This window comes from Lamprobacter modestohalophilus (assembly GCF_016583905.1).
Taxonomy (GTDB): domain Bacteria; phylum Pseudomonadota; class Gammaproteobacteria; order Chromatiales; family Chromatiaceae; genus Lamprobacter; species Lamprobacter modestohalophilus.
On the sequence record NZ_NRRY01000040.1, the window covers coordinates 1 to 48,628 of the forward strand.

At 62.3% G+C, this 48,628-nt stretch carries 45 protein-coding genes and 1 tRNA gene; 16 read left to right on the forward strand and 30 right to left on the reverse strand.

The window, feature by feature from the left end:
- Positions 1-382 precede the first annotated feature (382 nt).
- Positions 383-583: a hypothetical protein gene (locus tag CKO42_RS18755; RefSeq protein WP_200247391.1), complete on the forward strand. Its 201-nt coding sequence runs from the start codon at positions 383-385 to the stop codon at positions 581-583.
- 336 nt (positions 584-919) lie between these two features.
- Here the strand turns inward: CKO42_RS18755 and CKO42_RS18760 are convergent, their stop codons facing one another.
- From CKO42_RS18760 to CKO42_RS18780, 5 genes are all read right to left on the reverse strand, one after another.
- Complete coding sequence (locus CKO42_RS18760; RefSeq protein ID WP_200247393.1) at positions 920-1,615, reverse strand: ATP-binding protein; 696 nt, start codon at positions 1,613-1,615, stop codon at positions 920-922.
- Complete coding sequence (locus CKO42_RS18765; protein WP_200247395.1) at positions 1,605-2,507, reverse strand: DnaT-like ssDNA-binding domain-containing protein; 903 nt, start codon at positions 2,505-2,507, stop codon at positions 1,605-1,607. Before CKO42_RS18765 ends, CKO42_RS18760 begins: the two co-directional genes overlap by 11 nt.
- Positions 2,485-2,712: a helix-turn-helix domain-containing protein gene (locus CKO42_RS18770; RefSeq protein WP_200247398.1), complete on the reverse strand. Its 228-nt coding sequence runs from the start codon at positions 2,710-2,712 to the stop codon at positions 2,485-2,487. Before CKO42_RS18770 ends, CKO42_RS18765 begins: the two co-directional genes overlap by 23 nt.
- Positions 2,713-3,129: 417 nt before the next feature.
- The gene (locus CKO42_RS18775) at positions 3,130-3,576 is read right to left on the reverse strand and encodes a hypothetical protein (RefSeq protein ID WP_200247400.1); all 447 of its coding nucleotides are present in this window, start codon (positions 3,574-3,576) and stop codon (positions 3,130-3,132) included.
- Positions 3,577-3,802: 226 nt separating this feature from the next.
- Positions 3,803-4,270, reverse strand: a complete 468-nt coding sequence (locus CKO42_RS18780) for a helix-turn-helix domain-containing protein (protein ID WP_200247402.1) — start codon at positions 4,268-4,270, stop codon at positions 3,803-3,805.
- 123 nt (positions 4,271-4,393) lie between these two features.
- On the opposite strand from CKO42_RS18780, the gene CKO42_RS18785 reads away from it, so the two are divergent.
- The 3 genes from CKO42_RS18785 (at position 4,394) to CKO42_RS18795 (ending at position 5,778) form a co-directional block, all read left to right on the forward strand.
- Positions 4,394-4,714 (forward strand): flagellar transcriptional regulator FlhD, encoded by a 321-nt coding sequence (locus tag CKO42_RS18785; protein ID WP_242479525.1) that lies wholly within the window; start codon positions 4,394-4,396, stop codon positions 4,712-4,714.
- Entirely contained in the window at positions 4,711-5,286 is a 576-nt protein-coding gene (locus tag CKO42_RS18790) for a FlhC family transcriptional regulator (RefSeq protein ID WP_200247406.1), read from the forward strand. The genes CKO42_RS18785 and CKO42_RS18790 overlap by 4 nt, the downstream gene beginning before the upstream one ends.
- A 240-nt stretch (positions 5,287-5,526) precedes the next feature.
- Positions 5,527-5,778: a helix-turn-helix transcriptional regulator gene (locus tag CKO42_RS18795; RefSeq protein ID WP_200247408.1), complete on the forward strand. Its 252-nt coding sequence runs from the start codon at positions 5,527-5,529 to the stop codon at positions 5,776-5,778.
- 244 nt (positions 5,779-6,022) lie between these two features.
- Here CKO42_RS18795 and CKO42_RS18800 read toward each other — a convergent pair.
- A tRNA-Lys gene (locus tag CKO42_RS18800) sits at positions 6,023-6,098 on the reverse strand.
- A gap of 179 nt (positions 6,099-6,277) precedes the next feature.
- Here CKO42_RS18800 and CKO42_RS18805 point away from each other — a divergent pair.
- Positions 6,278-7,666 (forward strand): phosphotransferase enzyme family protein, encoded by a 1,389-nt coding sequence (locus tag CKO42_RS18805; RefSeq protein ID WP_200247410.1) that lies wholly within the window; start codon positions 6,278-6,280, stop codon positions 7,664-7,666.
- Between the two features lie 145 nt (positions 7,667-7,811).
- Positions 7,812-9,659, forward strand: coding sequence for a cation:proton antiporter (locus CKO42_RS18810; RefSeq protein ID WP_200247412.1), 1,848 nt, complete (start codon positions 7,812-7,814; stop codon positions 9,657-9,659).
- Positions 9,660-9,819: 160 nt separating this feature from the next.
- Here the strand turns inward: CKO42_RS18810 and CKO42_RS18815 are convergent, their stop codons facing one another.
- The 3 genes from CKO42_RS18815 to ubiG are packed head-to-tail and all read right to left on the reverse strand — an operon-like array spanning position 9,820 to position 12,144.
- Complete coding sequence (locus tag CKO42_RS18815) at positions 9,820-10,767, reverse strand: CPBP family intramembrane glutamic endopeptidase (protein ID WP_338034954.1); 948 nt, start codon at positions 10,765-10,767, stop codon at positions 9,820-9,822.
- Positions 10,768-10,771: 4 nt separating this feature from the next.
- Entirely contained in the window at positions 10,772-11,383 is a 612-nt protein-coding gene (locus CKO42_RS18820; protein ID WP_200247414.1) for an NAD(P)-dependent oxidoreductase, read from the reverse strand.
- Positions 11,380-12,144 (reverse strand): bifunctional 2-polyprenyl-6-hydroxyphenol methylase/3-demethylubiquinol 3-O-methyltransferase UbiG, encoded by a 765-nt coding sequence (gene ubiG / locus CKO42_RS18825; protein WP_200247416.1) that lies wholly within the window; start codon positions 12,142-12,144, stop codon positions 11,380-11,382. Before ubiG ends, CKO42_RS18820 begins: the two co-directional genes overlap by 4 nt.
- Positions 12,145-12,358: 214 nt before the next feature.
- On the opposite strand from ubiG, the gene CKO42_RS18830 reads away from it, so the two are divergent.
- Positions 12,359-13,960 (forward strand): CNNM domain-containing protein, encoded by a 1,602-nt coding sequence (locus CKO42_RS18830; RefSeq protein WP_200247418.1) that lies wholly within the window; start codon positions 12,359-12,361, stop codon positions 13,958-13,960.
- 4 nt (positions 13,961-13,964) lie between these two features.
- Positions 13,965-15,224 carry a hemolysin family protein gene (locus tag CKO42_RS18835; protein WP_200247420.1) on the forward strand — a complete coding sequence of 420 codons (1,260 nt, stop codon included), beginning with the start codon at positions 13,965-13,967 and terminating at the stop codon, positions 15,222-15,224.
- A gap of 30 nt (positions 15,225-15,254) precedes the next feature.
- Here CKO42_RS18835 and CKO42_RS18840 read toward each other — a convergent pair whose 3' ends face one another.
- The 16 genes from CKO42_RS18840 to rpsB form a co-directional block, all read right to left on the reverse strand.
- On the reverse strand, positions 15,255-15,839 hold the full coding sequence (locus tag CKO42_RS18840; RefSeq protein ID WP_242479526.1) for a TlpA family protein disulfide reductase: 585 nt from the start codon (positions 15,837-15,839) through the stop codon (positions 15,255-15,257).
- 66 nt (positions 15,840-15,905) lie between these two features.
- Positions 15,906-16,529, reverse strand: coding sequence for a ribonuclease HII (gene rnhB / locus CKO42_RS18845; RefSeq protein ID WP_200247422.1), 624 nt, complete (start codon positions 16,527-16,529; stop codon positions 15,906-15,908).
- On the reverse strand, positions 16,522-17,919 hold the full coding sequence (gene lpxB, locus CKO42_RS18850) for a lipid-A-disaccharide synthase (RefSeq protein ID WP_200247424.1): 1,398 nt from the start codon (positions 17,917-17,919) through the stop codon (positions 16,522-16,524). The genes rnhB and lpxB overlap by 8 nt, the downstream gene beginning before the upstream one ends.
- Positions 17,920-17,929: 10 nt before the next feature.
- The gene (gene lpxA, locus CKO42_RS18855) at positions 17,930-18,700 is read right to left on the reverse strand and encodes an acyl-ACP--UDP-N-acetylglucosamine O-acyltransferase (RefSeq protein ID WP_200247426.1); all 771 of its coding nucleotides are present in this window, start codon (positions 18,698-18,700) and stop codon (positions 17,930-17,932) included.
- A gap of 3 nt (positions 18,701-18,703) precedes the next feature.
- Positions 18,704-19,138 carry a 3-hydroxyacyl-ACP dehydratase FabZ gene (gene fabZ / locus CKO42_RS18860; RefSeq protein ID WP_200247476.1) on the reverse strand — a complete coding sequence of 145 codons (435 nt, stop codon included), beginning with the start codon at positions 19,136-19,138 and terminating at the stop codon, positions 18,704-18,706.
- A gap of 74 nt (positions 19,139-19,212) precedes the next feature.
- Positions 19,213-20,256 (reverse strand): UDP-3-O-(3-hydroxymyristoyl)glucosamine N-acyltransferase, encoded by a 1,044-nt coding sequence (gene lpxD / locus CKO42_RS18865; RefSeq protein WP_200247428.1) that lies wholly within the window; start codon positions 20,254-20,256, stop codon positions 19,213-19,215.
- A 51-nt stretch (positions 20,257-20,307) separates the two neighbouring features.
- Entirely contained in the window at positions 20,308-20,823 is a 516-nt protein-coding gene (locus CKO42_RS18870; RefSeq protein WP_200247430.1) for an OmpH/Skp family outer membrane protein, read from the reverse strand.
- A gap of 12 nt (positions 20,824-20,835) precedes the next feature.
- Positions 20,836-23,130, reverse strand: coding sequence for an outer membrane protein assembly factor BamA (gene bamA, locus CKO42_RS18875; RefSeq protein WP_242479529.1), 2,295 nt, complete (start codon positions 23,128-23,130; stop codon positions 20,836-20,838).
- A 200-nt stretch (positions 23,131-23,330) separates the two neighbouring features.
- Positions 23,331-24,695, reverse strand: a complete 1,365-nt coding sequence (gene rseP, locus CKO42_RS18880; RefSeq protein WP_200247434.1) for an RIP metalloprotease RseP — start codon at positions 24,693-24,695, stop codon at positions 23,331-23,333.
- A 6-nt stretch (positions 24,696-24,701) separates the two neighbouring features.
- Positions 24,702-25,889 carry a 1-deoxy-D-xylulose-5-phosphate reductoisomerase gene (gene ispC / locus CKO42_RS18885; RefSeq protein WP_200247436.1) on the reverse strand — a complete coding sequence of 396 codons (1,188 nt, stop codon included), beginning with the start codon at positions 25,887-25,889 and terminating at the stop codon, positions 24,702-24,704.
- Positions 25,890-25,902: 13 nt separating this feature from the next.
- A complete protein-coding gene (locus CKO42_RS18890) occupies positions 25,903-26,757 on the reverse strand; it encodes a phosphatidate cytidylyltransferase (protein ID WP_200247439.1) in 855 nt (284 codons plus the stop codon).
- Positions 26,747-27,523, reverse strand: a complete 777-nt coding sequence (gene uppS, locus CKO42_RS18895) for a polyprenyl diphosphate synthase (RefSeq protein WP_200247442.1) — start codon at positions 27,521-27,523, stop codon at positions 26,747-26,749. Before uppS ends, CKO42_RS18890 begins: the two co-directional genes overlap by 11 nt.
- A 56-nt stretch (positions 27,524-27,579) precedes the next feature.
- Positions 27,580-28,137: a ribosome recycling factor gene (gene frr, locus CKO42_RS18900; protein WP_200247444.1), complete on the reverse strand. Its 558-nt coding sequence runs from the start codon at positions 28,135-28,137 to the stop codon at positions 27,580-27,582.
- Positions 28,134-28,862, reverse strand: coding sequence for a UMP kinase (gene pyrH, locus CKO42_RS18905; RefSeq protein ID WP_200247446.1), 729 nt, complete (start codon positions 28,860-28,862; stop codon positions 28,134-28,136). Before pyrH ends, frr begins: the two co-directional genes overlap by 4 nt.
- Positions 28,863-28,897: 35 nt before the next feature.
- Positions 28,898-29,785 carry a translation elongation factor Ts gene (gene tsf / locus CKO42_RS18910; RefSeq protein WP_200247448.1) on the reverse strand — a complete coding sequence of 296 codons (888 nt, stop codon included), beginning with the start codon at positions 29,783-29,785 and terminating at the stop codon, positions 28,898-28,900.
- Between the two features lie 80 nt (positions 29,786-29,865).
- On the reverse strand, positions 29,866-30,594 hold the full coding sequence (rpsB, locus tag CKO42_RS18915) for a 30S ribosomal protein S2 (protein WP_200247478.1): 729 nt from the start codon (positions 30,592-30,594) through the stop codon (positions 29,866-29,868).
- Between the two features lie 340 nt (positions 30,595-30,934).
- On the opposite strand from rpsB, the gene map reads away from it, so the two are divergent.
- From map to CKO42_RS18930, 3 genes are all read left to right on the forward strand, one after another.
- Positions 30,935-31,798, forward strand: coding sequence for a type I methionyl aminopeptidase (gene map / locus CKO42_RS18920; protein WP_200247450.1), 864 nt, complete (start codon positions 30,935-30,937; stop codon positions 31,796-31,798).
- Positions 31,795-34,461, forward strand: a complete 2,667-nt coding sequence (gene glnD / locus CKO42_RS18925) for a [protein-PII] uridylyltransferase (protein WP_200247452.1) — start codon at positions 31,795-31,797, stop codon at positions 34,459-34,461. Before map ends, glnD begins: the two co-directional genes overlap by 4 nt.
- Positions 34,462-34,531: 70 nt before the next feature.
- The gene (locus CKO42_RS18930) at positions 34,532-35,209 is read left to right on the forward strand and encodes a hypothetical protein (RefSeq protein ID WP_200247454.1); all 678 of its coding nucleotides are present in this window, start codon (positions 34,532-34,534) and stop codon (positions 35,207-35,209) included.
- Positions 35,210-35,213: 4 nt separating this feature from the next.
- Here CKO42_RS18930 and CKO42_RS18935 read toward each other — a convergent pair whose 3' ends face one another.
- Positions 35,214-35,582, reverse strand: coding sequence for a VOC family protein (locus tag CKO42_RS18935; protein WP_420844332.1), 369 nt, complete (start codon positions 35,580-35,582; stop codon positions 35,214-35,216).
- A 254-nt stretch (positions 35,583-35,836) separates the two neighbouring features.
- Between CKO42_RS18935 and dapC the strand changes: the two genes are divergently transcribed.
- From dapC to dapE, 4 genes are all read left to right on the forward strand, one after another.
- The gene (gene dapC / locus CKO42_RS18940) at positions 35,837-37,033 is read left to right on the forward strand and encodes a succinyldiaminopimelate transaminase (protein WP_200247480.1); all 1,197 of its coding nucleotides are present in this window, start codon (positions 35,837-35,839) and stop codon (positions 37,031-37,033) included.
- 244 nt (positions 37,034-37,277) lie between these two features.
- Complete coding sequence (gene dapD, locus CKO42_RS18945; RefSeq protein ID WP_200247458.1) at positions 37,278-38,111, forward strand: 2,3,4,5-tetrahydropyridine-2,6-dicarboxylate N-succinyltransferase; 834 nt, start codon at positions 37,278-37,280, stop codon at positions 38,109-38,111.
- Between the two features lie 48 nt (positions 38,112-38,159).
- The gene (locus CKO42_RS18950) at positions 38,160-38,513 is read left to right on the forward strand and encodes an ArsC family reductase (RefSeq protein ID WP_338034955.1); all 354 of its coding nucleotides are present in this window, start codon (positions 38,160-38,162) and stop codon (positions 38,511-38,513) included.
- A gap of 59 nt (positions 38,514-38,572) precedes the next feature.
- Entirely contained in the window at positions 38,573-39,730 is a 1,158-nt protein-coding gene (gene dapE, locus CKO42_RS18955; RefSeq protein WP_200247460.1) for a succinyl-diaminopimelate desuccinylase, read from the forward strand.
- A gap of 23 nt (positions 39,731-39,753) precedes the next feature.
- On the opposite strand, the gene CKO42_RS18960 is transcribed toward dapE, so the two are convergent.
- Positions 39,754-40,518, reverse strand: coding sequence for a ParA family protein (locus tag CKO42_RS18960; RefSeq protein WP_200247462.1), 765 nt, complete (start codon positions 40,516-40,518; stop codon positions 39,754-39,756).
- Positions 40,515-42,437 carry a CHAD domain-containing protein gene (locus CKO42_RS18965; RefSeq protein WP_200247464.1) on the reverse strand — a complete coding sequence of 641 codons (1,923 nt, stop codon included), beginning with the start codon at positions 42,435-42,437 and terminating at the stop codon, positions 40,515-40,517. The genes CKO42_RS18960 and CKO42_RS18965 overlap by 4 nt, the downstream gene beginning before the upstream one ends.
- Before the next feature lie 402 nt (positions 42,438-42,839).
- Here CKO42_RS18965 and tal point away from each other — a divergent pair, with 402 nt between their 5' ends.
- Complete coding sequence (gene tal, locus CKO42_RS18970) at positions 42,840-43,808, forward strand: transaldolase (protein WP_420844331.1); 969 nt, start codon at positions 42,840-42,842, stop codon at positions 43,806-43,808.
- A gap of 28 nt (positions 43,809-43,836) precedes the next feature.
- On the opposite strand, the gene CKO42_RS18975 is transcribed toward tal, so the two are convergent.
- Together CKO42_RS18975 and CKO42_RS18980 are read right to left on the reverse strand one after the other, a co-directional pair.
- A complete protein-coding gene (locus tag CKO42_RS18975) occupies positions 43,837-47,010 on the reverse strand; it encodes an efflux RND transporter permease subunit (protein WP_200247468.1) in 3,174 nt (1,057 codons plus the stop codon).
- 46 nt (positions 47,011-47,056) lie between these two features.
- Positions 47,057-48,175 (reverse strand): efflux RND transporter periplasmic adaptor subunit, encoded by a 1,119-nt coding sequence (locus CKO42_RS18980; protein WP_200247470.1) that lies wholly within the window; start codon positions 48,173-48,175, stop codon positions 47,057-47,059.
- Positions 48,176-48,628 lie beyond the last annotated feature (453 nt).

The window sequence follows — 48,628 nt, forward strand, 5'->3', positions numbered from 1 at the left end:
ACCAAAGGCGAGGCCTACGATCCAAAGCACGCCTTGAGTCAGGCGGTTTAACCGCCGCGAGCACCGATGAGGGATTGAGTCACATCCGAGCGAGCACGATCACCCACACCACGAGTTTCTAACCACGAGTTGCTAAGAGTGACTGTCACTGTGATGGCATGAAAGGCTTGTCCTGCATTCCTGAAACCCTGTAATCCTCACCAGCCGGCATCGCCGAGACTGAAACAGTGATAAGGACAGGAATGCGCGCGGATTCCATCAGGGCGCGAGGAGCGATCACGCCACCTCATCACGACGCCGGATATATGGCCGCAACGTTTCCTTCTGCTGAACAGTCAAGTGGCTCTTGCATCGCGGGGCGGACCATATAAGGAGAGATGCCATGAGTAATGAGAACAGCAGCCATGAGAACAGCGAGCGACGCCCTTGGACGCGTCTCGATCCGGAGGAACAGACGGACCTTCGCGTGGCCTTTGGCCACTATCTTGACACCCTCCCGCCGACCTGTTCCCTGGAGAGAAAGGTCGAGCGTTTCCGAAGCTGGCTTCAACATCACGGAGTGGATTACGAAGACGCACCCTGACACACGCCTACTTCGCGCTGCTCAGCGGGGGCCAGCGTTTGAAGGTCCACTTTGGCTCGCCCTGTGAACCTGATGCCTCATCGGAGTCGAAAACCGACAGTCAGGAGACCTGCGTTCGGTGGCCACTCTCGGTTCACTGCCAGGCTTGCGAACGCCCTCTCGATGGTGCCGGAGGGCGTCACCGACGACCTTCAGAAAACAACGCCCGCCCAGAGCACTGAGACAGCGACGAGTGGTTCGCTCCAACACGCGCGTTGAGCTTGGCGAGCCCTGCTCGCAAGCGGACTGAGGATGCTTGCACGCAGGCGCGGTGAGACAAGCCCGTGGAACCCGGCATCAAACGCTCTTTAGCACCGTCGAGCCCGATGAGCGGGGTCGTTGCCGATAACTGTCCCAGGCCAAGGCAATCAACACCGAACCACCTTCACAGAGGCGATCCATGAGTCGCTCGCCGAGGTAGTCAGTCAGCTCATCGCGACTCAGGTTACTGACCAGGACGGTCGGGCGCAGGTCGCTGTAGCGGGCATCGAGCACATCGAACAGCATCGCCCGGCGTTTGTCAGCGTTGCCGATCGCCATGCCGACCTCATCCATGACCAGCAGATCGACGCGAGTGAGCAGCGCGATGGCCTCGCGTTCACTGTAGGCGGCATCGGACGCAAAACTCGCCCGCATCATCCGCAAGGCCTCCGACATCGAGAGCAACAAGACACTGCGATCGGCAGACAGCACCTCGGCGACGATCGCACAGGCGAGATGGGTCTTGCCGGTACCGGGGGTGCCGACAAGCACCAGACTGTCACCTTGTTGCGAATGCTGCACATGGTCGGCATAGGCCCGACAGAGCCCGAGCACGCGTCGCTGCTCTGCGGTGGTCACCTGATAGTTGGCAAAGGTCTTGTCGCGATAGCGCGCCGGAATCCCGCTGCGTCCAAGCAGGCGTTCGGAGGCGCGCTGCTGGGCGGCGCGTCGTTCGGCGAGAATCCGCCGCACCTCCTCGCGACCTGGGGCACCCAGTTCCTCAAGCGACATCACCGGCGCGCAGCCACTCGATTTGATCGAGCGGAGTTGCTCCCGCAGCGTAGTCTTTAACGGCCAGTCGCTGAGGTGTTTCATGGGTCGACCCCTTGGTCATGCGCGACTGCAGCAGTTGCAGTCGATTGATGAAGGTGGCATCCCAGCTCTTGCGTGATTCGCCGCAGTCTCGCCAATAGATGACGAATTCGTCGATCTGCGCCTGTACCCAGTCGCGAGTGAGACCGCGCTTTTGCGCCCAGGTGTAGACCGACTCACTCGGTGTCCAGGTGGGTGGGATCGGCGCGCTGCGGGCGCGTTGTTGGTGCGTTGGGGATGCTGGCGGGTCTACAGGGCTAGGTGCTGGCGCAACGGGTCCGTTTGTGACCGGTGCAGGCGTTGCGCGAGCACGCGCTCCAGCACCGTCGCCTTGCCGAACCAAGGTCAAATGCTGAGCTTTGCTGGGACTGGTTGCGATGGGGGCTGGCGCTCGCTTGTGCTCGGCAGGAGGCGGAGATTGGCGCGCGCTGTCCTTGGGTGCTGGTTGGTCCGCATGGGAAACCTGAGGTGGGCGCGGGAGTGGATCAGCCTCGACAGCAGCCTCAATGGGCACCCGGTCATCGGTTGTTGGCACATCTAACGCCGGACACAGCAGCCGGTACCGGGTCGGATACCCGCGGCCGTGGCGTTCTCGCTGCAGGTAACCCCCGTCCAACCCGGATAGCGCTTTGGTCAGACCGCGCGGCGTCACGGCAGCCAGGGTAGCCAGCTCATGCACCGAGCACTGGCAAGGATGACCGCGATGGAGCTGCTCACAGAGGGCCAGCAACACCAGCCGCTGTGTCGAGGTGATACCTGGACAGTGCCAGGCCCAGGCGCGCACCGCGTCAATGGGAAGCGGCGTGGTCATCACGGCGCGTGCTCAGCAGGTCGATCACCTCGACATCCAAGGCCTTGGCAATCTGGGTCAGGCTGTTGAGGGTGGGATTCTCGACCCGGTTCTCCAGACGCGAAATCCAGCCCTGCGTGACCTTGGCTCGCCGCGCCAATGTGGTTTGGGAATAGCCGAGCTGTTGGCGGCGTTGGCGAATCATGAAACCGACTGAGCTGCGCATCGAGAACCTCGCGAGCGAACCATCACCAGCATGCGGGGGCCTACTCGATCGACGTCGGCTCAAGCGCGCTGCCAGAGGGATAGGCTAGGCAAAGGGCGAGGCTAACGCAGTGGGTATAGATGCCGATTTTCGGCGTCTATCGGGGTTGACAAGACGCTAGAGATGAGAAAACGGCCGTCGGCTAGCATGCCGGTTTCACGCTGCGATCTGTCCACTCGCATGGTGTCGTTGTGGCGGATTACGGGACGGCTGTAGGAAGCGGCTGCGGTGAGAGGCGAGGCCGAGCGTCACGCACGCGCAGAGGCGAACCGCATGACTGCCAATCACTGCTGACAGATCGCTGTCGCCGTCCTGGTCACCGACGAGGGGCGTTCGCGGTGGATGGCCGCCCCTAAGGCGCGCCATCCCCGCCGAGGACTAACGCCTCATCTCGACCGCGCACATGACCGTGGTCGCTGCCGCCAGGAAGAGCGAAAAGAAACCCACAGCGTCGAACCAATGATGTTGAAGATCGGGCAAGAATCGGGCGATGTACAACGGTAGGATGGCGATGACCCAAAAGAAGACACTGCCAATGAGCAGCTTCAGATTCGACCTGTCCGTCGGCATCTCGCGGGTCATTGGTGGTTCTGATCGCGACATCACGTAAGCATGATGCGCCTTGTCGGGATCGACAGGCCCCTGGCCGAACAGCGTGTCGCCGACATGGACGACGAATCCGCCGTTCTCAGCTCTCTGCAGCGGTGGATGCTCGTTGTGGACGGCTGCTGTGCCTGGGCTCGCCTGATCCGGATCAACAGCTGGTTCGATGTGGTCGGCGAAGCCCCGGATGGCGTCGCGAATCTCATCTTGGCGGGTACTCATGGCCTCGGTCCTCAGGTCGATGGGGATCAATGAAGACGCACACCGATCGGCTCCCATGGCACCGATCCGGAGACCACGCGCTGCGAAAGGATACCGGACCGCTTCCGATCTGCGAAGCCAACGGGGCGCGTCGACACCTCTGCAGAACGGACACGCAGTTTGCGATACGCGCGTTCCGAAGGCTGACGGCGAGGCGTGTTCAGGAGACGTTCTGTCGTCAGCCAGTTCAACGGCTCGCGAGTCGCACTAGGCGGAGCATCGGCTTCTCCGAGATCGACTCGCCATTGCACGCCATCTCGTAGAGCAGCCCGATCAGTTCGGCTTTCTTCTCCGGCGCCATGCTGCCGCCGATCTCCTCGAGGCCCGCTTCGACGCCGGCGATCACCGAGCCCAGCACCGCCAAATCAAGCCTGTCCTCAACCCCGTCACGGCGCCCTTCCCCAGTGGCCAGCCAGCGGAGCGAGACCTGGGCCGTTTGGGAGATTTCCACCAGTTTATCGGCACCAGGCACGCTGGTTCCCGCGAGATACTTGCGGAAGATACTTTCCGAGATCCCGCACTTTTGCGCGAATCCCAGGGTGCTCATGCCTCCCTTGATCTCGGCCAGTCGTTGCGGGAAACCGGCGCCGTCCCAACCGGGATAGCGGAGTTTATCGATGTTGAATGGGGCCTTTGAGGTCTCTACGGCGGACATGATCAGCGTCCTTTCCAGGTCAGAATGAACAAAGTGTAACGCTTTATCGCGAGTCATTGTTGTGTTTTTCGCGCTTTAGTGCATACCATAGCGCGAAATAGGCCCGATATAACGCTTTATATGATGCCCACAAAGACGGAGGCTGATCTGGACCGAGCGGTGGTGACCTTGAATCTGCACTGGCTCCTGAGCGCGCAGGCGCTGGCGCGCTCAGATGTGGAGAAGGCGAGGCTGGTCTACGGTCTGGATCTGGAGTTGATCGGGGTGCTGCGCCAGGCCTCGTTCTTGGTGCTGTGCGCCTTGGCGGAGTCGGGGGTGTTGCTGTTTCGACCGCGCTTTCCATCACGCTTACTGCATGAACGCTTGAGCGTTCCCTCATCGTCGACGCTCGCTTCCGAACTGCAGACGCTGTTGCTGGCTGCCGAGGAGGCGGAGCGCTCATGAGGCTGCAGCAGTTGGCCCGCACACAGCAGGCCGTCGCGCTGCTCCGATGCGGGATGCGCACGACCTTGGTCCAGCGGATCACGGGTTTGCGGGCTGCGTTGGTGCGCGAGCTGCACCGGGAGATCCATGCGTACAGGCCCAAGTCTGGACAGCTGCCGAGTACGCACGCGGTGCTGGACTCGGTACTCAGTCAGGCCAGCGCATCGCTATTCATTGCGCTGTATCGGGCGCTCGGTGGTCCCGAGACGGAGCGGCAGATCCAGCTTGAGGCGTTGTTGCAGGCCCATCGGTTGTACCTGGAGCAGCAGGATCGCGTCGCGGCTGGTGGCCGGCTGGGACCAGCCATCGATATCAATGCGGCTTGGGTGCTGGCCCGGGATCTGACGACCGGGTTGGCGTTGCGGCGCTTTTGCCGGCAGTGCCGCATCCATTACCTCGCTGCGGACTTTTCGCGCACCGCGTTGCAGTGTCCGATCTGCAGACTCAAGCAACGAGGTGGTTGGCGAGTACGGGGTGGTGTGCGGCCGGCGAAGGATGATGAGGCCGTTGAAGCGCAGCCCCCGGCTCACTGACGCCGCTGAGGAGCGCTGTCAATGAGGCACCCACTAGATGAACCCGCCGGCCATGGCTGTGTTCGGCTAGGGATCGCCAAGAAACTGCCCTTCACTCGTTCAACGCTGATGGGCTGCCATCGACTTGGAACACCCTGAGTGAGTGAGCGCCGTCTCAAGACCAGAAGGGCCACACCTTTTTCCAGCGAACGGGCGCGAGTCCAGGATCGCGTTTTCCTCCACAACCCAAGCAGGACGACCATGCAGACACAAACGCATTGCACCGACAGTACCCCGACTCCCAACGAGCCCCAGGTCGACAACGACCGCTTGATCACTGCCGATGAGGTTCGGCGTCTGGCTGGCGGCATCAGCGACATGACGTTGTGGCGCTGGATCAAGCTGGGGATCACCCCGGCACCCTTGGTGATCGAGCGTCGCCGATATTGGTGGCGATCGGCAGTCGTCGCCTCGCTGACGCACGCGGGACGGGCTAACGCCGAGCAGCTGTGAGATTGATTGAAGGAGGGGCGGCTGGGAAGTGCTGCGTTGGGAGCCGCTGACGATGACGATCGCCGACCGTCTCCAGTGGTCATCACAACGCGAAGTAGACGGCCAAGCATCCCGACCCAGTGAAGCACCTCGATCCTGTGTCAGTGCCTTTCAAACGTCTGCAAAATGTTACCCCCAGCGTTACCCCAGAGGCCTAAAATGAAAAACGGGCTAGCCCTTAAAGTAGCTAACCCGTTGTTTTATATGGTGCGCCCTGCAGGGTTCGAACCTGCGACCACCTGATTAAAAGTCAGATGCTCTACCAGCTGAGCTAAGGGCGCATTTGGAGCATCTCCAGCTAGCTATCATACCTCAGGAAGCGTCCGACCGAAAGTTGCTAGACTCCAGTCGGTGAGCGGGCGGTCGGTTCAAACAGTTAGCCGAGCCCCACTCGCCTTCTGGCCCCGGGCTCTTGCTGCCACGGGAGATGCGGCTTGAGGAGGTCGGTGAGGGGTATAACATGGTAGACGATCGGTCAGGCGATTGCCGTCGCGGCGAAGATGTGGTTGCCGAGGACATGGCGCGGCGGTTTCTGGTCGGCGAGTCGAGTTTGCGGTTGAGTCCACTTGGCGCGGGGCTGATCAATGAGACGCGCTTGGTCGAGACTGCTGCTCAGCGCTTTGTGCTGCAGCGTATCAACGGCGCCATCTTCGCAAACGCCGATGCCATTGCGGAGAATCTCCTGCAGGTGCAGGACTGGCTGTGTACCCATGAGCATATCGATGTGCGCTTGCCACGGCTGATTTCCGCGGCCAGTGGTGAGGCGACGCTGCGTGACGCCGATGGCCAGGCCTGGCGGCTGTTGGAGTACGTCGACAACAGTCGCGTCATCAAGCCCTTGGAGAATCTCGAGCAGGCCGCCGAGGTTGGCCGCGCCCTGGGACGCTTTCATGCCGCACTGGCCAAGCTCGATCCAAGCCGTTTGGCGCTCACGCTGCCGGAGCTGCATGATACCCCTCGCTACAAGGCGACTCTTGACGCAGTGGTCCGTTCGGCCCCGGTGGCCAATCTCACCGAATCTACCGAAACCGAAAGGACTGCCGGAATCGGGTGCCAGGCCGATGCTGACGAGCAAGCGCGGCATCCGACGTGGGATGGCGACGCGAGGCAACAGGCTCATCAGCAGACGCGGCTTGGCGACTGCAGTTTACGCCAGGTAGACGCTGAGGTGACGGCGGCGCTACGGCAGATTGAGGCACGAGCGGCGTTGATCCCGCGACTGCAGCAGGCACAGGCAGATGGCGTGCTCGCGCCCTATGTGACCCATGGCGACCCAAAGCTCGACAACGTCTTATTTGCGCGAGACGAAGATCGTGCCCTGTGCCTGATTGATCTGGATACCGTACAGCCTGGGCTGTTGCACCAGGACATCGCCGATTGTCTGCGCTCCTGTTGCAACCGTAGCGTCACAGCTCGCCGAAACGGCAGCAGCATTCCAAGCCCGAGCGTTGATGCTCCTGGCCATCGCTTTAGCACTGGCTCTAGCACTAGCACTAGCACTGGCACTAGCCCTCGCGGCATGACACAACGAATGAGCCATGGTGCACTGGGCGAGGCGAGCACGCGCTTCGACCTCAATATCTGCCGGGCACTGCTGAGCGGCTATGCGGAGTTTGCTGCACCGCTGTTCGACCGCGCTGCCGTCGCCCTCCTCTACCCTGCGATTCGGCTGATCCCGCTCGAGCTGGCGATCCGCTTCTTGACCGACTATCTCGAGGGCGATCGCTACTTCCGCGTCACCAGCCCGCGGCAGAACCTGGACAAGACCCTGATTCAGCTGGCGCTGGTTGAGGACATCGAGACCAAGCACGCGGCCATCGAGGAGATCATCCGCGACTGCTTCGCTTGAGCCTAGCCGAGCATGCCGCCGCCATGACCATTCAATGTTTCAATCAACGCCCGGCCAAGCCGGGTGAACACTGCCTGGACGAGGTGATGCCCTCTTCCCTGCGGCATGATCCCCTGACCGGGGCGGTTTCAACCGGGAGATTTCGATGACGCATCATCTGACCGAGATCCTGGCATTGCTGATCGTCATCGGCATCGCCGCGCAATGGATCGGCTGGCGACTGCAGATCCCGGCGATCATCTTACTCAGCCTCAGCGGGCTGCTGATCGGCCCCGTGTTCGGGGTCTTTCGGCCGAGCGAGGCGCTGGGCGATGCCTATCAGCCGCTGATCAATCTCGCCGTTGCGGCCATCCTGTTCGAAGGTGGCTTGTCACTGCAGTTCCGTGAGCTGAAGCAGGCCGCCTCCGGCGTCAATCGGTTGCTGACGATTGTGGTCGCCTTGAGCCTAGGCCTCACGGCCGCGGCCGCGCATTGGATCGGCGGCCTGTCGTGGGCGGTCGCGCTGATCTTTGCCGCAATCATGGTCGTGACTGGCCCGACGGTCATCTTGCCGCTGCTGCGCCAAGCGCGGCTGAAGCGACGCCCCGCCTCCTATCTCAAGTGGGAGGGCATCGTCAACGACCCGATCGGCGCACTGCTCGTGGTGGTCTTGTTCGACTATGTAGCCGGCTCCGGCAGCACGCCAACCCCATTGAACGACGCACTCTTGCAGATGGCGATCGGTGTCGCCTCAGCGCTGTTGCTTGGTGGCGTGAGTGGTTGGCTGTTGGGGCGTGCCTTCTTGGCGGGCAAGGTGCCAGAATACCTCAAGGGTGCGCTCGCGCTGGCGACTGCGATCGGCGTCTATGCGCTGGCCAACCTGGTGCTCGACGAGGCGGGCCTGATTGCGGCAACGGTGCTCGGGATCGTGCTCGGCAATATGAACCTACCGAGCATGGGCGAGATCCGGCGCTTCAAGGAATACATCAGCATCCTGCTGGTTTCGGGGGTCTTCCTACTGCTTACGGCGGATCTGGACCCACAGATCATGGCGGCCATGGATTGGCGCAGCGGCGCACTGGTCGTCACGTTGATCTTTCTGGTCCGCCCGGCCGCGGTCTGGATCAGCACCATCGGCGCGGGCATGCCTTGGCAGGAACGTGCGCTGGTGGGCTGGATCGCGCCGCGTGGAGTGGTAGCTGCAGCCGTTGCTGGTATCTTTGGGCCGGCATTGGCCGAGCGCGGCTTCCCAGGCGCGGAGCAGCTGCTGCCGTTGGTGTTCACGATGATCCTGCTGACGGTGATGCTACACGGCTTCAGTCTGGGCTGGATGGCGCGGCGCCTAGACCTGAGTGCTCAGCGTCGCGGCGGCCTGATCATTGCCGGCGCGACCGCTTGGAGCAATGGCTTGGCCAAGGCCCTGCATGAGCGTGAGGTGCCCGTGATCGTGGTCGACAATGCTTGGCATCGACTGCGCGGCGCGCGGCTTGCCGGCGTCACCGTCTACTTCGGAGAGGTGCTCTCGGAGCACGCTGAGTACGCACTCGAGCTCGGTGCCTATGCGAACCTACTCGCCACCAGCAATAACGATGCCTACAACGCACTGGTCTGCGCCCACTTTGCGCCCGAACTGGGCACCCAAAAGGTGTTCCAGCTGGCAGCGAGCGAGGCTGCAGAAACCCGGCGGCCAGCGCCGGCTGCGCGCGGGCGCGTCGCCTTCTCCAACGAGGTGCAATACGAAGATCTGCAGCGCCACTGGTACCAAGGCTGGGGCTTCCATGGCACGCGCATCACCGAGAGCTTTGATCTCGAGGCGATGAAAGCCTCGCTGCCGAAAGACGCGATCCCACTGCTGGTGATCGATGCTGACAACGAGGTCAGTCTGATCGAGGCCGATAAACCCTTAAAGGCGGGACCAGGGCAGCGCGTGCTCTGGTATGGCTGCAAGCAGCGTTGTGAGCGGGATGCCCCGGAGTCTGAAGAACCGCAATCGCAAGCAAATAACGGCGCATGATGATGATCAGGGATTCACACGGATGAACGCGGATGCACACAGGATTCTCAGTTCTTCTATCCGCTTCTATCCGCTTCGATCTGTGTTCATCAGTGTCCATCTGTGGTTCATTTGAACAACACTGTAGGACGATCATCGGGAATGAGAACATGGACGGCGACTAAGACTGCGCGCCATCAACCGGCTCGCCGTGGCGATTGCGACCTCGCTGACGCCTGGCTTGCCAGGTCGTCACCTGCCAGTAACCCCAGGCCAAGAGCCCGATCCAAACCGCCGCCAGCCAGCCGATCACGCCGTCGTATTGGCCGGCGAGAAAGGCTAATGATGAGGCCTCATCGCCATCGGTGACGCGGCGTGTGATCTGAATCACGAACACCCAACCGGCATGCAGACCCATACTCCAGCCGATATGGCCGGTACGCTCGCGCACCAGGGCGAGGAAGAGGCCCGCGCTGAACAGCGCAATCAATGAATCCAAGTGCTGCCATTGGAACAGGCTCACGAAGACATGCAGGAACATGCTCCAGGTGCCAGCCCAGTCGAAGACGACGCCCGGCGGCAGCTCATGCGGCTTGAGAAAATGCACCAGCGCATAGAGCGCGGCCGAGCCGACCGCAGCGGCGCCAATGCTCGCGCGTCGGCGAATGGCGGAATAGAGCGCACCGCGGAAGAACAGCTCTTCGAGCAGGCCGATCAGCAGCCCGCCGATCAGGGCCGCCATGGCCTTCTCAAGCAAGTTGAGCGGGTGCAGCCCGTCGAGATCAGGGATGCGCACGCCCAGGTAGAGCTCCGCGAGCACGAGAGACCCGAGGATGGCGACGCCGAGCAGCCAGCCACCCCAAATCGCTCGCAGCAGATCAGCGCGCGCCGGCGCAACGCCCAGCGCTTGCCGATTAGCGACTCCCATCAGCCAGAGGAACGGCCAGAGCCCGAGCAAGATGAACAGCTGCGCGAGCCGCCCCATGACCCGCTGCGGCTCGTAGTCGATCCAGCCGGTCTGCATCAGTGGGTAGGTCAAGGCCGCCGCAAGCAGCAGCGCGGTGAACAGATAGCCAAAGAAGACCAGGGTGATGCGCAAGGCATACCCGGAGGCAGCCGCATCATGCATCTGCTCAGCTGACCGCCGGCGTCTGCCGCAGGTAGCGATCATCGAGCAGTTGCTGCAGCACAAAGTCAGCCACGTCGGCGCGCGCGACACGGGTGGCCTTGATCGACTTGTCCGTGCCGCTCAGATAGGCCCCCGTCGCCGGGCCATCGGTAAGCCCACCTGGCCGCACGATGGTCCAGTCGAGGCCGCTGTCGCGGATCAACTGCTCCTGCACCTCCTTCGCGGCCATGATCTTCTTCAGCGTCAACTGCATGATCACGCGAAAGAAGGCCGGCACCTGATCACGACTGTCGCCGACGCCCATCGAGGTCACCGCGATCAACCGCTTGATCCCAAGGCGCTGCATCCCGGTGATGATCTGCTCGCTGCCTTCGGCCTCGACAGGCTCCGCGCTGCCATGACTGCCGAGCACGCAGATCACCGCGTCGGTCCCAGTCAGACAGCGCTCGACTGCAGCGGGGTCGCGGACGTCCCCAGCGATGACCTCGACAGCGTCCGCCTGCTTCACCTGATCAGGCGAGCGCGCCAGCGCGCGAAAGGCATAGCCCTTGGCAAGCCCCTGGCTGAGCACCTGATGGCCGGTTCCGCCGGTGGCACCAAACAGCGCGATCTTCATTGTTCGGTTGCCTCAGCGTTGCGTCGGAACAGCATCATATAGTTCACCGCCATCGAGCTGGTGAAGCTGAACGCGCGGGTGAACGGACTCACGCGCACGCCGGTGCGATCGAGCAGCACCAGCTGCGCGCCGAGCCCGTCCATCAGCTCATCGGGCTTGACCAGCTTGCGGTAATGATGGGTGCCCTTAGGCAGCCAGCCCATGACCCGCTCGGCGCCAATGATCGCCATCAGCCAAGCGAGCGGCGTGCGGTTGATCGTGGCCACCACCATCACACCACCAGGACGCACCAGCTGCGCGCAGTCGGCCAAGAAGCCGGGTAGATCATCGACGTGCTCGACCACCTCCATATTCATGACGGCATCGAAGGTCTTGCCTTCATCGACCAGCTGCCGTGCGGTCGCCAACCGATAGTCGATATCGAGACCGCTCCAGGCGGCATGGATCTGCGAGACCCGGATGTTCTTGTCGGTGATCTCGGTGCCGGTCACCCGTGCGCCGAGCCGCGCCATCGATTCGCTGAGTATGCCGCCGCCGCAGCCGATGTCGAGGATGTCTAGCCCCTCGAGCGGCTGCTTTGCTGTCGCACTGCGGGCGAAGACCCGGCACAGCTGCGCGCGAATGTAGTCGGCGCGGAAGCGATTCAGCCGATGCAGCGGCCAAAACGGGCCTTGCTCATCCCACCAGCGGTGAGCCAAGCCTTCAAAGTAGGCGACCTCTTTCGGGTCGATGTCTGGTGCACTCAGATGGACCGCCGACATAGTATTTGGAATCTCCATGCTTGGTATCGCTGTCCCAACCTGATCAGTAACGGCGCAGCAGGATCAAAGGTCGTGCTTGCCGCTGAGAATTGCAACCCGTGCGGACACTGCCCATGGCTAGCGGATATCGCTTGATCCTGCACGCCAGCAGTTGTGCCCGATACCGAGCGTCGGTTAGCCTCGCGGCGTCTTCCAACAGCCTGGCGCCGATCTTGTGACCGCTCCGCGATTCGATACCCCTGTCCTGCAGGATCTGTTTGCAACCCAGGGGTTTGACCCTTCCGCGGACACGGCGGGGCTGCTCGCCGCGCTCTGGGCGCTGCCGCTGCAGTGGTCAGCTGATCTTGGCGCCTTTTTTAGCTTCGACCCGTCGCTGCTGGCGACACCAGAGATGCTCGCGCGCATCGGTATTCAGGTTCTGCTGCTGATCGGCTCCGCCTTCTTCTCCGGCTCCGAGACCGCGCTCTTTTCACTCTCGCGACTGGACCTGCAGGAACTGCGCCGACGCCGCCATCGCCACATCGATACCCTGCAGGCGTTGCTCGACCAGCCGCGCCGACTGATCATCTCGGTGCTCTGCGGCAATCAGCTGATCAACATCGCCGCGGTCGCCAACATGACTGGCATACTGATGACGCTCTATGGCGAGGAGCGCGCCGGTGTGATCAACGTGCTGGTCATGGTGCCGCTGTTGCTGCTGCTCGGCGAGGTCACGCCCAAGACCATTGCCATGTCGAACCCGGTTCGGGTCAGCGCTGGACTGGTTGCCGCACCCATGGGTGTTTGGGTACGACTGGTGACACCGCTGCGGGTGACCTTGCGACTGGTCTCGGACCGCGTCACCACCTGGATCGTCGGGCGCGAGATCGCGCCGGCCAACATCCTGCAGATCGATGAATTCCGCTCGCTGGTGGACCAGGTCGCCGATGAGGGCCAGCTGCAGGCCACCGAGCGCACCCTGATCTATCATCTGCTCGATGCTGGCGCGACCGAGATCGTCGAGATCATGACCCCGCGCACGCGCACCGCCTTCATCAATGCCGACCTGCCGCTGGCCGAGGCACTGGAGCGGTTCAAGGCCCTGCGCCATTCTCGGGTGCCGGTATTTCGCGGCCAGCGCGACAACCTGCTCGGCTTCCTGCAGCTCGAGGACGTACTGCCGCTGATGCTCGACAAGCCGGATCTCTCCAACCTCAGCATCGAAGGTCTGTTGCGTCCCTTGGTGGTGGCACCGCCGACCAAGCGGGTGGATGAGATGTTCGATTTCTTTCAAGCGCATCGCACCCGCGCCGCCTTGGTGATCGACGAGTTCGGCGGCGTCGAGGGCATCATCACCATGCGCGATGTACTGACCTTCATCTTTGGCCATCTCTCGGGCGAGGCCAAGGGCCAGGCCATGTACCTAGAGCGCGATGAGAACCTCTACGAGGTGCCGGGCGATATGAAGCTGACGGACTTCAACGACCTGACCAACTTTGGCATCTGGGACCCGCGCATGACCACCATCGCCGGCGTTGCGTTTCGGCACTTGGATCGGCTCCCGAAAGAGGGGGACCGGGTGCGCGTCGAGGACTGTGAGATGCAGGTGCTGGAGATGGATGGGCATCGGATTGCCAGGCTTCGCGTCTCGCGCGGTGGCGTCAGCCCGCCGGAGCCTGAAGATGACGCGCCGCAGTTGGCTGAGGCCGCAGCCTTGATCGAGTCGAGTCCAGCCGGACCGAATCCAACTGAATCCAGCCCGATCGAGCCAAGCCTAGGCGGACCAAGCTCATTAGCACCAAGCCAACGCGAGCCTAAGCCGCCAGGAGCGCACTAAACCGATGGACCCGCTCGTCGCCATCCTACTCATGATCCTGCTCCTGCTGCTCGAGGGCTTCTTCTCCGGCAGCGAGATCGCCTTGGTGCACGCCGATAAGTTTCGGCTGCGCGCGCGCGCCGCGAAAGGCGATCGCGGCGCCGGCCTGGCCTTGCGCATGTTCGAGCGCCCCGAGGTGCTGCTGACCACCACGCTGGTCGGCACCAACATCGCCGTCGTCGTGTTGACCACGCTCGGCACGCTGCTGATGATCCAAGCCTTTGGCCCACTCGGCGAGCTCTACGCCTTTCTGATCTTGACGCCACTGTTGCTGGTCTTCGGCGAGATCGTGCCGAAGAGCGTCTACCAGCAAAAGGCCGATGAGCTGGCGCCGACGGTGGTCTATGTGCTGCGGCTGTTCTCGATCCTGCTCTATCCACTGGTCTGGATCTTTTCTCAGGTCGCCCGCACAGCGGCACGGCTGGTGCGCGGACCGCGCTCGGCCTCGAGCCTATTCATCACCCGTCAGCAGTTCAGCACCCTAGTCGACATGGCCGACCGCGGCGCTGAGGTCGAGCTGTTCGACCGCAAGCGCATCGAGCGCGCGATCCGTTTTGGCGATACCACGGTCGGCGAGGCGATGGTGCCGCTTGCTGAGATCACCGCACTGAATCACTTGCGCAGCACCCACGACGCGGTGCAGCTGGTGCGCCAGTCCGGCTTCAACCGCCTACCGGTCTACCAGGGCAACATCGGCAACGTCACCGGGGTGGTCACGCTCACGGTCTGGGATTTGATGGACGAGGCGGTCAAGGCCAAGCCGCTCGGTGAGCTGGTGCGCCCTGCCCTCTACGTCTCACCGCTGCAGCTGATCCATGAGCTGCTGCCCGTGCTGCGCGAGCGCGAGGACCACATGGCGATCGTCGTCGATGAATTCGGCTCGGCGATCGGGCTGATCTCGATGGAAGACATCCTTGAAGAGGTGGTCGGTGAGATCGAGGTCGGCTATGACTTCGACGAGTATCATCAGAAGCGCAAACGCCATTACCAGCGTATCGACCAGGGCCTCTATCTGTTCGACTCGCGGGTGCCGATCTCAGAGCTGAATGCCCTACTCGGCATCGACCTGCCCGCGACCGAGTTCCATACCGCGGGCGGCTTCGTCGAGGCGCGCTTGCGGCACATCCCGGCGGTCGGCGAAAACGTGCTACATGCGGGCTGGCGCTTCACCGTGACCGAGGCCAACGAGCGGGCGGTGTTGAAGCTCAAGATTGAGCGTGCTTGATCTCGCCACTAAGCAGACTGTAGGCAACGATCACTCCGTCTTCAGCGCGCGCACCTGCTCTAGCAGCGCGGGGTCATCCCATTCGCGCTCGCCGGTGGCCTTATAGACCAACCGCCCGTCCGGCGCGACGACGAAGGTCGTCGGCAGTCCGCGCATTGGCCAGCGTTGGGTGACCTTGGAGTCGGTATCGAGCGGCAGCGGAAAGCTCACCGGCACCTGCTCCAAGAAGGCCTGCACCGTCTCTGCGTCTTCTCCGACATTGATGGCGATCATGCCGATGCCCTCCGCCTCTAACTGCTCCCAGGCGCGCTGCATTGAAGGCATCTCGGCGCGACAGGGTGGACACCAGGTCGCCCAAAAGTTGACGATCAGCGGCTGGCCTTTGAAGTTAGCAAGCCGATAGACCCTTTCATCAGGCCCAACCAGCTCGAAAGCAGGCGCTTCAGGCTGATCCGGCAACGGCGTCAAGAGCGCACCGGACTCTGCGGCCATGGCTGCTGGCGCCAGGACCAGAAGCAGTACCGCAAGGATCAGGGCACGGACGTCGAACGCCGGTCTGCTGTTGAGCACCACGCGTGGGCTGTTCGGGGATGCGCTTATATGAACTGATTGCATTCTGGTTCTCTCGGTCTTGATTGGTATCGGCAGCAGACCACCGACAGATCTGTGGTCATTTAAGCCTCACGAGACTGCGGGCGAAGCACCATTTTGCAGCCGGATGCGGACCGGGGCGAAGCTGCGGCGGTGCTCGATACAGGGGCCGAGCCGATCTAGCGCCTCGACGTGTGCCTTGGTGCCATAGCCCTTATGCTGAGCGAAACCATAGCCGGGATAGCAGTGATCGAGCCGCCGCATCTCCTGGTCTCGCGCCACCTTGGCCAAGATTGAGGCGGCACCGATGGATATCACAGTGCGGTCTCCTCGCACCACAGCCTGGGACCGACAGCTAAGCCCGTCGGGACAGCGGTTACCGTCGATCAACGCCAGCGTTGGTGACACCGCCAACGCATCGAGCGCGCGACGCATCGCCAGCAATGAGGCCTGCAGGATGTTGATGCGGTCGATCTCAGCGACATCGACAAAGGCCACCGCCCAAGCGATCGCTGAATCCTCGATCGCAATCGCCAGTGCTTCGCGCCGTGTCGCTGAGAGCAGCTTTGAGTCGGCGATTCCGGACGGACTGTTCGCCGGATCAAGGATCACAGCCGCGGCACAGACCGGCCCCGCGAGTGGGCCGCGGCCTGCTTCATCGACCCCAGCAACGCGCTCGTTCAGAACGGGGCCAGCCCCTGCTGGATTAAGCATGGCGGCGGTGATCCCCCGCTCGATCGATCAGAGCCAGGATCGCCTCGGCAGCGCGGTGCGCTGCATTTTGCCGCAACTCACGATGAATCTCCCGATAGGCTGCGTCGATCTCGGCGCGACGCTCGGCATCGTCGAGCAACGCCAGCAACGCCGGCCCCATCAGATCGGCACGACAGCGACCCTGAAGAAACTCGGGCGCCAGCTCGCGCCCGACCAAGAGATTGGCCATCGCCGCATAGCGGACCTTGATCAGCCGCAGCCGGGTCACCAGCCAATAGGTGAGCGGATGCAGCCGATAGGCGACCAACATCGGCCGCTTCGAGAGGAGTGCCTCCAGTGTTGCGGTCCCTGAAGCCGTCAGCACCAGATCCGCGGCAGCCATGGCCTCACGACTTTGGCCGTTGACCACCTTGAGCGGGAGTTGCGGCGCCATCTCGCAGCGCATCGCCTCGAAGCGCTGGCGTAACGCCTCTGAGACCATTGGGGCGATGAAGCGAAGCCCTGGACGCCGGCGATGGCACCAGGCAGCCGTCTCCAGCATCGGCCGCCCAAGCAGCTCGACCTCGCTGCGACGGCTGCCGGGAAGGATTGCGATGAGCGCGGTGCCAGACTCCTCGCAAGGTTTGCTCGCTTGTGTCTTGATCGCCTGTGGCTTGCTCGCCGGAGGCTTGATCGCTTTAGGTGCTGCAGCTGTAGCCGTTGGCCCTTCCACTCCTGAATCCTCAGCACTAGGCGCATTCGACACACCCACATGTTTATCAACCGCTTGCACCACAAGCGACGGGTCAGTGGCTACAGCAACCAGCGAATCGAGGCTGATACCGAGGGCACGGCACGCAGCCTCGCGATCGGGCTGCAGCGGAAAATCATCGGCGAGCGGATGGCCAATGTAGGTGACCGGCACCCGATGCTCGCGCAGGAAGTCAGCCTCAAACGGAAAGATGCTCAGCATCAGATCAACCGAGCGCCGGATCTGCTTCACCCGCCCAGGACGCCAGGCCCAGACCGTCGGGCTCACCAGATGCACGGTTGGGATACCTCGAGCGCGCAGACGGCGCTCCAGGCCAAGGTTAAAGTCTGGTGCGTCGACACCAATCACCAGCAGCGGATTCAGCTGCTGCAGCCCGCGCACGAGATCGCGGCGCGCACGCAGCAGATCCGGCAGCACCTTGGCCACCTCGACCAATCCCATGACCGAGAGCCGCTCCATCGGCAACAGGGTCTCGCACCCCGCTGCGAGCATCTTCGGACCCGCAACGCCAATAAAGCGCAGCTCCGGACGCCGCTCGCGCAGTGCCTGAACCAGCAGCGCGCCAAGCTGATCGCCAGAGGGTTCGTTGGCGACGATGCCGATCAGTGGACGGGAACGACTCAAATCGAGCGATGGCACGGCGAAGCGATCAGCGGACGATGCTGCGCGCGCTCGCACTGAGGAACGCGGTCATCGCTGCGACCACCGGCTCTGCCTCAGCGAGTTCATCGAGCGCGCGCGTTGACTCATCGAGCTTGAGGTTCGACAGATAGAGCAGCCGGTATGCGCGCCGAATGGCGCTGATCTGCTCGGTCGAGAACTGTCGGCGCTTGAGACCCTCGCTATTGATGCCGCGCGGCACCGCGGGATGACCGTCGATGGTGATATAGGGTGGCACGTCCTTGCCAATCACCGAGCCCATCGCGCTAAAGCTATGCGCACCGATCCGACAGAACTGATGCACGATCGTGAAACCACCGAGGATGGCCCAGTCCTCGATCACCACATGGCCGCCAAGGGAGGCGGCGTTGGCCATGATCACCTGGTCGCCAATGATGCAATCATGCGCCACATGGGTATAGGCCATGAACAGGTTGTCATTGCCGATGCGGGTCTCGCCATAGCCCTGAATGGTGCCGCGATGGATGGTCGCTGACTCACGCACCACATTGCGGTCTCCGATGGACAAAGTCGTCGGCTCACCACCGTATTTCTTGTCTTGTGGGTCTTCGCCAACCGAGGCGAACTGAAAGACCCGGTTGTCTCGACCGATGACAGTCGGCCCGCGCACGATGGCATGGGGGCCAATTCGGGTACCACGACCAATGCTGACATCGGCACCGATGATGGCATAGGGTCCAACCTCGACGTCTAAGTCTAATTGCGCCGACTGATCGACGACCGCGGTTGGATGGATCAAGGCTCAGAAGTCCCGCGCTGTGCACATAATCTCAGCACTCGCGACCATGCGATCATCGACGCGCGCCTCACCGGAGAACTTCCAGATGCCGCGCTTGACATTGCGGATCTGGACGTCGAGGAAGAGTTGATCACCGGGCTCGACCGGACGTTTGAAGCGCGCCTTGTCAATGCCGACGAAGTAGTAGAGGGATTTTTCACCCACCTCCTCCGGTCGCGACTCCATCGCCAACAGCCCAGTCGCCTGGGCCAGAGCCTCGATGATCAACACCCCCGGCATCACCGGGCGCACCGGGAAATGGCCAGCAAAATAAGGTTCGTTGAAGGTCACGTTCTTCAAGCCGATCAGTTGCTCATTGGGCTTGAATAGCACCACGCGATCAACCAATAGAAACGGATAGCGGTGCGGCAGCAGGCTGAGCACCTTATGGATATCCATGTTAATCAAGACTACCTCCAGAGAGCCGGCTGCACGCCAACATCACGCTGTCTCATCACCTTACTCGCTCTTGCTCAGTCTGCTTGGTCGCGCTGAGCCTTCTGCAGCTCGGCCACCCGCTCCTCGAGCCGCCGCAAGCGCTTTGCCATCTCGTCGAGATGACGAAATCGTGCGACGTTACGTCGCCAATCAGCACTTGGCATGGCTGGAATCCCACTGCTATAGGTACCGGGCTGCTCAAATGACCGGGTCACCATCGCCATGCCAGTGAAATGCACGTCATCACCGATATCGAGGTGCCCCGCCATGCCGACAGCGCCGGCGATCGTGCAGCCCTTACCAATGCGCGTCGATCCGGAAATCCCGGAGCAAGCCGCCATTGCGGTATGGTCTCCAATCTCGACGTTGTGCCCAATCTGGATCAGGTTGTCGATCTTAACCCCATCGCCAACCACCGTCTCACCAATGGCGCCGCGATCCACGGCACTGTTGGTGCCAACTTCAACATCGTCGCCAAGACGCACGCGCCCGATCTGCGGAACACGAATCCAGCGCTCGCCGTCGCGCGCGAAACCAAACCCATCGCGGCCGATGACCGCACCAGGGTGCAATAGTACACGTTTGCCGATGATCGTCCGCTCGCAGACCGTGACCGAAGCCACCAAACGCGTCTCGGCGCCGATCAGGCTATCGCGCTGAATCACACAGTGAGGCCCGATCTCGACCCCAGCCGCAATCCGTACCCCATCCTCGATGACACAGAGCGCGCCGATGGATGCGGACGGGTGAACCTCGGCGCCTGCCGCAATCACGGCACTCGGATGGCACCCGACAGGTGAGCGGCTGCGTGGATGCAGCAGTTCGGCAGCACGCGCGAATGCCAAAACCGGATTGTCGACCAGCAGGCAAGCACAGGGCGCTTCCGCAGCCAAGGCAGGCGCCAAAATGACGGCCCCCGCAGTGGTCACCCGCAGCGCATGACGAAACTTCTCAGAGCTGACGTAGGTCACGCCGAAAGGGTTTGCATCGGTCAATGCACAGACATCATTGATCTCGATGACGGCACCGGGATCGCTCAACTCGGCACCGATTCGATTGGCAAGCTCAGTCAGCAGCATCGTCTTTGCAGTCTCGAGACGTCATACGAGGCGATCACCGCACCGGTAGCCTCAGCGCTTCTCAAAGACCTCTTTCAGGCGGCCGATCACCTCATCTGAGATATCCGCGCGCGGACTCGAATAGACCACGCCTTCACTCAAGATCAGGTCGAAGCCTTTGTCCTTCGCGACCTGCTCAACAACCTCTTCTACCTGTTGCACGAGCTTCGTGCGCAGATCGCTCTGGCGCAGCGCGAAGTCCGCTTGCAGTTCCTCCTGCGCATAGCGCAGCCGACGCTCACGAGCACGAATGTCGTTGCGCAGCCGTGTGGCTTCGTCGGCGCGCATCAAGGCGCCATCACGCTCGAGGCGCGTCTCCAGCCGAGCGATATCTTCCTGCTGCGAGGTCAACTCGGCCTCGCGCTCCTGCGCCTCTGCGCTCAGCAGATTGCGCGCGGCCTCGTACTGAGGCGACTCCTCGACGATCCGATTCGGGTCAATCACAGCAATACGGAATGCCTCATCCGCTAACGCCGAGCCGGCGAGCAGCAAGGATAAGACGGAAGCGATCCAGCGATGTTTCAACATAGTGATTCGGCTCTAGAATGCTTGGCCGAAGGAGAATTGGAAGATCTGAGTCTCATCCTGATCCGTCGAATTGATCGGATAGGCCAGACTCACAGACAGCGCACCCACGGGCGATAGCCACGCGAACGAGAGACCCGTCGAGTAGCGCAGCTCGCCAAGGTCGAAACCGGTTGGTGTGACCAAAGGATCGGTCTCGGTCCACCACACATTACCAAAGTCGAAGAAGGCGCCGAGGCGAACGGTATTCTCGAAGCGTCCGCCGATGGGTGGCGGTGCATAGACCTCGAGCGAGCCGGTGAGCTTTAGGTTGCCACCAACCGGGTCCTCATTCCCGCCAACCTCCCGCGGACCGAGCGAGTAGGCGTCATAGCCGCGCACCGACTGCGGGCCACCCGCGTAGAAGTTCTCAAAGAATGGCAATTGCGCGGTATCCCCATAGCCGGCGCCATAGCCGAGGTCGCCCTTCGCAGCAAAGGTAAAACGGCGTGTCAGCGGGATGTACTGCCGCCCCTGAACATTCAGCCGATAGTATTGAAGGTCGCTCCCCGGGATCGCAATCTCGCCAAATACGCGCTGCAGCGTGCCTTGGTTGGGAAAGATGGCCGAATCGCGGCTGTCCTTGGTATAGCTTGCGGTGACAAAGAAATCATTGAACTTGTCGCCATTGTCCAGCACAAAGTCCTGCGCCAGTGGCGATGCCCCGCCCGGAAAGAAGTGCGTGTACTGATAGCGAAATCCGAGGCCGGCACGGCTGTTATCGGAGATTGGCAGGCCAAAATTGATCTCGGCGACGCCAACGTCGGTCGTATAATCGGCGCCGGTGAGATCGTCAAAATTGGTCGCCCTGTAACTCAGATCAAAGCCGCGGCTAATGCCGTCGACCGTGTAATAGGGGTTGGTGTAGGCCAGCCGATAGAGTTGAGAACTGCGGCTCGTATTCAGTGCCAACGAGACGCGCTTACCGGTACCGAGGAAGTTATTCTGGGTCACACTGGCATTGAACAAGATGCCCTGCGACTGCGAAAAGCCGACGCCAGCAAGCAGGTTGCCAGAGGGCCTTTCCTTCACCGTCACATCAACATCCACCTGATCGGCGAGGCCGGGCACAGCTGGCGTTTCGAGCGTGACATCTTCAAAGTAGCCGAGTCGCTGCAAGCGCTCGCGCGAGCGTTTGACCAGCTCGGTGGAGAACCAGGCCCGCTCCAGCTGGCGCATCTCGCGCCGCAACACGACGTCACGGGTGCGTGTGTTGCCTTCCATGTTGATCCGGCGGACGTAGACACGCTTGCCGGGGTCGACAAAGAAGGTGATGGTGACCTCCTTGTTTTCCTCATCGATCTCCGGCACCGCGTTGACGTTGGCAAAGGCATAGCCCTCACTGCCCAACAATTCGGAGATTCGCTCAGCGCTCTCGGTCGCCTTGATGCGAGAGAAGTCTTCGCCGCGACGCAGGTGGATCAGCGGAAACAGTTCCTCGGTTGGGACCGAAGACTCACCCGCCAGCTTGATGTCTTTCACCCGATAGACATCACCCTCTTCGACAGCGATGGTGACGTACATGCCGTCCTTATCCGGGCTGATCGAGACTTGGGTCGAGGTGATCTGGAAATTGACGTAGCCGCGATCGAGATAGAAGGAACGCAGATCCTCGAGATCACCGCCCAACTTCTGCTTCGAATACTGGTCGTTCTTGGTATAGAACGAGTACCACCGGGTCGTACCCAGCTCGAACTGCTTCAGCAGCTCTTTGTCGTCAAAGGCCTCGTTACCGATGATATTGATCTGTTTGATGCGCGCGGTCCGGCCTTCGGTGATCGCGATCCTGACCCCCACCCGGTTCCGCTCCAGCGGAGAGACCGTGGATTCGATGTCGACCCCATACTTGCCGGCACCGAAATACTGCCGTCGCAGCTCCTGCTCGATGCGATCCAGCATGGCTGGATTGAATACCCGGCCCTCGGCCAGGCCGATCTCTTCGAGACCCTGCTTGAGCTGCTCCGTCTTCAGGGATTTGTTGCCAGAGAGGTCGATCTGCGCGATGGCCGGGCGCTCGCGCACCACGACGATCAGCACATCGCCTTCGCGCTCGACCTTGACATCACTGAAGAAGCCGGTCGAGTAGAGCGAGCGGATGATGTTGCCGGTAATGCCGTCGCTCACCCGGTCCCCGACCTGGACCGGCAGGTAGTTGAAGATGGTTCCAGCAGCGATGCGCTGAAGACCCTCGACGCGAATATCGGCAACCTCGAATTCAGCGGCCTGGACGCCGACGGCGAGGAACAGCAAGGCGAAAACCGCTGCCCTCAATCGGCCTACTGCGCTGATGGCGCGAGACGACGTCACATTGACCTCCTGGACAGGAAACGAACGATGCTTTAGGCCCGGCATGGTCAGGCTTACGAGACGCCATCAAACCAGATGATAACGACCTGCGTGACCCAACGCCTGCAAAGCGCTCGAGTATAAGGGATTTACCCAAATCAGCCCAGCGAGATCACACCGCGGGATCAACTCAGGAATCGTGCGATGTCGACGTAGAAGGCCAGCGCCATCAGGGAGATCAGCAACGCAATGCCGATGCGTTGGCCCTGCTCCTGCACCGCGTCGGACAAGGGACGGCCGATCACGCCTTCAATCGCGAAGTAGAGGAGATGACCGCCATCGAGCACCGGGATAGGGAACAGGTTGATCAAGCCGAGACTCACGCTCAACAAGGCGAGGAACTGAACGAACGAAGACAAACCGTAGCTTGCGGTCTGGCCCGCTGCATTGGCGATACCGATGGGACTGCTGATGTTCTCGACCGAAGCCGTGCCGACCAGCATCTTACCGACGATCTGCAAGGTCAAGACCGACACGTCGACCACCCGCCGCGCGGCCTGGCCAATGGCCTCGACGGGTCCGTAAGAGACCCAGACCTCTTGCTCGTCGAGCAGCTCGTCGGGAAACTGGACACCCGCGCCGATACGCCCACTCTGCTCACCGTCGACCTCGACCGACCGTGGGCGGATCGAGAGCATCAAACGCTCTGCCCCGCGCTGGATCGAGAGACGCAAGACCTGATCAGGGTGCGCCTGCACCGTCTCGACCAGCTCCTGCCAATCGCCAATCTCGACGCCATCGACTTGCAGAACCCGATCGCCGACTTTCAGCCCCGCCTCCGCTGCCGGCTCGCCGGGAATCAGCTCACCGATGACTGCGGGAATCAACGGTGATGCGCGTTGCAGACCAATCGCATCGAGAAAGCCCTGGCCAGGCTCGAGATCGGCTAGCAGATCGCCGTTCAGGATATGAACCTGTTCGCTGCCATCGGGGCGCTGGACCCGGATGTTAAGGTCGTCCCCGCCGATCCCCTCGGACAGGGTTGTGAGCCAGACTGAACTCCAAGTCGGCGTCGGACGATCGCCAACCTCGAGCACGAGATCGCCGGGCTCAAAGCCGGCCTCAGCAGCGATACTCTCCGGCGCCACCTCCCCAATCTCTGGCTTCAGACCCGACTGCCCGGCCATGAAGAGGAGCCAATAGAGCAGGAAAGCGAACAGAAAGTTGAACGCTGGGCCAGCGACCACGATGGCCGAGCGTATCCACAGCTTTTGCCGGTTGAAGGCCTGTGCCAGCTCCGCCTCGGGGACAGGCTCTTCTCGCTCGTCGAGCATCTTAACGTAACCACCGGCCGGTATCGCCGCGATCACGTACTCGGTCGGATCGTCGCGCCGGCGCCAGGTGAGCAGCGGACGCCCGAAGCCGATCGAGAACCGCAGAACCTTGACACCGAGCCGACGAGCGACCCAGAAGTGCCCGAATTCGTGCACGGTCACCAGGACAATGATGGCAACCAGGAAGGCACCGAGTTTGAGGAGAAGATCTAGCATCGTGGCTTAAGCGACCATCTCGAGTAGGCGTTGTTCCGCGAGCTCCCGCGCTCGAGCATCGACTGACAACACCTGCTCTAGGCCATTCGCGCCAACAGGCTCGGACGGCAGCTGGTCCATGGTGCGCTCGACCAGCGTCGCGATCTGGGTAAAGCCGATCCGCTCGGCGAGAAAGGCAGCCACCGCAACCTCATTGGCGGCGTTCAGCACAACAGGAGCGGTGCCACCCTCGCCCGCGGCCCGGTACGCCAACGCCAGACAGGGGAAACGATCCAGCGCCGGCGGTTCAAAATCAAGCTGAGCGGTCATAAACAGGTCCAACGGCTCGACCCCCGAGACCATGCGCTCAGGCCAGGCTAGGGCGTGCGCAATCGGCGTTCGCATGTCCGGGTTTCCGAGCTGGGCCAAGACCGAGCCGTCGGAATACTGAACCATCGAGTGGATCACGCTTTGCGGATGCACCACGACCTGGATCTTGTCCGCTGAGGTATTGAACAGCCAGCAGGCCTCGATGATCTCTAGGCCTTTATTCATCATGGTCGCGGAATCCACCGAGATCTTGCGCCCCATCTGCCAGTTCGGATGGGCACAGGCCTGATCCGGTGTTACCGCCGCCAGCGACTCCGGCGCAGCATCACGGAACGGCCCGCCCGAGGCAGTCAGCAGGATGCGCTCGACGCCGCACTGGCCGAGCCCGTCGGCAAAGCTCGGCGGCATGCACTGAAAGATGGCGTTATGCTCGCTGTCAATCGGTAGCAACAGGGCGTTGCTCTCCGCCACGGCCCGCATCATGATCTCACCGGCCACCACGAGCGCCTCCTTGTTCGCCAGCAAGACACGCTTACCAGCACGGGTCGCCGCCAGGGTCGACTGCAGACCCGCCGCCCCAACGATGGCCGCCATCACGTAATCGGCCTCGGGCAATGCGGCGATGGTGTCCAACGACTCGGCACCCGCAAGCACCTCGGGGGGCCGAGACATGTCCGCGAGCCGCTCACGCAACGCGACTGCGGCCGAGGGATCAACCATCACCGCATAGTCAGGCTCTACGCGACGGCATTGCTCGGCCATGCGCTCGACGTTGCGGTGCGCACTCAGCGCCACCACCCGAAAGCGGCCAGGGTGCCGAAGCACCACATCGAGGGTGCTAACGCCAATGGAGCCGGTCGAACCGAGCACCGTGATACCGATCATAGCCTCTCCTCCGTCATTGCCCGCCGATGAGCCAGATATAGCCTAGCGCAAAGATCGGAGCCGCTGCTGTCAGACTGTCGATGCGATCCAGTATGCCGCCATGGCCGGGCAATAGGGAGCCGGCATCCTTGATCCCACGCCGCCGCTTCAACAAGCTCTCGAACAGATCGCCAACCACCGACATCACTGCGGTCAGGACGCAGATCAGCAGCAGGAGCAGCGTCTTCGCTGCAGCCAAGCCAAGCAGAATCGCAACGAACCCACCCCAGACAACCGCGGCAGCCAAGCCGGCATAGACGCCAGCGCGTGTCTTGCCCGGGCTGAGCAGTACAGACAACTTCACCCGGCCGAAATGCCGCCCACCGAAATAGGCAGCCGAATCCGCGATCCAGATCAGCATCAGCAAACCCAGCGCAACGCCCGGGCCGTTGTCTGGGAGTCGGTGCAGCTGCACCAACGCCAGCCAAGGCGCCACCAACACCAATAGACCCAGCAGCAACAGCACCGGCTCGATCTGCGTTGGCTGGTCGATGCGCTCAATCGAGACCAGTCGCACCGAGAGCACCAGCCACCAGAGTGCGGCAGCGGCCAGGATAAAGATATCGAACAGCGTGGCCGCAGCCAGCCAGAGGAGCACCAGGCAGGCCAGCGCCAGCGCCACATAGCCAGCGCGCACCGCCCGCGCATCAAACCCCGCCAGCGCCGACCATTCCCAAGCGCCCATGGCGACAAACAGCGCCATCAGCAGCGCCACCCAAGCCGTGGGCAACAGCAGCACGCCGACCATCACCAAGGGCGCCAGCAGGAGCGCGGTCAAAACCCGAGCACGCAACGCAGGCGTCCACCAACCAACGTGATCAGGCGCCATAGACTTCGGCCAGTTCAGTGACCTGTTCGCTGGTGAGGCCGAAGCGCCGCTGACGACGCCCGAAATCCTTGAGTGCGGCGCCAAAGGCATCGGCATCAAACTCGGGCCACATCAGATCTGAGAAATAAAATTCAGCATAGGCCGACTGCCACAACAGAAAGTTGCTGATGCGCTTCTCGCCGCCGGTGCGAATGAAGAGATCGGGCTCCGGCAATCCAGCCGTACAGAGGTGAGACTCGATGCGCTTCTCATCGATCGCGTCCGGCTCAAGTCGCCCAGCAGACACCTCTCGGGCCAGGGCGCGGACCGACTGCGCAATATCCCAGCGGCCGCCATAGTTCGCGGCAACCTGAAGCAGCAAGGCATCGCCTTCGCAGGTCGCCACCTCGGCGGCAGCCAGCTGACGTTGCAGCCTATCCGAGAACGCAGATAGATCGCCAATGAAGCGGAGCTTCACGCCGTGCTCAGCCAGGCGACTCACCTCAGCCCTCAGGGTACTCATGAAGAGCTCGAGCAAGGTGCTGACCTCAGACTTTGGCCGCCGCCAATTCTCGCTGCTAAATGCGAACAGGGTGAGGATCTTCACGCCGCTGCGCAGGCTCTGTTCGACCACAGCACGAACACTCTTAGCCCCAGCGCGGTGGCCCTGAGTCCGGGGCAAGCCACGTTGCCGCGCCCATCGCCCGTTGCCATCCATGATGATGGCAACATGGTGAGGCACCTTGAACGGGACTCCTTCAGGATCGACGACGGGCGCTAGGATCATCAGTGATCAGCGAGCTTCACAAGGCAGCAACGAGAGATGCGGAACATGTGCCGCAATCAAATCGCCATCAGATCCTGCTCTTTCTCCTCCAAAATCTGATCGACCTCTTTAACGAACTGATCGGTCAGTTTTTGAACAATCTCTTGTCCGCGCCGCTCGTCATCTTCGGAGATCAGCTTCTCCTTAACCAGCTCCTTCAGCTCATGATTCGCATCGCGGCGAATGTTACGCACCGCAACACGTGCCTGTTCCGCTTCTCCCCGAGCGATGCGCTGTAAGTCGCGACGCCGCTCTTCTGTCAGCGAAGGCATCGGCACACGGATCACAGTGCCAGCGCTGTTCGGGTTGACGCCGAGGTCCGACTGGATGATGGCCTTCTCAACCGCTTGCACCATGTTCCGCTCCCAGGGCGTCACGGTCAGCGTGCGTGCGTCCTCAACGGCGACGTTCGCGACCTGATTGATGGGCACGTCAGAGCCGTAGTAGCTCACCTTTAGGTGATCCAGCAGCGACGGATGGGCGCGTCCGGTACGGATCTTCGCGAGTTCGTGACGCAATGCCTCAGCACTCTTAGACATCCGATCTGCTGCGTCTTTCTTGATGTCGTCGATCATTGTTCGTTCCCAGTCACCACCAGCGAGCCAATATCCTCACCCGCCGCCACTCGGGCAAGCGCGCCGGCCTCGTAAATGTTCAAGATGCGCAGCGGGATCCCATTGTCGCGGCAGAGGACGATGGCCGTTGTGTCCATCACCTTAAGCCGTTCAGCGATAGCCTGATCATAGGTCAATCGCTTGTAGAAGGTTGCGTTCGGATTCGTCATCGGGTCGTCAGAGAAGACGCCATCGACCTTCGTCGCCTTGACCAGAAGATCAGCCCCGATCTCAACCGCTCGCAGGCTTGCGGCTGAGTCAGTCGTGAAGAAGGGATTGCCTGTGCCGGCTGCAAAGATGGTCACGAGGCCTTTCTCTAGATGCCGCAACGCACGACGGCGGATATAGTCTTCACAAACCTGATTGACCTTCAGTGCCGACATCACTCGGGTTGGGACCGAGCGGCGCTCGAGCGCATCCTGCATCGCGAGCGCATTCATCAGCGTCGCCAACATCCCCATGTGATCACCGGTCACGCGGTCCATGCCCTCAGCCGCGAGGGCCGCGCCACGAAAGATGTTTCCGCCGCCGATGACCAGCGCCAGCTGTAACCCTTGGCGCGCTAGATCGGCAATATCGTCCGCGAGACGTCCCAACAATTTCGGGTCGATACCACAGGACTCGTCGCCGAGCAGCGCCTCGCCGCTCAGCTTTAACAAGATACGCCGATAGGGTGTCTGCGGCACGATCCGATCCTTAAGCGTTGGGTTGACGGCGAGCCCTAGACCTGAGCCGCCTGGGCCTTCACCTCATCAGCGAAGTTTTCGACCTTCTTCTCGACACCCTCGCCGACCTCCATGCGCGCGAACCGCTTGATCTCGGCACCACGCGCCTTGAGCAGATCGCCGACTTGGGTATCGGGGTCCTTGACGAAGGCCTGGCCGAGCAGGGTCACCTCTTCGAGGTATTTCCGCATCCGCCCTTCAGTGATCTTATCGATGATGTTGGCCGGCTTGCCACTCTCGAGGGCCTGAGCCTGGAAGATCTCGCGCTCCTTTGCAAGCGCATCCGCCGGAACCTGTTCGGCCGAGACGCAAAGCGGGCTCGATGCCGCGATGTGCATCGCGATATCGCGACCAAGGGCCTCATCGCCACCGAGCATCTCGACCAACACGGCGATACGCACGCCATGCTTGTAGCTGTACAGGCCGCCTTCGGGGGCATCGAAACGCTGCATGCGACGCACCGCCACATTCTCGCCGATCTTGGCGATCAACGCCTGCCGCGCCTCTTCGACGGTCTCTCCGGAGCCGCCGACCAACGGCTGAGCTGCGAGTGCGACTTCATCCGTCACGCCGCTGGTCAGCGCAGTCTTGGCGACCGCAGCAGCAAACCCAGCAAAATTCTCGTCCTTAGCTACAAAGTCGGTCTCGCTATTGACCTCGACGACGACAGCGGTGCTGCCGTCGTCAGCGATGCGAAGCTCCGCGACACCGTCAGCGGCAACCCGCCCGGCCTTCTTCGCAGCCTTTGCCTGCCCCGACTTGCGCATCGCCTCAATAGCAGCCTCGATATCGCCATTCGTTTCGACCAACGCCTTTTTGCATTCCATCATGCCGGCGCCGGTACGCTCGCGCAGCTCCTTGACCAGTGCGGCTGAAATCGCCATGAGTCACTCCAACAAAATTGATTGAAGCCCGAGACAGTCGCGCAGCGCGCTCGGGCAAGATTCGATCTGAATCCGATCGCTCAGCCTGCAGCGGCAGCCTCGGGCTCTTCGGCAAGATCGCGACCACCGGCCATCGCCGCTGCCGTCTGACGTCCGTCGAGGATGGCTGAGGCAGCGCCTTCGATATAGAGGCGGACGGCACGGATCGCGTCGTCGTTGCCAGGGATCACATAGTCGACCTGGCTCGGATCGTTGTTGGTATCGACAACGCCGACCACCGGCACGCCAAGCTTGTTGGCCTCGTTGACGGCGATCTTCTCGTGACCGACGTCGACCACGAACAACGCATCCGGCAGACCGTTCATATTCTTGATGCCGCCCAGGCTCAGCTCGAGCTTGTCTAGCTCGCGGCGTAGGGTCAGCTGCTCCTTCTTACCGAAACGCTCGATGCTGCCGTCTTCGAACATCACCTCGAGCTCTTTGAGCCGCGCGATCGACTGCTTGACGGTCTTGAAGTTGGTCAGCATGCCGCCGAGCCAACGATGATTCACATAGGGCATATTGCAGCGCGTCGCTTCCTCACGGATCGCGTCTTGCGCCGCCCGCTTGGTGCCGACGAACAGGACCTTGCCACCGTTCGCCGCAAGCTTGCCTAGATAACCCATCGCCTCCTGATAGAGCGGCAGGGTGCGCTCCAGGTTGACGATGTGGATCTTGTTCCGCTGCCCAAAGATGTAGGCCGCCATCTTCGGATTCCAGTAGCGGGTCTGATGGCCGAAATGGACACCGGCCTGCAGCATGTCCCGCATCGATACGTCGCTCATGAACCTGTACTCGTGTTGGGTTGGGCCTCCACGCACCCCATAATGCAACCCCTTGCGAGGCACCCAGCATCATGTGTCGGCACGTGTGTGGCGTAGTTTGCTTGTCGCGCCCGCTGAGCCTTGGCCCTTGACCTTAACCGCCGGCAGCGACATCTCTGTGTGTGAAAAATGCGGAGAACGGAACGGAGGTTGATTACCCGACGTTGATTGCCCGACTCCGCCGCGTCTTATACCATGGCGGGTTTGATCGTCGCAAACCACAGCGACGTCGAGCAGACCTTCGTCGTTCGTCACCAGTATTCTCTGTCGCGGGACCTTTTGCCCTATGAGTGTTGCCATCAAGAGCGCCGAGGAAATCGAAAAGATGCGGGTTGCGGGCCGGCTGGCAGCATCCGTGCTCGAGATGATCGAGCCACACGTCGTGCCCGGCGTCACCACCGATGAACTCGACCGTATCTGCCACGCGTTCATCGTCAACCAGCTCGATGCGATTCCGGCGCCGCTCCACTACCGCGGCTTCCCTCGCTCGATCTGCACCTCGGTCAACAACCAGGTTTGCCACGGCATTCCCGGCAACAAGCGCCTGAAGAAGGGCGATATCGTCAACATCGATATCACCGTCATCAAAGACGGCTACCACGGCGACACCAGCAAGATGTTCTACGTTGGCGAGCCGACGGTGCTGGCCCGAAGACTGGTCGAGATCACCCAACAGGCGATGCGTATCGGCATCACCGCAGCCAGGCCGGGCGCCACACTTGGCGACATCGGTCATGCGATCCAGACCTTTGTCGAGCGTCATCGCTTCTCGGTGGTGCGCGAGTACTGCGGTCATGGCATCGGACGCGAATTCCACGAAGAGCCGCAGGTGCTCCATTACGGCAAGCCAGGCGACGGGCTCCGGCTGCAGGCGGGCATGTGCTTCACCATCGAGCCGATGGTCAATGCCGGCAAACGCCAGGTCAAACTCCTCCCCGATGGCTGGACCGTGGTGACCAAGGATCGCGCCCTCTCGGCACAGTGGGAGCACACCATCCTGATCACCGACGACGGCCACGAGGTCTTAACGCTGCGCCAGGAAGAGCTGGCGCAGGCCGCCGGGTCAGACGCCGAGCAAGGCCCCGAGCAGGCGGCCGAAACAGCCACGGGCAGCGCAACGCCGGTTCAGCTGCGCACAGGCACCGGATGAGAACCGAGGGCACGCCTGGATTCGACCTGCTAGAGCGCGAGGCCGAGCTACTCAGCGCCGATCCCGGCAGCGCCCTGAAGGGGTTTCGGCAGACCCTCAAGGAGGCTCGTGAGGGCCTGTTCGAGAGCTACGCACAAGGGGCTCCGGTCGGCCAACTGCTCGCCGCGCGCTCCGCGCTGGTCGACATGGTGCTGCGCTGCGCTTGGCAGCGCCTCATGCCAGCGCCCGACCTGGGCGCCCTGATCGCCGTTGGTGGCTACGGCCGCGCGGAACTGCATCCGGCATCCGACATCGACCTCTTGATCCTCGTCGACGAGGATTCGCTCGAGTCTCTGCAAGGTCCGCTCACCGAGCTGGTGACCTTCCTCTGGGATATCGGTGTCGAGCTCGGCCATTCGGTCCGGAACCTGTCGGAATGTGCTGCCGCCGCGGCCGATGATCTGACGGTCATCAGCAATCTGATCGAGGCCCGCTTTATCACCGGACGCTTCGCGCTCTTCGACCAGCTGCAGTCGGCCATCGCGCCGGATCAACTCTGGCCCACCGACCGCTTCTTCGAGGCCAAGATCGAAGAGCAGCACAAGCGTTGGCGGCGCTACGGGGAGACCGCCTACAACCTCGAACCGAACATCAAGGAGAACCCAGGCGGGCTGCGCGACATCCAGATGATCTCTTGGGTGACCAAGCGTCACTTCGGATCAGACTCGTTGCATGAGCTGGTCGAGCATGGCTTCCTGACCGAGAGCGAGCATCTCGCCCTAATCGAAGGCCGCGCCCTGCTGTGGCGGATTCGCTTTGCGCTGCATCGGCTCACCGGCCGTCACGAAGACCGGCTGCTGTTCGACTATCAGCGCACCCTCGCCGACCAATTCGGCTACCGTGACCACAGCGACAATCTCGCCGTGGAGCAGTTCATGCAGCAGTACTATCGTACGGTGATGGAGCTGAACCGACTCAATGAGATGCTGCTGCAACTGTTCCGCGAAGCGATCTTGCTGCAGGATCGCATCGGCCCGCCGGAGCCCATCAATCGCCGTTTCCAAAGCCGCGGCGGTTACCTCGAGGTCACCCACGAGCGCGTCTTTCAACAGCGCCCGATCGCGCTGCTCGAGGTCTTCCATCTGCTGCAGCTGCGCCCGAGCTTACGCGGCGTGCGCGCCTCGACCATTCGCTTGATTCGCGAAAACCGGCATCGCATCGACGACGACTTTCGGGAAGACGTTCGCGCACGCAGCCTGTTCATGGAGATCCTGCGCCATCCGAGCGGGGTCACCCAAACACTGCGGCGCATGAACCGCTACGGCGTGCTCGCCACCTACATCCCAGCGTTCGCCAATATCGTCGGGCGCATGCAGTACGACCTCTTCCACGTCTATACCGTCGACGAGCACACCTTGCGCGTGCTGCGCAATCTGCGCCGCTTCACGGTGCCCGAGCACGACAACGAGCTGCCGCTGTGTAGCGCCGTGGCGAGGCGAGTACCAAAGCTCGAGATCCTCTATCTCGCCGGCCTCTTCCACGACATCGGCAAGGGCCGCGGCGGCGATCATTCACTGCTCGGCGCGCATGACGCCTGGGACTTCTGCCAACTGCATTATCTCAGCGAATTCGATAGCCGGCTGGTCGCCTGGCTGGTCGAGCACCATCTGCTGATGTCGGTCACGGCGCAGCGCAAAGACATCTCAGACCCGGCCGTGATCCAAGCCTTCGCCGAGCAGGTGAGCGATATCAACCGGCTCGACTACCTCTACCTGCTCACGGTCGCCGACGTGCGCGGCACCAACCCGAAGCGCTGGAGCAGTTGGAAAGACGCCTTGCTGCGCGAACTCTATCAAGCCGCTCGGCGCAGCCTTGACCGCGGACTCGACAATCCACAGGCACAGGATGTGCTGATCGAGCAAAAGCAGATCGAGGCCATGCGCATCCTCGCCCGTCAGGGCGTCGAGGCCGAGGACTGCCGCAACCTCTGGTTCCGCTTCTCGGTCGACTTCTTTGCACCCAGCCAACCGGAGGAGATCGCCTGGCAAACCAAGCGCATCCTCGACGCCAGCCCCGAAGAGCTGCCGATCGTCAGCCTGCGCCTGTTGCCAAACCGCGGCTGTACCGAGATCTTCATCTACACGCAGGACCGCGAGAGCCTGTTCGTGCAGATCACCGCCCTGCTCGATCAACGCAATCTCGACATCGTCAACGCCCGCATCATGACCACCGACGACGGCATCGCGCTCAACGTCTTCCAAGTGCTCACGCGCGACCATGAGCCCTTGGACGAGGGCGAGCCCAGCGACGATTTGGCAAACGAGCTGCGCCACGAGCTCCAGCAACCGCCAAACGCCGAGCTGCGCGTCAACCGCCGGCTACCGCGTCAACTGCGCTACTTCCCGATCGAGACCCGCATCAGTTTCACCGAGGATGCGACCAATCAACGCACGCTGATGCATCTCACCACGCGTGACCGACCCGGCCTGCTCGCCGAGATCGGCGCCGTGTTTGAAGGCTGTGACATCCAGGTGCAAGGGGCTAAAATCGCCACGGTCGGCGCCGAGGTGGAAGACGTCTTCTTCATTGCCACACGAGATGGAGCCCCGGTGCGCTGCGGGCAGACCCTGAGCTGCCTGCGGCGGGAGGTCCATGACCGCCTTGACCAGACGCCGGGCGGCTAACCTGATTGCTCTTGAAATCCGGCAGACGCATCACAGCTCCTTGACGGTAAAGCCTTTGTCCGGGTTGACCATGTCCATCACACGTCTTCTCACACGCCACCCCATACTCCTGTTCATCGCCCTGTTCTCGAGCGGCGAGAGTGGCGCCGCAGAACGCGAAGATCGATCCGCAAACGCCGATCGCGGAGCGCTATCCGCGCAAAGCGAGACCTTGGAACAGGGCGACACCTCGCAACAAGGCGTCACTCGCCCCCCCTATCAGCCAGTCCCTCAGGCAGCCCCGTATCAGACGAACGGATCAGCACCTTACACCCGAACTGCACCCATGCCGGCACCAAGCTTGGCCATGGATCCGCGGCGGGCGGAGCCGGGCAGCCCGCAGTCCCAGGTGCCGCGTTGGCTCGAGGAGGTTCGCGCTCAGCGGCGCGCCCTGCATGAGCAACGCCGGGCGGCGCATCAAGCGCGCATCGACGCATTCGATCCGATTGGCAGCGCCAAGCGCGATGAGCGCCATGAGCGACAGCGGCGACGCCAAGAAGAGCGGCGCGAGCTGATCGAGAGCGAGCGTCGCCTTTACCTCAATCGCGGCCCTTGGCTCAGCCCATTGGCTCCCAGACCTCCGCCATCAGCCGAGCTCGACCCATTGGCCCGTGGCAGTCTTGAATCCCGCAGCCAGCAGCCGGCCGAGAGTAGTAGTTCCCAAACACCCTCAGACTGGAACAATCTCTGGTATTACAACGGTTGGTGATCAGCTACGGCTGCTCGATCAGCTCAAGCGCATTGGCATCCGGATCACGCGTGAACAGCGCTCGGCGTCCGGAACGACTCAGGCGATAGGGGGTGCCGGCGGCCTCGAGCAAGGCAGCAACCGCATCAAGATCAGCCACCGTCGCGGCGAGATGCCGATCGCGCCCACCATGGTCAGGGCGCGCCTCAACTGGGTCCGGATTCGGCAATTCCAGCAAGTGGATCTGCTGCGCACCAATCTTCAACCAGGCGCCTGGATAACCCAGGTCTGGTCGCCCAGGATCAACCTCGAGCCCCAGCAAGTCGCGATAGAAGCCCAAGGCACGCTCAGTATCGGCGACGATGAGGCTGACGTGGTGGATCGCATGAATCATATGCATCGAAGCCTGTTCTCCAGTGGGTTGTCCTGATTAGCCGAGCCTCACCCTGAATCAATCGCCTGCTCTGCCAGGGTGATGACGCGCCATGAAAGGGTGATGATGCGCCATGAAGATGACGCGCCATGAACCCGAGCGCCGGCGCTCGAGTGGAGCAGATCAGCCCCCTGGCCTATACTGGTGGATTGTTCATCGAAACCTTCTTGCAACGGCCCCGCAGCTTAACATCCGCAGGTCGCCCGCTCGCCGTCATGAATCCAAACCTCAGCCGCTTGCAACCCTATCCATTCGAAAAGCTAGCGGCGCTGATGCGCGCTATCGAGCCGCCGGCCGACATCCCGGCAATCGCGCTCTCGATTGGCGAGCCTAAGCACTCAACGCCATCGTTCATCGCCAATGCGCTGGTCGCACATGTGCACCAGCTCTCCATCTATCCGAGCACGCGTGGGCTGATCGAGCTGCGCCAGGCGATCGCCGACTGGCTCGGTCGCCGCTTCGGGCTCGGCCCCAGCGGCATCGACCCGCAGACCCAGGTGCTCCCGGTCAACGGCACGCGCGAGGCGCTCTTCGCGTTTGCCCAAGCGATCATCGACCCGCGCGAGGATGCGCTGGTGCTGATGCCGAACCCCTTCTACCAAATCTACGAAGGCGCTGCACTGCTCGCGGGTGCCACGCCCCATCTACTCCCCTGCACCGAGGAGACGCACTGGCTGCCCGACCTCGAGTCGATCCCGCAAACGGTTTGGGAGCGATGCCAACTCATCTACATCTGCTCACCCGGCAACCCAACCGGCGCGGTCATGGACCAGGCCCAGCTGATGCGCCTGATCGAACTAGCGCAGCGGCACGACTTCATCATCGCCTCCGATGAATGCTACGCCGAGCTCTATCTTGACGAGGCCAGCCCACCACCCGGCCTGCTGCAGGCCGCCGCAGCGCTCGGCCTCAACGACTATCGCCGCTGCATCTGTTTCCATAGTCTGTCGAAGCGTTCAAATGCGCCTGGATTGCGCTCTGGCTTCGTCGCCGGCGATGCGCAGCTGATCGAGCCGTTCTTCCAATACCGCACCTACCATGGTTGCGCGATGCCGTTGCAACATCAGCAGGCGAGCCTGCTGGCCTGGCAAGATGAGGCGCATGTGATCGAGAATCGGCGCCTCTATCGCGAGAAGTTCGCCGCCGTGACCGCGATTCTGGACGGCGTGCTCGAGTTCAGCACACCACCGGCCGGCTTCTATCTCTGGCCGCGCACGCCGATCCCGGATACCGAGTTCGCGCGCCGTCTGCTGGCCGAGCAACATCTGCGCGTGCTGCCCGGGCGCTTCCTGTCGCGCGCCGACGACCAGGGCGACCCCGGCCTGAACCACATCCGCATGGCACTGGTGCCACCGCTTGACGACTGCATCGAGGCCGCACAGCGCATCCGAGCAGTCTGCGAGCAGCTATGAACAGGTGCGGGACTTAACGGGCCATGCAATAACAGCCACTAATCAAGAAGAACCACAGATAAACACGGATAAACACAAATCAATATGGATAGAAACGGCGAGGATCTGTGTCCATCTGTGTCCATCTGTGGTTCTTAATCTTTGCGGATAAGGCTACGAGGTTTGCCAGAAATGGCCTTAGCACCGCCTTTCCGAGACCACTCTCTCCAACATGCTCTTTTCATCAATCTCCACAGGAGCCTCTATGTCCGACCAACACAGCGAACAACAAGCGATCATCGAGCAGGCCTTCGAGCACCGCGCCGAGATCACCCCGCGCACGGTCGAGACGCGCGTGCGCGATGCCGTCATCGACACCATCGAACGCCTTGATTGCGGCGAACTGCGCGTCGCCCAGCCACACGACGGTGACTGGATGGTCAACGACTGGATCAAGAAGGCGGTGCTGCTCTCGTTCCGCATCGAAGACAATCAGTTCATCAAAGGCGGCTTCACCAACTATTACGACAAGGTGCCCTCGAAGTTCGCCGACGTCAGCTCCAAGGACTTCCGCGACGGTGGCGTGCGCGTGGTACCGCCAGCCACCGCCCGCCGCGGTTCCTATATCGCGCCGAGCTGTGTGCTGATGCCCTCCTACGTCAACATCGGCGCCTATGTCGACTCTGGCACCATGGTCGATACCTGGGCCACGGTTGGCTCCTGCGCGCAGATCGGCAAGAACGTGCATCTGTCCGGCGGCGTCGGCATCGGCGGCGTGCTCGAGCCGATCCAGGCCGCGCCGACCATCATCGAAGACGGCTGCTTCATCGGCGCCCGCTCGGAGATCGTCGAGGGCGTCATCGTCGAGCAGGGCGCGGTGATCTCGATGGGGGTCTACATCGGCCAGAGCACCAAGATCTACCACCGCGAGACCGGCGAGATCACCTACGGCCGAGTGCCCGCCGGCGCCGTCGTCGTCCCCGGCAACCTGCCATCGAAAGACGGCAGCCACAGCCTCTACTGCGCCGTGATCATCAAGCAGGTCGACGAGAAGACCCGCGGCAAGGTCGGCATCAACGAGCTGCTGCGCGATATCTGAGTCCATCCTACCGCCAGCCCACCAGGTTTTTCACCAAGGTCCCGATCCGTGTCCCAGCCAATCAGTCTCTACGGTATTCGCAACTGCGACCGCATGAAAAAGGCGCGCGCCTGGCTCGACGCCCAAGGCATCGCCTACCAGTTCCACGACTACAAGACGCAGGGATTGGACGAGGCGCTGCTGCGCACATGGATCAGCGCGCTTGGCTGGGAGACCCTGATCAACCGCCGTGGCCAGACCTGGCGCAAGCTCGATCCGACGGTGCGCGACGGCATGGACGAGGCCCAAGCCATCCGGGTGATGCTCGACAACCCCTCGATCATCCGCCGCCCGCTGCTCGACACCGGCGAGCAGCGCCACCTCGGCTTCTCCGAGGCCGAGTACGCCGCGATCTTTTGCTGAGCGTCCTTTTCAGTGTCGCCGGCCCGCGATGCGCCGGCTCCAGGTTGATGAGCCCCATGATGTCTTTCGATTCAACTGCAGATTCAACGGTCTCCCCGACCCTCGAACTGGCCCTAGACCTAATCCGCCGCCGCTCGGTCACCCCGGTGGACGCCGGCTGCCAGCCGTTGATGGCCGAGCGGTTGGCAGCGCTCGGTTTCGCCATCGAGCCAATGCGGTTCGGCGAGGTCGATAACCTTTGGGCACGCCGCGGCAGCGACGGCCCGCTGTTCTGTTTTGCCGGCCATACCGATGTGGTGCCACCAGGCCCGCTCACCGACTGGACCTCTGATCCCTTCGCACCCGAGATTCGAGACGGCCTGCTCTATGGCCGCGGCGCCTGCGACATGAAGGGCTCGCTGGCGGCAATGATCACCGCGACCGAGCGCTTCGTCGGCGAGCACCCCGATCATCAAGGCTCGATCGCTTTCTTGATCACCAGCGATGAGGAAGGCCCCTCGATCGACGGCACCCGCCGCGTCGTCGAAGCACTCTCTGCACGCAACGAACGCATCGACTATGCCTTGGTCGGTGAGCCATCCAGCCATCAGCGGCTCGGCGACATCATCAAGAATGGGCGCCGCGGCAGCCTTGGTGGCCGGCTGCGCATCCGCGGCAAGCAAGGCCATGTGGCCTATCCGACACTCGCCGACAACCCTGTGCACCGCGCGGCACCCGCCTTAGCCGAACTCTGCACGGAATGTTGGGATGAGGGCAACGACCACTTCCCCCCAACCAGCTTCCAGATCTCGAATATCCACGCCGGCACCGGCGCCGACAACGTCATCCCTGGCGAGCTAGAGGTTCTGTTCAACCTCCGCTTCTCGACCGAGCAGACGCCGGAGAGGCTCCAACAGCGCATCCACGCCATCCTTGACAGCCACGGCCTCGACCACGAGATCAACTGGCGCGTCTCAGGGCATCCGTTCCTGACCCCAGCAGGCGCCCTGGTCGAAGCCACCCAAGCCGCAATCCTCGCCATCACCGGCAAGCCAACCCAGCTCTCCACTATCGGCGGCACCTCCGACGGCCGCTTCATCGCCCCCACCGGCGCCCAGGTGGTCGAGCTCGGCCCAATCAACGCCACCATCCACAAAGTCAACGAATGCGTCGGCATCGAAGAACTCGACCAGCTCTCCACGATCTACACCGACATCCTGTACCAGCTGCTCGGATAAACACCAAGCCCCTCATTCACCACTCACCACTCACCACTCAAAACTAACTTAACCTCACGCCACAGCGCACGATAAGAACCCACAGCCATCTCACTCGCCGCATAAGCCGTGATCGGCATTCGATGCAGACCCATGCGCTCGATCTCGTCGATCTCCGGGATCGGCGACTGGAGGATCTGGAGGTCTTGTCTAGGAGCGTCCTGCATGATGGTGCGATGCAAGGCCTTGGTCTCATCGACCATCGAGAAGAACGGCAGCAGTTGCGGCGCGCGCCTCGGCATCTTCTCGCGCAGGAAGGCATCGAGCTGCTCGAGGGTGCGGATCGAGAGCGTGCTCGGGATCAGCGGCACCAGCAGCGCATCGGCGACGGCAAAGACATTTTCGGACAGGGTCGAGATGCCGGGCGGACAATCCAGCAGCAGGAGATCGTATTCGCGTCGTAACGGCTTGAGCAGCCGCTCGAGCTGGCGTCTTGGCTTGTCGCTCTGACCCAGCCGAAGATCGAGATGACGATAGGAGAAATCCGCCGGCAGCAGATCGAGCCGCTCGAAATCGGTCCCCTTGATCGCAGCGTCCAGTGCACCCTGGTCCCTGAGCAGCGCCTTGCCACCACCCTTAACCTTGGGCTTGATGCGGAAGAAGAAGCTGGCGGCACCTTGCGGATCTAGGTCCCACACCAGAGTGCGCAGCCCCTCGGCCGCCGCAAGATAAGCCAGATTCACGGCAGTCGTGGTCTTACCAACGCCGCCTTTGATGCTGTAGACAGCAAGCGTCGTGACGAGCTTCACTCTGGCATCCCGCATTTGTCTCGCGCGCTTTCTGCTGATGCGCATAAGTCATGAGTCGCGAACAGGGTCTTGAAGCGCTTGGCGTTCTCGGCACTGTCGAAAGCGGCAAAGACGTCGCTGAAGGTCGCGCGAGCGCTTGCCTGATCGTTTAGAAGTTGGCCAATCAGTGCACCCATTGCCAGCAGGGTCCCGGGCGGAAGCCCGTTCTTGCTGGCATTGGTGCTAGCGCTAGTGACGCTGGGCTTGGCACTGGCATTGGCACCGGCATTGGCGCTAGTACCGGCACTAGCATTGACGCTCGACTCAGCATGCTCGCGCAGGTGCTGTGCCTGCACGGCGGTATCCTGAAATCGTCCCAGGTTATCCAGCAGCAGCTTGGTCTGTTTGATCTGCTCCCGAATCTGATCCCTTGGATACAGGCTCTGGAAAAACTCCATCAGATAGCGGAGTTTCTTGCAGCTCTTGCGCAGCTCATGCAGGGCCTCCGGGGGTGAATCCTCGGTGATCGCCCGGCCCTCCGCGCGCACCCGCTTGAGCATCTTGCGAATGCGCTGATCCGCGACTTGCTTGATCGGCACCGCCGCCTGTTTTGGCAACAGCGCTTGTCCCGGCAACTCAGCATCGCTTGGCAACGGGCCGTGACTCGGGTGTGCCTGTCGCGCTCGAGGGTGGAGATCAACCGCTTCAGCGGTGGGCGCTTTAGAGACCGGCATCTCCGCATCGAGAAAGCGGTGCCAATCTCGTAGCAGGCTGTCGAACGCTGCCGATCCAAGCGCCTGTGAAAGCTGACGCTGGGCCTCGGCATGCAGCCGGACGAGCTGCTCATGCAGCGGCTTCAAGTCGCTGCGCAAGGCGGGTGGCAACCGTCGCTCCATATCTGGAAAATCGAGCAGATAGACATCCAGATCGCGCACCGGCCCGGTGATCTGCTGCAGCCAGGCGAAACGCTGTTTGAAATCAACGACCAATGCCTCTGGAAACACGCCCTTGATCTGACTCAGGGCCGAGCGCGTGCGGCGGGTCGCAACCCGCAGATCATGCAAAAACTCGCTGTCGAGATTCTGGCGTGTGCCCTCGAGATTGGCCTCAAGCGTCTCGAGTAATCCGCGCAGGATCTGTTTCGTCGCCAGATCGGCACGCTGATCGGGCTCGAGCTGCTGATCAAGCTTGGTCGAATAAGCGCCGGGTCGATGACCCGCGGCGAGCAGCGCCTCCTGTGCCAGCGGTTCTTGTGCTAGCGGTTCATCGAGCACGGATAATCCAAGCCGCTTTTCCAGCACCAGCCGCGCCTGCTCGAAGGCCTCCGCGTAGCCCCTAACGGACAGTAATCTCAGCCGACACATCAGGTTTCCGTGGCGGCCAGCATTTGGCTCCCGGAAGTGGTTCTGCTCGACCACCAACCGCACGACGGTCTTCTCATCCTCATTCAACAAGCGCACAAGCGTCTGTTGCGAGATCACCTCCACCATTGGTAGCAGCCGACGCATCTCAAGGAGAGGAGCAAGCCGCTCCCGCACCGGTCCGGCCGGCATCTCATCGAGCAGCCCAGGCTCGGATTCGAGCGGCTGCAGGATCGGTTCAGCATCGGACTCGCTGAGATCGCGCCAGCACAGCGTCGAACGCGCCGGCTGCGCATCCTCAAACAGACTCATCGCTGTATACGGCGACGCCGAGGACTCACTAAAACGCCATTCGAGACTTACACCTGCAACAAACAGCCGCCAGTCGAAGCTGTCAAAAAAGCGGCGACTCAGCGTGACGTCCGGTTCTCGCACAGCAGGGATCAGCTCATCAATCGCATCGATCAGCGCATGCAGCTCAAGCCCAGATGGGACCAAGAGTTCGGCCGTCCCTGAGTTGGTTTGGCGCATCTTGTAAAAGCTCTCGACAGTGGCTTCGATTGAGGCGATGTCAGTCACAGCTCATTCCACCCGGCTGGCTGATCTTTTGGTCCGCTTTCGCGGCTTGCATCACCCGACCGGGTCGCCGGGCTATAGCCCAGGTGCGCCCCCCTGAAGACTGACCAGACCTCGCCTGGCGATGAATCGACAAGCGCCTAAGCCTCACGCAAGCTGGCAGCAGGGCAGTCGAACATTCTAAACCTTAAATATTGTGATCGTTACGCGCAGAGCAAGCGGCCCGATGAGCCGCTCCGTGGCCTCCAGTCTCTTGCTGCCGCCGCCAACACAACCATGTCACAATCGTCATCGAGATCGACTATGGTGTTCGCTCAGGTGAACGCCGAACCACCACTATTCCAGACGAGGTGACTGCGTCAACGACCCTGCCCTGAAGGGCGGCTTTCAACCGGGAGAATTTTGATGAGTAAGCTCGAGCAACTCAAGACCATGACCACCGTGGTTGCCGACACCGGCGACTTCGAGGCCATCGCCGAGTACAAGCCGCAGGATTCGACGACCAATCCGTCACTGCTCTATAAGGCTGCGCAGATGCCGGCCTACCGCCACCTGGTTGAAGACGCGGTGAGTTTTGGCAAGGACAAGGGCAACAACGCCGACGAGCATGCACGCTGGACCATGGACAAGCTCGCCGTCAACTTCGGCGCCGAGATCCTGAAGATCGTGCCCGGACGCGTCTCGACCGAGATCGACGCGCGGCTGTCATTCGACACCAAGGCCACCATCGCCCGCGCCGAGGGACTGATCGACCTTTACGACCAAGTCGGCATCGATGCCCGTCAGCGCGTGCTGTTCAAGATTGCCTCGACCTGGGAGGGAATTCGCGCCGCCGAGTACCTTCAGAAGCAGGGCGTGCATTGCAACCTCACGCTGCTGTTCAGCTTCACCCAGGCCGTCGCCTGTGCCGAGGCCGGCGTGACCCTGATCTCGCCCTTCGTCGGACGCATCCTCGATTGGTACAAGCATGCCGAGAACGTCACAGGCTATCCGGCCGACGAAGACCCCGGGGTCAAATCGGTCACCGAGATCTTCAACTACTACAAGCGCCACGGCTACGAGACCATCGTCATGGGCGCCAGCTTCCGCAGCGCCGATGAGATCCTCGAACTCGCCGGCTGTGACTATCTGACCATCGCGCCGAAGTTCTTGGCCGAGCTTGCCGAGGCCGACGGCCCGGTGCCGCGTAAGCTCAACGCCGAGGCAGCGCGCAGCATGGAGATTCCCAGCGTCAGCTTCGATGAGCCGGGCTTCCGCTGGGGACTGAACGAGGACGCCATGGCAACCGAGAAGCTCTCCGAAGGCATCCGACTGTTCGCTGCCGACACCCACAAGCTCGAGGACTTTACCCGAGAGATCTGCAAGAACTGCTGAGATACAGGTTCCGCTCAGTGCTCAGTGCTCAGCGCACCAGCCGAAGTCGGAGCAGTAGCTGATAGCTCGCCGGAACGAACACCAGCCCGAGCGGCGTGGCGAGGGCAACCCCTCCAGCGATGACGATCGCCAGCGGCGGCCAGAAGTCGCCACCGGAGAACAGGATCAGCGGCAGGAAGCCGCCGACCGTGGTTAGGGTGGTGGAGACGACATGCCGTGTCGAGCCCAACACGCTGTTCACCGTGGCGCTCAGGTTGCCACTGGCGGCCATGGCATCGGCACGGATCGCAGCCAACACGACGATGCTGTCGTTGATCGCGATCCCCATCAGACCAATGCTGCCGAGGACGGGATTGAAGCCCAGCGGATAACCCGAGAGCCAAAGTGCCAACATCCCCAGCGCGATCGAGAGCAGGCCGATCAGCAAGATCAACGCCGCCAGGGTGAAACTGCCAAACGCGAGCACCAGGGTCGCGACCATCAACGCCCCAAGCAGGGGCGCATAGATCAGGAGCAGCGCGATGGCCTCGCCTTGCTCCTCACTGTCACCGGCAAATTCGAGTCGGTAGCCAACAGGGATGGCCAGACCATCGCGCTCGATCTGGCTGCGCAGGGTCTCGGTGACCTCAATCGGCAAGGCGTCGGCGGTGAGCCAGGCCTCGATGATGTTGATGCGCTCGCCATTGCGTCGGGTGATAGTCGGCGCCTCTGGCGTCAGCTCGAGCGGACCGAGCGCAGCCGCTGGAATCCAGTTTGACTGCCCGCCGCTCGCCATCGCGCTCGCCGTCGCGCTCGTGGTTGCGATCGTGGCTGCGGCCGCGGTCGCGCTGCTGCTAAGCAATGGCAAAGCCGCAAGCCGTGCCGGGTCAGCACGTTCAGCATCACCCCAGCGCACACGCACGGGCAGCTGCTCAAGATCCTCGAGCACGCTGCCGCCAATCACGCCATCGAGCGCCGCTCGATACTGGCTCGCGATATCGCCCAAGCCAAGTCCGACAAGGCGGGCATTCTGCTCATTGGCCTGAAGCTCAAGCCTAGGCGTACCACCCGGGATGCTGGCCTTGGTCTCGGTCACTTGCGGCAGCCGGTGCAGGATGCGTCGCAGCTCATCACCGAGCTTTCTTAATTGCTGTGGCTCCGGGCCGATGAGACGCAACGAGATCGGCGCTGCAATCGGTGGACCCTGGCCAAAGGCGCGCACCACGACGCGTAGCTCCGGAAAACGCTCTGGCAATCTGCGCTGGAGGTCAGTGACCAGGCGCTGCGCCTCGGCCGAGCTGGCCGCACGCACGGTGGCGCGCGCATAAGCCGGATTGTTCTCCTCCATGCGCAACTGGTTGTAGTAGACCGGAGGCGAGCTGGCACCCGCAACCCAGAACAGTTGGCGGATCTCACCGCGCTCGCGGATCACTGGCTCGATCGCCCGCATGGCTGCCGCCGTGCGCGTGATCGAGGCATCATCAGAGGCCCAGACCTGAATCTCGAACTGGTCGCGGTCGGAAGGCGGGAAAAATTGCAGACCGAGCTGAGTCGCCGCCCAGAACCCGGCGGCCGGCAGCAGCAGGCTGATGAACGTGGTCAGCCAGGGGCGCCGAAACAAGGCCCTGAGCAAGGCAGAATAGGCCTCCGCAAGCCGGTCGCTTGCAACGCCGTCGCGCCACCAGGCGCGCCCACGGTCCTGCCGAAGGTCTTGCCCAAGGGCGCTTTTGGAGGCACCGCCAGCGAGCGCAGCAAGGGCCGGGATAAGGCTCATCGAGAGGATGAACGAGGTGGCCAGCGCGAGGATCACCGCAGTGGCTAGCGGGCCAACAAAATCGCCGAGGTTTCCTGGTAGAAACAGGATCGGCATGAAACCGATCATGGTGGTGAAGGTGGAGGCCGCCAACGGCGTGAACAGGTGATCAACGGTGCCGCGGACCGCGTCTGGCGCGCTAGCGCCCCCGGCGAGCCGATGGCGAACCTCGTCGGCAACGACGATAGCGCTATCGATCAGCAAGCCGATCGCGATGATCATGCCGAAGATCGTGATCTGATGGATCTGTTGACCAAAGATGTCCAGTCCGAGCAAGGTGATGGCGGCCGAGAGCGGAAGCGCGGAGCCGACAATCAACGCTGAGCGCCAGCCCATGGTCAGGAACACCACCAGCATAACGACGGCAACACCGGCGAGCAGGTTGCCGCCAAGCTCGGCGAGTCGGGCCTGGGTGTAGCCGCTTTGATCGAAGAGGACACCGATCTCGATGCCACCGCCGGCATTGGCATCGCGAAAGGCCTCGACCCGCTTGGTCGCGATTGCGGCCCAGGCCTCAAGATCGAGCACCGCGCGGGTGCGCACACCGATCAGGACGCTTCGCTGGCCATCGGTGGAGGCCATCTGACTCGGTGGCTGCCGCCAGGTCTTGCGCACCTCGGCGAGGTCGCCGACGCTGATCACGCGGCCGTCCTCGGCAAACAAGGGCACCGCGGCAACGCGCTGCGCCGCGTCGAGCTCGCCGGCAACGGCGAGACGCAGTCGGTGAGTCTCGCCGTAGAGGCTACCTGCGGGGTCTTTGACGTCGGCGTTGGCCAAACGCGCGGCGACTTGATCGACGCTCAGACCGGCGGCGCTTAGTTCAGCCGGATCGACCTCGACGCGGATCTCCTCGTCGGGACCACCGAAGAGCAACACCTGCTCGGTGCCCGCCAGGTTGCGCAGGTCCTCCGCGAGTGTTTCCGCGAGACGCTTGAGAACCCCGAGGGGTGGTCGCTGATCGGCGTCAGACGACCAGCTCACCGAGGCGATCAGCGAATAAGCGACCGCGCCGCGGTCGCTGTCGAGCACGGGTGGGCCAGCGCCAGGAGGCAGATTGGCTGCGGCCGCCGATAGCTTGTCGCGGAGCTCGGCGAAGATGCGCTCATTATCCTTCGCCGTCACCGCGTCTTCGAGCTCAACGCCCAGCACCGAGATATCCCCGCTCGAGGTCGAGTCGATGACCTTGACCTCGGGAACCTCGCGCACAGCATCCTCGAGTGGCTTTGTCACCAAGGCCTCAACGCGAGCGGCACTGGCGCCTGGGTAGGGCGTGGCAATGAAGGCGAACCGACTGACGATGCGCGGATCTTCGATCCGCGGCAAGCTGCTCCAGGCCGCGAGGCCGGCGAGCATCAGCAACATCACCACCAGGATCAGCAGGTGGCGGTTTTGCAGCAGCCTAAGTGCCAAAAAACCAGCTGAGCCCCGCGTCGATCCCGATCGCAGTACTGACACTTCAATCAGCCTGGTCCGCACCGAGGCTCGTGCTCTGGACGATGCGAACCCGCTGGCCAGGGACAACCCGATGCAAGCCGGCGGCCACGACAGGATCGTCGGGCTGCAGCGGACCACGGACAAAGGCCCGCTCGCGATCGACGTGCAGCACCTGGACGGGCCGGCTGACCAGGCGCCAGCGTGGCTCGGATGCGCCCGATGACGACGGGGCCATGCCTATATCGACTGTTTCTGACTCGGCTGTTTCTGACTGGTCGGTTTCCGGCTCGGCAACCAGCGCACGCCAAAGTCCGCGGTCGCCCTCACTCAAGGCCGAAAGTGGCAGCCAGTAGCCCTGGGCCTCGACCTGTTTGCGCAACCGCAGCTCGGCCAAGTTGCCAGGCCGTAAGGCCCAGGTTCGCGTTGGGTCGAGCGGCCGTCCATCCGCTCCCGTGCGATCGGAGCCCAAATCATCTGCTTCTTTATCAAAGATCGGATCGAACAGGGCGTCGACGGTGCGGCTCGTGCCAATGCGCAACGGAATGATGGCGCGCAGCCGCGCGTTGACGTCCTCGCCATCGATCTCAAGGCGGTAGTGCTCGCCCGGAAGTAGCGCACCCAGCAGCGGCCCGGCGACGCCAACACGGACCTCAGGTGCCGCTGTTTCCTGCAGTGTCAGCACCGGCTGGCCGGCGCCCAAGACCGTTCCCTCATCGGCCATGCGTTGAACGACAGTGCCGTCGAAGGGCGCGCTGAGCTCGGTCTTAACCAGATCAAGGTCGATACTGGCAATGCGCGCCTTGGCCAGTTGCAACCTCGCACTGGCAGCACGGGCGCCCTCACTCGCCTCGTCCAAGTCTTGGCGGGTGACCGCGCCACCCTTGACCGAATCGCGATAACGCTCGGCGGTAACCTCGGCAAGCGCGAGATCGGCCTCGGCGCTGGCGAGGTCGGCAGAAAGCTCCGCGCGTTTGGCTTGAAGCAGAGTGGGATCGAGCCGTGCAAGCAGATCACCTGCCCGCACGCTGTCCCCCTCCCGGACCCGCACCTCGATGAGCTGGCCAGCGCGTTCGACGCCGAGCTCGGCGGTGCGTCGCGCCTCGACCTGGCCGACAAAGACCTGTTCCAACGGATAGCTCATCTGTTGCTGCACCCGTATGACAGGAACAACCACTGCCGATCGCGCCGGCCGATCTCCGCTGCCTGACGCCTCGTCGGCAGAGGCCGATAGTCTGAAGCCGAGGGCGAGAACAATCGCGAGAACGATGGCGAGTACGAGTGCGGGAGCGATCGTCAGACGGTGATAGAGCGCGCGGCGTGAACGCTGGCATAGCGTTGGCAACGAGTGAATCATCGGCGCGTCGACCTGAAAGCTGAACGCTGCGGGACATCAGCCACGACAACGGCTATCGAGAGGGACATGGGTTTCGTGATTCCGATCTTGGCAGATGGCGCCAGACGAGCGCTCATATATGGTCCGCCCCGCGATGCAAGAGCCACTTGACTGTTCAGCAGAAGGAAACGTTGCGGCCATATATCCGGCGTCGTGATGAGGTGGCGTGATCGCTCCTCGCGCCCTGATGGAATCCGCGCG

Excerpts from the sequence above, each read along its gene's own strand:
- CKO42_RS18755 (WP_200247391.1), top strand. The coding sequence starts at position 383 with ATGAGTAATGAGAACAGCAGCCATGAGAACAGCGAGCGACGCCCTTGG.
- CKO42_RS18760 (WP_200247393.1), bottom strand. The coding sequence starts at position 1,615 with ATGTCGCTTGAGGAACTGGGTGCCCCAGGTCGCGAGGAGGTGCGGCGG.
- CKO42_RS18765 (WP_200247395.1), bottom strand. The coding sequence starts at position 2,507 with ATGACCACGCCGCTTCCCATTGACGCGGTGCGCGCCTGGGCCTGGCAC.
- CKO42_RS18770 (WP_200247398.1), bottom strand. The coding sequence starts at position 2,712 with ATGCGCAGCTCAGTCGGTTTCATGATTCGCCAACGCCGCCAACAGCTC.
- CKO42_RS18775 (WP_200247400.1), bottom strand. The coding sequence starts at position 3,576 with ATGAGTACCCGCCAAGATGAGATTCGCGACGCCATCCGGGGCTTCGCC.
- CKO42_RS18780 (WP_200247402.1), bottom strand. The coding sequence starts at position 4,270 with ATGTCCGCCGTAGAGACCTCAAAGGCCCCATTCAACATCGATAAACTC.
- CKO42_RS18785 (WP_242479525.1), top strand. The coding sequence starts at position 4,394 with ATGCCCACAAAGACGGAGGCTGATCTGGACCGAGCGGTGGTGACCTTG.
- CKO42_RS18790 (WP_200247406.1), top strand. The coding sequence starts at position 4,711 with ATGAGGCTGCAGCAGTTGGCCCGCACACAGCAGGCCGTCGCGCTGCTC.
- CKO42_RS18795 (WP_200247408.1), top strand. The coding sequence starts at position 5,527 with ATGCAGACACAAACGCATTGCACCGACAGTACCCCGACTCCCAACGAG.
- CKO42_RS18805 (WP_200247410.1), top strand. The coding sequence starts at position 6,278 with ATGGTAGACGATCGGTCAGGCGATTGCCGTCGCGGCGAAGATGTGGTT.
- CKO42_RS18810 (WP_200247412.1), top strand. The coding sequence starts at position 7,812 with ATGACGCATCATCTGACCGAGATCCTGGCATTGCTGATCGTCATCGGC.
- CKO42_RS18815 (WP_338034954.1), bottom strand. The coding sequence starts at position 10,767 with ATGCATGATGCGGCTGCCTCCGGGTATGCCTTGCGCATCACCCTGGTC.
- CKO42_RS18820 (WP_200247414.1), bottom strand. The coding sequence starts at position 11,383 with ATGAAGATCGCGCTGTTTGGTGCCACCGGCGGAACCGGCCATCAGGTG.
- ubiG (WP_200247416.1), bottom strand. The coding sequence starts at position 12,144 with ATGTCGGCGGTCCATCTGAGTGCACCAGACATCGACCCGAAAGAGGTC.
- CKO42_RS18835 (WP_200247420.1), top strand. The coding sequence starts at position 13,965 with ATGGACCCGCTCGTCGCCATCCTACTCATGATCCTGCTCCTGCTGCTC.
- CKO42_RS18840 (WP_242479526.1), bottom strand. The coding sequence starts at position 15,839 with ATGCAATCAGTTCATATAAGCGCATCCCCGAACAGCCCACGCGTGGTG.
- rnhB (WP_200247422.1), bottom strand. The coding sequence starts at position 16,529 with ATGCTTAATCCAGCAGGGGCTGGCCCCGTTCTGAACGAGCGCGTTGCT.
- fabZ (WP_200247476.1), bottom strand. The coding sequence starts at position 19,138 with ATGGATATCCATAAGGTGCTCAGCCTGCTGCCGCACCGCTATCCGTTT.
- lpxD (WP_200247428.1), bottom strand. The coding sequence starts at position 20,256 with ATGCTGCTGACTGAGCTTGCCAATCGAATCGGTGCCGAGTTGAGCGAT.
- CKO42_RS18870 (WP_200247430.1), bottom strand. The coding sequence starts at position 20,823 with ATGTTGAAACATCGCTGGATCGCTTCCGTCTTATCCTTGCTGCTCGCC.
- rseP (WP_200247434.1), bottom strand. The coding sequence starts at position 24,695 with ATGCTAGATCTTCTCCTCAAACTCGGTGCCTTCCTGGTTGCCATCATT.
- ispC (WP_200247436.1), bottom strand. The coding sequence starts at position 25,889 with ATGATCGGTATCACGGTGCTCGGTTCGACCGGCTCCATTGGCGTTAGC.
- CKO42_RS18890 (WP_200247439.1), bottom strand. The coding sequence starts at position 26,757 with ATGGCGCCTGATCACGTTGGTTGGTGGACGCCTGCGTTGCGTGCTCGG.
- uppS (WP_200247442.1), bottom strand. The coding sequence starts at position 27,523 with ATGATCCTAGCGCCCGTCGTCGATCCTGAAGGAGTCCCGTTCAAGGTG.
- frr (WP_200247444.1), bottom strand. The coding sequence starts at position 28,137 with ATGATCGACGACATCAAGAAAGACGCAGCAGATCGGATGTCTAAGAGT.
- tsf (WP_200247448.1), bottom strand. The coding sequence starts at position 29,785 with ATGGCGATTTCAGCCGCACTGGTCAAGGAGCTGCGCGAGCGTACCGGC.
- rpsB (WP_200247478.1), bottom strand. The coding sequence starts at position 30,594 with ATGCGGGACATGCTGCAGGCCGGTGTCCATTTCGGCCATCAGACCCGC.
- map (WP_200247450.1), top strand. The coding sequence starts at position 30,935 with ATGAGTGTTGCCATCAAGAGCGCCGAGGAAATCGAAAAGATGCGGGTT.
- glnD (WP_200247452.1), top strand. The coding sequence starts at position 31,795 with ATGAGAACCGAGGGCACGCCTGGATTCGACCTGCTAGAGCGCGAGGCC.
- CKO42_RS18930 (WP_200247454.1), top strand. The coding sequence starts at position 34,532 with ATGTCCATCACACGTCTTCTCACACGCCACCCCATACTCCTGTTCATC.
- CKO42_RS18935 (WP_420844332.1), bottom strand. The coding sequence starts at position 35,582 with ATGATTCATGCGATCCACCACGTCAGCCTCATCGTCGCCGATACTGAG.
- dapC (WP_200247480.1), top strand. The coding sequence starts at position 35,837 with ATGAATCCAAACCTCAGCCGCTTGCAACCCTATCCATTCGAAAAGCTA.
- dapD (WP_200247458.1), top strand. The coding sequence starts at position 37,278 with ATGTCCGACCAACACAGCGAACAACAAGCGATCATCGAGCAGGCCTTC.
- dapE (WP_200247460.1), top strand. The coding sequence starts at position 38,573 with ATGTCTTTCGATTCAACTGCAGATTCAACGGTCTCCCCGACCCTCGAA.
- tal (WP_420844331.1), top strand. The coding sequence starts at position 42,840 with ATGAGTAAGCTCGAGCAACTCAAGACCATGACCACCGTGGTTGCCGAC.
- CKO42_RS18980 (WP_200247470.1), bottom strand. The coding sequence starts at position 48,175 with ATGAGCTATCCGTTGGAACAGGTCTTTGTCGGCCAGGTCGAGGCGCGA.